Genomic DNA, 56,528 nt, shown 5'->3' with positions numbered 1-56,528 from the left:
CCCCGTTTCATTCCCTTTTATAGACCGCGCACCGGCGCGGAATTCCGCGCCCCTTTCTTTGGAAGGGGCAGGCTTTGACAATAACGACCTTTCAGACGGTCGGCATCGGCAAAGCGGAGCATGCGCAGGCCATAGGGGCGATTAGCTCAGCGGTAGAGCACTTCGTTGACATCGAAGGGGTCACTGGTTCGATCCCAGTATCGCCCACCATGGAATTCACCGTTCTGACCGGGGGCACCCGGTAGAGCAAAAGCAACGCAGGCGCTCGCGCGCCGAGAAGTAGAGGAGAGGCCACCATGAAGGTCGCAAATTCGCTCCGCTCGCTCAAAAAGCGCCATCGCGATTGCCGCGTCGTGCGCCGCAAGGGCCGGGTCTATGTCATCAACAAGACCCAGCGTCGGTTCAAAGCCCGTCAAGGCTGATCCACGCCTTCAGTTCCGTTCAGGACTGTCGAGAAAGCCACCCCAACGGGTGGCTTTTGTCGTTTCTGCTATCGTCACGCCGCGCGCCTCGGCATGCGCACCTACCCTTGCGGGCATCCGGCGCACCCGGTCCTGCCCGCGCATGGGGGCCGGTCCCAAACCCATTTAGGTGGGGTCGGCATTCCGCTGGAACAGCGATGATTCGCCTCTTCGCGCCAACGCCCCGCGTGCCGGGCCTGGTCTGACCGTGGGTCAGGAACCGGGCCGGGCGCGTGGTGCCAGCGGCGGCGCTCTCGCCGCGCCCTTGCATGCGCGTTTCGACCCCGGCCCCTGCGCTCAGGGCATCAACAAGCTGCCCGCAAGCAGCCGGACCACCGTCTGCTGGTCGAGGAACCCCGAGACAGGCAATGCCCGGGCGCGCTGGTAGTCGCGGATCGCCCGGCGCGTTGCGCGGTCAAACGTGCCGTCGACCTTGCCAACCTCCAGCCCAAGCTGCTTGAGCCGCGCTTCGGCAAGCCTCCGGGCGGTCATGTTGAGATCGAGGCTGTCCTCTTCGGCCTTGGCGCGATTCTGCGCGCGGTTGGCTTGTTGCGCCCGTTCGATTTCGGCGATGCGGGACCGCGCCGCAGATACGAAGGCGCCGCCCGGATTGCGCTGGATATAGCCGTTGTAAGAGGCGATCGTGTCGGCCTGACGCGCCTGCTGCCAGGCGCTGCGATCGCGGCTCTGCGCCCGCGTCGCCCGCACCCGCTCCAGATCGTCCAGCATGGCGCGCGCCCGATCCGCGAAGAGCCCGTCCGGGAATTCATCGACATAACGGCGCAGCCCCTCTTCATCGCCGACACCCTCGACACGCTGCCAGGTGGCGCGGTCTCGCTGCGCATAGGCCTGCTGGCGTGCCTTGGCCTCGGCCTCAAGCTCTTCGGAGCGGCTCGCCGAGGCGCGGCCCAGCCGGTTGATCTGATCTGCTGTCAGGTAGCCGGTGGGCTTCAACCCCGTCGCTTCCTGCCAGTTGCGAATCGCCCCGCGCGTGCCGCCTCCAAAAACCCCGTCGATGCCGCGCGTGTCATAGCCAAGAATAGACAGGTGACGCTGAATGTTGCGGCGTGCCTCGCGCGACAGATCGAGCGCCTCCTCGCGCCGCCGTTCGCGGTAGAATGGCTCGGAGTCGATGGCCGACAGGCGCTGTCGCGCCTGTGCCGCGCTCGATCCTTCGGGGAAGGCGTCGAGATAGGCGCGGTACCCTTCTTGCGAATCAGCCTGAACGGCGGTGCGCCAGGCCGCCCGGTCCAGACGCCGCCGCTCATCGCCAAGCCGCGCCTCTTCCTCGGCCTGCCGCGCGGCGGCCTCGGCGGCGCGTGCCGCCTCCTCACGGGCCGCCGCTTCCGCGGCCCGTGCCGCCGCCTCGCGGGCTTCGGCCTCTGCCGCCCGCCGGGCGGCCTCGGCCTCTCGTTCGAGGGCGCTCTGCGCCGCTTCCGCTTCCTCGCGCGCCCGGACCACATCGTCTTCATGCAACACCACGAGGTCCACCGGCGTAAAACCCGACACGTCAAGTTCGTAACGCCGCGCATCGTTGAGCACCCGCCGCCCCGGCAAAGGCAGCGACCGCTGCGCATAATCGGCAATGTCCTGCGCCGGACCGCGAATCACCGTCACCCCCTGCGGGATGGCAAACGGCCCGATTCCCGGATCCAGAAACCGGTCCGAGCCCGCTCCGGCCTCCACCGGACCCTCTCCCAGAAGCAGGAAGGCCCGCCCCGGATACCCTGCCAGCACCGACAGCGCCGCATCGACCGAAAAGGCATTGACCAAGATCACCGCTTCGCTCTGACCATCGCCAAGATCGGCCTGCAACAAATAGCTGCCGGCCTCCGAATGCACGAAAGCTCCCGCCAGCGCGATCACGACCGGGTCCGTGCTCCCGGGCTCCAACCCGTCCACGAACCGCCGGAACGCCCGCCGCATGTCGCCCGCCCCGGCATTCTGCGCCACGCTGACCTGCATGCCGGCATCCCGCAACGCGTCGCGCGCCTCGACAATCGCGCCCGCGCCATACACACGCGGCAACGACTCGTAGCGGGCATTGCCGATGATCAGCGCATCTCCGGCCGCCATCAGCGCTCCCGGAAGCATCGTTGCAAAAAGCAGCCCACCAAGTGCGAGCGCCCTGGTTTTGGTTGATACGGTCATGGTTTCTGTCCTCCTGCGGATGCGAGCCTAGACCACCAAACACCTCGCTCCCAAGGAAAAAGGCTTTCAACCCGTTGCTATCGGCTAGCAATCGCCCGCAGGCCACAAAAACCCGACCCATCGCGCGCCGGTGCAGCCCGCCTGCCCCCGAAGGCGCGCCCGCCCCGTCCAGTCGCCGACCCACCGGTCGCGCGTGCCCAAACCGCGCCGTCACATCCCGGCGCTGCGGGCCAAGGCCGCGCGCCTCCGCTCCGACACCCGCATCGCCGCCCGGCGAATCGCGCCGCGGTCGCGGTTTCTTCTGTCCAGAAATACTCCCCGCCGCCCTCTGCCAAGAGCCGTGGCGCCGGGGAAACGCGCTCAGTCGTAGCTGCGTGCGTCCTCGATCACCAAACCATCCCGCGGCAAAGCCCCCGGAGACACGAGCTCGATCTCGCCCTTGAGCTTGAGCACCTCGCTCACCGTCGCCGCAAAGGGCGCCGGGTCCGTCGCCACCGTCTCGATCCGCACGGTCATCACATCGCGCTCGCCTGCGCGAGACGCCACAACCCGCGCGCGGTCGATCTCCGCGTGGCGCGCCACAAGATCGGCCACCTGCTCGGGGCGCACGAACATGCCCTTGATCTTGGTGGTCTGGTCCGCGCGCCCCATCCAGCCCTTGATGCGCGTGTTGGTCCGCCCGCAGGCGCTCTGCCCCGGCAGGATCGCGCTCAGATCCCCGGTCGCAAACCGGACCAACGGATAGTCGGGGTTCAACGACGTCACCACCACCTCGCCGACCTCGCCCTCCGGCACCGGATCCCCCGTGCCGGGCGTCACGATCTCCACGATCACATGCTCGTCGAGGATCATGCCCTCCGGCGCTGCCATCGGGTCGGCGGGGTTCGGCGATTCATAGGCAATGTTGCCCAGATCGGCGGTGGCATAACACTGCAAACAGGTGATGCCCCGCTCCGCATACCACGCACGCAGGCTCGGAAAGAGCGCCCCGCCACCGACACCGGCCCGCGTGATGCCAAGCGACACGCCCATCTCGTCGGCCTTCTCGAGAATCACCTTGAGGAAATCCGGCGTGCCCGCATAGGCCGTGACACCCACGTCCTTGGCCGCGCGCACCTGCAATTCGGTCTGGCCCGTGCCCGCCGGAAGAACCGTTGCGCCCACCGCGCGCGCGCCGCTCTCGAAGATCATGCCCGCCGGCGTGAGGTGATACCCGAAACAATTCTGCACAATGTCGCCTGGCCCGATCCCGCAGGCCTTGAGGAACCGCCCCATACGCCACCAGTCATGGCTGACCCCGCCCGGCTCATAGATCGGGCCAGGGCTTTGAAACACATGCGCGACGTTGGACACCGGCAGCCCGCCAAAAGGCGGCTGCTCGGCCTGGCGCGCCACAAGCTCGGATTTGCGCAGCACCGGCAATGTCGCCAAAGCCCCGAGATCGGCCAGCGGCGCCTCTCCGCGCGCGGCGCGCAGGCTGTTGAACGCCGCAAGTTGCGCGGCCTCACGGGCATCCGCGCTCCGCGTCTCAAGATCGTCGAAATACCCGCTCATGGCGCGCTCCTTTCATGACCCGCAGGGGTCGTCTTCATCGTCCTGTCGGCAAAACCGCGCCGAGCCTGGAAGATTTGATCCAGAACAAGGCCGGTCTGATCCAAATTGGTATCCAGAGATCCGGCACAGTCAGGGGAGGACAGTCCATGCCATTCAGCGCGATAGACCCGCGTATCGTCTTTCATGCCGATCGCCAGATCATGGAGGTCGACTTTTCGAAGGTCACCTTCGACAGTTCCGCCTCCGTGAACCGCTTCTATGACCGGATCGAGGAACGCATCAGCGCCACTGGCGAAGACCAATGGTTCTTCCTCGTCAACCTCGATGGACTGCGCATCGACAGCTCCGCATGGGTGGCCTATGCGCGTCGCGGTCGGGCGCTGAACATGGCGCATTCCATGGGGTCCGTGCGCTACGACGCCTCTCCCGAAACCGCGGCCCAGATCAAACGCGCAGCCGATACCGAGGCCTTCGACCCCAATCTCTTCACCAACCGCGCCGATGCGCTGTCCCGTCTGGCCACGCTGCCCTCCAAGCGCCGGGCGCGCATCCGCCACGACCCGAGCTATACCGAGGCCGATTTCCGGCGTCGGATCCGCTTTGACGAAGCTGCCGAACTGATGGACGTGGATTTCTCGCATTTCACGTTCCACCACGCCCGCGACGTGGATGACTTCTATGACCATATCGAAACCCGGATCGCCGGAACGGGCCGCGAGAAATGGTTTTTCGTGGTCAATTACGAAGGCTGCAGCATCGAACCGGCCGCATGGGTGCGCTATGCGTATCGGGGCAAGCGGTTGAACGTCGCCCATTCGCTGGGCTCGGTGCGCTATGCACCCGGCTCCGAAACCGCTGCGGATATCCGCCTGCGCGCCGAAAGCCAGGACTTCAATCCCAACCTGCGCAACACCCGCGCCGAGGCGCTGGAGCGCATCGCGGAGATGCGCGAAACCGTCTCCTGACCCCGCAGCCCGCATGCGGGCAGGTGTCGCGCGGTATCCTGGCCGCGCCGCGCGCCTGACCGCCCGCGGTGCCGCACGACCGGGCCGCGCCAAGGGCCGCGTCAGCGCCCGACCGGCGCCATGCGTCGCGCCGTCCTGTCCCCCGCGCCGCATCCCGGTCACGCCCCGTCTGGCGGCGCCACACGGCGCGGCAGGTTGGCAAAGCTGCGCGCATAATGGGTCGGCACGCCCATCGCCTCGATCTCCAGCAGGGCCGAGAGGCTGTCGCGCGCCGATCCCTTGACCGGCTCGCGCAGGATCACCGCCTTGATCCGACCCGGATAGCGCTTGACCGCATCGCGATAGACAAGCGCATCCTTCTGTCCGGTATCGCCGAGCAGGTAGAAATTCAGCGCCGGGTTGGCGGCAATGATCCGGTCCACCGCCTGTCCCTTGTGGTCCCGATGCGAGGCCCCGATCACGCTGCTCCCGCTCACCCCGAGATCGCGCAGGAACATCGGCCCCTCCGGAAGCCCGGCGCGGTCGAACACCTTGTTGAGGAAACTGTGCAGGTTCCACGGGCTGGAGCTGACATAGAAAACCGGATTGCGCCCGGCCTCGGAGAGCCGTTCCATCAGGTCCAGCGCATCCGGAAAGACCCGCCGCGTCAGCGCATTGCCGGTGAAGGTGGTCCAGAGGTTGCGCGCAAGGTTATGCGCGCCGGTCTGCATCATCGTGTCGTCAATATCGGAAATCACGCCGAAAGCCGCATCGGCACGGGGCACAAGCGCGCGCATCTCGACCGGCGCATCCGCGCTGCCCTTGATACTGGCAGGCACCGTGACCCAGCCTTCCGCCTTTTTCGGGCGCGGCACGCGCAGGGTCACGTAGCCCTCCGCATCGGTGGTTTCCGTCACGCTACGCGCGGTCACAGGCACATCGCCCACTTCCGACGTCAGGAAGAGCGACGCCATCTGTTTGAAGTTGACCCAGCGCGACTGATCCGGGTCGGGCGCATCGCGCCGCACGGCCGAGACGACCCGGCCAATAAGGACCAGCGCCTCTTCCTCCGCATAGCCGCAATACGGCACGAGGATCGGCGGACCGTCCCGGCGCAATGCGGCCTCCACCGCGCGCTCCACTGAGGCTGCGAAACCGCTCATGCCAGCCAACGCTTGCGGCGACGATAGGAGCGCACGTCGCGGAACGACTTGCGGCCCTCGTCGGACATGCCAAGGTAGAATTCCTTCACATCCGCGTTTTCACGCAGATCCTCGGCCCGGCCTTCCATCACCACGCGGCCATTCTCAAGGATGTAGCCCTGATGGGCATAGCGCAGCGCCACGTTGGTGTTCTGTTCGGCCAGAAGGAAACTCACGCCCTCGTTCTCGTTGATCGACTTCACGATCTCGAAAATCTGTTCCACCAGCTGCGGCGCAAGCCCCATGGACGGCTCGTCCAGAAGGATCGTCTCTGGCCGGGACATGAGCGCGCGGCCCACGGCGGTCATTTGCTGCTCACCGCCGGAGGTGTAGCCCGCCATGGATTTGCGCCGTTCCTTGAGCCGCGGGAAGTAGTTGTAGACCAGATCCAGATCCGCGGCGACCGCGCCCTTGCCGTCGCTCCGCGTGTAGGCCCCGGTCAGGAGGTTCTCCTCGACGGTGAGATGCGGGAAACAATGCCGCCCCTCCATCACCTGGATCACCCCGCGCTTCACAAGGGCCGCCGGATCAAGATCCTGAACCCGCTCGCCCTTGTAGAGGATCGAGCCTTTCGTGACCTCGCCCCGCTCGGAATGCAGCAGGTTGGAAATTGCCTTGAGCGTGGTGGTCTTGCCCGCCCCATTTCCGCCCAGAAGCGCGGTGATCCCCCCCTTGCGCACGGTGAGCGACACGCCCTTGAGCACGAGGATCACATGATTGTAGATCACCTCGACATTGTTGACTTCCAACAGCGCGTCGCCGGTCTCCGCCGCGCCCGCCCTGGCCGTATCCGCTGCATCCAGCATGGCTTTTCCGTCCTTTCTGTCAGAGACCCGCGCCGGCTTCCCATCCGCGTGCCATCCTCAATCCTTGTCCCGTCGCCTGCGGTCCCGATCCCGTGTCGGTCCCGCCGATGTCACTCCGCTCCCGCGCGGCCGGCCCGATCCGGTGGACCATCGCCACGCCCGGCGGGCCTGTGCCGCCCGCCGCGCCACATTGGCCCCACTTGGCCCTCGCACTGGCGCCCGGACGCCGCGCCGGTGGTCCGCCGCCGGCCACAGCCGGTGTGCCAAGCCACCGCAAAAATCCTGCCCTCCCGTAGCGCCAGACGACCCCCCGGATCGTCCAGCCGCTTCGCCCCCTGCGCCATGCCGGCGGCGCTGCCGCAGAGAGCCCGAACCGGTCTTGGTCCCGCCCCGCTTCGGATCGGTTTTTTGAAAAACCGCCGCAACCCACCGCGGCTTTCCAAAAAACACCCACCCTGGTTTCTTCCCGCCCCGTCGATCCGGGTGTCGCTCCGGGCGCGCCCGAACTGCCCGCGCCGACCCAAGGGCGAAGTCCTCCGGCGACGGCCCGCGCCGCCGGAGGATGTGGCGCGATCAGTTCATCGCGCTGCAGCTCTCATTTGTCGGCCACGGTGCGTTGCTTTCCGCGTATTCCGCCGCCTTCTCGGCCAGCAGCGCCTGGTAGCCCGCCACATCGGCCTGCAGCAGGTCCGACGCCTTGACGAATTTCTCGCCATCCCATTCCAGCATCCAGCCACCGGAATGCCCGGTGTGGTTGGCACAGGACGTGGAGAACGGCGGCACCATGCCATCAAGACCCAGCTCGGAAATGCGCTCCTCGGTCATGTTGATGTTCTCAAGACCCCAACGAAGCTGCTCGGCATTGATCTCGGCGGTGCCATATTCCGCCTGCGCGGTGGCAATGCCTTCCGCGAGGATCGCGGAGATCACGACGCCACGGCTGTAGAACACGCCCTGCATCTCTTCTTCGTTGGACATGGTGTTGCCCGCGTCGATCACGTGCTCCTTGATGGCCGCCATCACCGGCGCGTCCATGTTCGGGAAGGACCAGCTGATCGACTTGTAGCCAGCGCCGTCCTCACCGACGATCTTGAGGTCGGCGTCATGGCCGGACCACCAGACACCGATGAACTTGTCCATCGGGAACTTGGTCTTGACCGCTTCGGTGATTGCACCGGCGTTCATCGCACCCCAGCCCCACATCACGACGTAGTCGGGACGCTCGCGGCGGATCTGCAACCACTGCGCGGACTGGTTCTGCATTTCCTTAAGACCAACCGGGATCGGCACCAGCTCGAAACCCTTGGACTCGGCATGCATTTCAAGAACCGGGAGCGGCTCCTTGCCGAACGGGTGGTCGAGATGCAGGAAGGCCACCTTCTTGCCGTCAAGCGACCCTTCGCTCTCCATGTATTGCACGATCATGTCCGCCGCGTCCCAGTAGCCCGCCGGCATGTTGAACGCCCACTGGAACACGGTGCCATCCGCCATCGGCGAGAAGCCGTAGCCCGGCGCCAGGATCGGAATATTGTCGACATTTGTCTTCGGCAGCACCTGAAGCGTGATGCCCGTGGACCACGGCTGGGTCACGATCGCCGCGCCCTTGGTCTTTTCGTAGCATTCCACGCCCTTCTCGGTGGAATAGCCGGTTTCACACTCTTCGGCGTTGATCGGCACGCCGCCGATGCCGCCGTCGCGTGCGTTGAGCATCGCGAGATAGTCCGCCTGACCGTTCATCAGCGGAATGCCCGTCGCCGCAAACGGCCCCGTGCGGTAGCTGAGGTTCGGCGCATAAAGCTCCTGCGCCATGGCCGCTCCCGCGGTGACGCCCGCAAGCAGCGTGGCTGCGGCCAGTTTGGTGAAGTGGTTCATTGGTTTCCTCCCTTGGAAATCTGTGTCGCTTATTCTTGCCCTTGGGTCCCGCGCGCGTCCAGTGGCGCGCGCCGGACCGGTTGGCCCGGTTCCGGACCTGTTCCGCCATCCCCTAGTGGGGGAAAGGCCAGATGATGAGTTTCTCGCGGATCAGTCGCCAGAGCTGGTTGAGCCCGTGCGGCTCCACGATCAGAAAGAACACGATCAAGCCACCGACGATCATCACGTTGAGATGTTCCACCATGGCCGAGTTGATCGAAATCCCCAGCGCGTTCGGCACGAGGTTGAGCACCACCGGCAATCCGACGATCAGGATCGCCCCGAGGTAATTGCCCAGCACCGACCCGAGTCCGCCGATGATCGCGATAAACAGCACCTGGAAGGACAGCGGGATGTCAAAGGCATTCGGCTCCGCCGCACCCTTCCACAGGAAAACGTAAAGCGCCCCGGCTACACCCACGATGTAAGAGGAGATCGCGAAGGCGGTGAGCTTGGATTTCATCAGGTTGATCCCGATCAGCTCCGCCGCGATGTCCATGTCGCGCGTCGCCTTCCATGTCCGCCCGAGGGTGCCGCGCGTGAGATTGATGCAGACCATCGTCAGCAGGCTCACCACAAAGAGCACCACGTAGTATTCGGTGATGGAGGCCGCCTGCGGTCCGCTCACGAAGATGCCGAAGATGTCGAGGTTCGGCACCTGGATCGCGCCGGACGCGTTGTAGTTGTAGAGCCAGGCCCATTTCTCGAAGAGCCAGACAAGGAAGAACTGCGCCGCCAGCGTGGCAATCGCGAGGTAGAAGCCCTTGATCCGCAAGCTCGGAATGCCGAAGGCCACGCCGATCGCGGCGCTGAAGAAGCCCGACAGAAGGATCGCAACGATCAGGTTCATCTCCGGAAAGATCGATACCATCTTGTAGCACGCATAGGCCCCGACCCCCATGAAAGCGCCGGTGCCGAGCGACAGCTGCCCGGCAAAACCGGTCAGGATGTTCAGACCCAGCGCCGCCAGCGAAAAGATCAGCACCGGGATCAGCAGCGCCTGAAAGACGAACTCCGAGGCCACCATGGGCAGGATCACCCAGGCAAGAAGCAGGATGACCCCAAGCAGGAACGCATCCTGCTTGACCGGGAAAAGGGCCTGGTCCGCCTGATAGGACGTCTTGAACTGTCCGGCTGTTCTGTAAAGCATCTGGTTTCTTTCCCTCTCACACCCGCACCGGCCGGATTGCATCCCGACCCGGCGACCGCCCTGTCCTCGGGGCGGGCCCGCCTGGCGCGGTCCCGTCTCCCGTCATCCACTCTCCGCCCCCGGCCGGGGGCGTCTGGTCCGCAACCGTCCCGGCCCGCGGCCCGTTTCTCAACCGGTCGTGCCGCGCCACGGCTCCTGGTCCGCGTCTTCATCAATCCGCGCGCGGCGCACCGCCGGTGCATAGCCCGTCTCCTCGGCATGGCGCACGATCCACAACCACGCCCACAGGCCGAGCGCTGCTCCAACCGCCGCGAGGATCACCGCCGTCACCATGCTGCCAACCGCCCCGGGATCCGCCGTGACCGCCAGATAGCCAAAGGCCCAGAAGCCCGACCACGCCACCACGTTGAGGATTGCCATCAGTTTCGCCATCGGCTCTCTCCTTGCCGCGTGGGGCGGGTTTCTGCCCCGACCCCGGCACGCGGTCTCTCCGGTCTTAAGTGTCGCGCGCCATGACCGCGCGCCACCCTTGTGTGCGTCTGCCCTGTCGGGCCCGTGGCGCCCCCCGCCTGACGCGGGGGGCTGTCCTAAACTCTTTCGATGATCCGTTCCCCGAAGAGACCTTGCGGGCGGAACAACAGCACGATCAACGCCAGCACAAAGGCAAACCATGTCTCCGTGTTCCCGCCAAGAAGCGGCTGACCCCAATAGATCTCGAACAGCTTTTCGAGGATCCCGATCATCAATCCGCCGACAATCGCGCCGGTGATGCTCTCAAGCCCGCCCAGCATGAGCACCGGCAGCGCCTTGTAGGCGATCACTTCCAAAGCGAAGGAGACCCCGGCCCGCGCGCCCCAGGCAATGCCCGTGACCAGCGCGATGATCCCCGCGATGAACCACACGAGCACCCAGATCGTCTGAAGCGAGATCCCCACCGACAACGCCGCCTGATGGTCATCCCCCAGCGCCCGGATCGCCCGGCCCATCTGCGTGAAGTTGAGGAACGCCAGCAGTGCGGCGACCAGAAGCGTCGCGACAATCACCACCGTGATGTCGAGATGCTGCAGGATCAACAGACCGCCCCAAGGCTCCAGCACCGTGTCACCCGTCGGGATGCCAAGCTCGGCCGAAATCATCTGCTTGTTCTCGCCGCCGAAGATGATCTCCCCGAAGCCGATGAGGAACAGCGTGATCCCGATGGTTGCCATGAACAGGATGATGTCGGGCTGCCCCACCAGCGGGCGCAGAACCACCCGCTCGATCGTGACCGCAAGGATGAACATCACCCCCAGCGTCAGCGCCACCGCGATCCACGCCGGCACCCCGTAAGCATGCAACCCCACAAGCGTGAGGGCGGCAAACACCACCATGATGCCCTGCGCGAAGTTGAAGATCCGGCTCGACCGGAAGATCAGGACAAACCCCAGCGCAATCAGCGCATAGAGAATGCCCGAAACCAGCCCCTCCCAGAGCACCTGCAACAGGAAATCCGGTGCCTCGACCATGTCGATCCACGGATTGATGAAGATATCGGCTAACATGTCGCTCCCTCAATATGTCTGCGCGCTCTCAAGGCCCCGCGCGGATCCAACAGGGGGACACAGATCATGCGCATGGGTTGTGCATGGAATGTGCATGGGTTGTGCATCCCCGATTTGAGCCCGAAATCACTCATGCGGCACCCCGAGATAGGCGTCGATCACAGCCTGATCGGCGCGCACCTCCTGCGGCGTGCCGTCGCCGATCTTCTTGCCGTAATCCATCACGACAACCCGGTCCGAAAGGTCCATGACCACGCCCATATCGTGCTCGATCAAACAGATCGTCGTGCCGAATTCGTCATTCACATCAAGGATAAAGCGGCTCATGTCCTCTTTTTCCTCCACATTCATGCCCGCCATCGGCTCGTCCAGCAGAAGGATCGACGGCTCTGCCGCCAGCGCCCGCGCCAGCTCCACCCGCTTCTTCAACCCGTATGGCAAACGCCCCACGGGCGTCTTGCGGATGCGTTGAATCTCAAGAAAATCAATGACTTTCTCGACGATTTCACGGTTTTCCATTTCTTCCTGCTGGGCCTTCCCATACCAGAGCGCCTGGCTCAGGATCGACGACTTCATATGTGTCAGGCGCCCGGTCATGACGTTGTCGAGCACCGTCATCCCCTCGAACAGCGCGATGTTCTGGAAGGTCCGCGCCACGCCCATCCGCGCCACCTCGAACGGCTTCATCGGCGGGCGCTTTTCGCCCTTGTACCAGACCTCGCCGATGGTCGGTGTATAGAATCCCGAGATGATGTTGAGCATCGAGGATTTGCCGGCCCCGTTCGGACCGATGATAGCCCGAATCTCGCCTTCGTGGATATCAAAGGAGATATCCGAGATCGCCGTAACCCCCCCGAATTTAAGGGTAATGTTACGCATCTCCATGAGCGTGCCGCCAATCTGGCGCCCGTCCGCGGTCACGTATCCAGCGGTGTCCTTCATGCGCTCCGTCCTCGAGTCATCGTGCCTGAAAACGCCTCCCGGAGGACCGGGCGACCACCGTGCCGCGCGGTTGCAACCGGGCGCCCGGCCAAGTGAGTATTTGCCCCGCGTTTGCACGGCCTTAACCTTTTGATGGCAGGCTGGGTCTCACCCTTCGAAACAGGTGCGATTCCATGCCAGAGCCAACACCGTTCGATTTCCTCGTTGCCATCGCCCGCAAGCACCGCCTGCGTGGTCGAACCGTGTTCGAAACCGCGCGCGCCATGCTCCACGACCCGGCCATGCAGGCGGATCATGAGCGCGTCAAATCCGCCATCCGGAGCGTCTATGCGTTCTGATCCCTGACGTTGCGCGGCCGCTTGTCCGGGGCTTTGACGTTTGCTGTGGCCATGGGCCTGACGGTCGCTGAGGCCGTTGCCCTGAAACGGCGCATGGCGCGCCGCGCGCTTCCAACCAAGGTCATCGCGGGTCATTTGTGTCATTCCGCGGCCATCGGCTTGGCGTTGACCGGCACAACTTTCGCGTCACGGATCTGCAGCGTCGCGGAAATCTTGCCTTTGCGCCCGTCTTCATACGTGACCTCGGTCTCCGTATAGACGCTGTCGGACCCGTCATAGAGCGCGTTCACAAGATCCTCGAACTTCTCGCCGATTACCTTGCGGCGCACCTTGCGCGTCCGGGTCATCTCGCCATCATCCGCATCCAATTCCTTGTGCAATATCAAGAACCTGTGCACCTGGCATCCGGACAGCATCGGGTCCTCCGCAACGCTCACATTGACCTCCTCGATATGGCTCTGGATCGTTTCCAGCACCCGCGGGTGACCGGCCAGCTCCTGGTAGGAGGCATAGGCGATGTTGTTGCGCTCCGCCCAGTTGCCGACCGCCGTCAGGTCGATATTGATAAACGCGGTGCACCGATCCCGCCCCGCACCAAAGACAACGGCCTCAAGGATGTTGGGATAGAACTTGAGCTTGTTCTCCACGTATTTGGGCGCAAACATCGCGCCGGTCGCCATCTTCCCGACATCCTTGGCGCGGTCGATGATCCGTAGATGCCCGGAGCCTTCCTCGATGAAGCCCGCATCCCCCGTGGCGACCCAGCCTTCGGCGTCCTTGGTGTCGGCCGTGCTTTCGGCATTCTTGTAATACTCGACGAACACCCCCGGAGAGCGATAGAACACCTCGCCATTCTCCGCGATCTTCAACTCGACACCCGGCGCGGGCACGCCGACCGTATCCGAGCGCACTTCGCCATCGGGCTGCACGGTGATGAAGACCGACGCTTCCGTCTGCCCGTAGAGCTGCTTCAGGTTGATCCCCAAAGAGCGATAGAAATCAAAGATTTCCGGGCCAATCGCTTCACCGGCCGTGTAGCCGACGCGCACCTTGGAAAAGCCCATCGCGTTCTTCAACGGTCCGTAGACCAAGAACTCGCCCAGCCGGTATTTCATCCGGTCCCCAAAGCTGACCGCTTCGCCATCGAGGATCTTCGGACCGACCCGGCGCGCATGTTCCATAAAATGGTGGAACAGCTTTTGCTTGGTGGGCGAGGCGTCCTCCATCCGGATCATGATCTGCGTCAGCTGCGTCTCGAACACACGCGGCGGCGCAAAGTAATAGGTTGGCGCAATCTCGCGCAAATCGGTCATCAGCGTGTCGGCGCTTTCGGGACAATTGACGCAGAACCCGGTCCAGTACGCCTGCCCGATGGAAAAGATGAAATCGCCGACCCACGCCATCGGCAAATAAGCCAGAACCTCGTCGTCGCGGCGCAAATTGTCGAATTCCGACGCTGATTTCGCGCTCTCGATGATGTTGCGGTTCGACAGCACCACCCCTTTGGGCTTGCCCGTTGTCCCGGAGGTGTAAAGCATCACGCAGGTGTCGTCGTAGCTCGGGTTCGCCCGGCGGCGGCCAAGCTCACCGATCAGCTCGTCATGCGCCGCGCGCCCCTGCGCCTGAATATGGGAATACTGGTGCAGCTGCGTGTGGTCATATTTCCGCAGGCCGCGCGGATCGACATAGATCATGTGTTCGAACTGGTGCAGATCCTCCTGGATCTCGATGACCTTGTCGACCTGCTCCTGATCCGCGGCAATCACGAAGCGCGCGCCGCAATGACCCAGCACGTAGCGCATCTCCTCTGCAACCGCGTCCTGGTAGAGCGGCACGGGGATCGCGCCGACCATCTGCGCGGCGACCATGGACCAATAGAGCGACGGACGATTGCGACCGATCACGGCGATGTAATCGCCCTCGTTCACGCCGAGGTTGATAAGCCCAAGCGCCAGAGCCTCGATCTCTTCAGCGGTCTCGGCCCAGGTCCAGCTTTGCCAGATCCCGAACTCCTTTTCGCGATAGGCCGGGCTGTCGCCGAACTGTCGCGCGTTGCGCTCAAGCAATGCGGGAACGGAGCGCAGACCTTCTGCGCCATCAGACATGTGCACCAAATTTTCCTCCCCTGAGCCCGCCATCAAAGCCGACCCTGATCTCCGGTCCAAGGACCGGCCCCTGACCATGACCGCTTTTCGCGATTCTTGGCGTCATGTTGGCCAGTCCTGATCCTCGAGGTCAACTTTTACCTGAACTTTTCTAAAATCTTACGAATTGTAACGGCGCAGCGGATTGGCTTTGCGCGCGGCCGATCCGGTGCTACGCCCATACCACGAGGGAGGCGAACAGAGTGTCCAACACCGCGCTCATCCAGGCCGGTCTGAACCTGATCGGACAGGCTCTGACGATCTATGACAGCGACCTGCGGCTGGCCGCGTGCAACGCGCGCTTTGCCGAAATGTTCGACCTGCCCGAAGCCCTGACCACGCCCGGTTCCGCCTTCGAGGACACGATCCGGCATCTCGTCACACGGGGCGAATACGGGCAAGTCGACGATATCGAGGCCTTCATCCGGGCGCGGGTCGAAACCGCGCTGGCCTTCGAGCCGCATTACATGGAACGCACCCGCTCCAACGGCCGGGTGATCTCCGTCGAAGGCGCGCCGCTTGCGCAAGGCGGTTGGGTCACGGTCTACACCGACATCACCGGGATCAAGGCCCAGGAAAGCCTTCTGCGCACGCGCTCCGAACTGCTCTCGGAGCAAGTGCTCAAACGCTCCGAGGAGCTGGCCAGCACCAACCGCCAGCTTGCCGCGACCGTCGCCGCCCTCGAAGAGGCGCAACGCGAGCTGCGCGAGATCGAGGCCCGCACCCGCACCACCACGGAAATGATGCCCGCCCATATCGCGCGCGTCGATGCCGAAGGGCGCTACACCTTCTCCAACCGCAAGCTTGGCGCGGTCATGCCCGGTCGCCCGTCGCGGCTACTGGGCCGGCATATTGCCGAGGCGCTCGGTCCGGCATACGAGCGGGTGCGCCCCTATCTCGAACGCGCCATGGCCGGTGAGCAGAGCACGTTCGAATTCACCGATGACGTCTCATCCCGGCGTATCCGCGCCGTCTTCACTCCCGATCCGCTGGAGCCGGGCGTCTATATTCTCAGTCAGGATGTCACGCTGGAGACCCAGACGCGCGCCGCCTTGCAACAGACCCGGCGCCGGGAAATGGCGGCGCAGCTGACTTCCGGTCTTGCGCATGATTTCTCCAACCTCCTGACCATCATCCTCGGGATGCAATCGAAGCTGGCCAAGCTCAAACCAGGGCCGGAAGCAGAACCGCTCATCACCGCGACGCTACAGGCCGCCCGGCGTGGCGGCACATTGCTGGGGCGGATCGCCGACATCACCGGACAAAGGCACTGGCGCCCCGAACCGGTGCGGCTTTCGGCGCTGTTGAGCGATCTTCGCACGCTTGCGGTGCCCTCCCTGCCCGTCGGTATCACGCTGGAAACGCAGGATCTGACCAACGGGCCGCTGCTTCTCGATACCGGGCTGACGCAGGACAGCCTGCTCAATCTGATCCTGAATGCCCGCGACGCCTGTGTTTCCAAGGGGCAATCCGGTGCGGACGGCCCGGCTGGCCGCATCACCATCATGGCGCGCGAACTGCGCGAGACATGGCTTGAAATCACCGTGTGCGACACCGGCCCGGGGTTTTCCCGCGAAGGGCTGGCGCGCGGTCTGGATCCGTTCTTTACCACCAAGGGCGGCGAAGGCTCCGGGCTCGGGCTTGCGATGGTCTATGACATGACAAAGCTGGCCGGCGGCGAGGCAAGGCTCTCCAATACCGACAGCGGCGCCTGCGTAACGCTGCGCCTGCCGTTGCGCCGCGCCGACACGCTGCCCCGGACCGGGCTGGTGCTTCTGGTGGAAGACAGCGACGACCTGCGCGCCACTGTGCGCGAGATGCTGACTGGGATGGGGTATTCCGTGGTCGAGGCCTCGTCTGTCGCCGAAGCCTGCTTGCTGGCCGACGGGCTGCCCGACATTGCGCTTGTCCTGTCCGATATCTCGCTGGAAGGGGTCGAAACCGGTGTCGACCTTCTTGATCGGCTGCCGGACCTGCCGGTGCGCCTGATGACCTCGCTGCCCGAGGGCGATGCCTTGCTGGCAGAGGCGCGCGCACGGGTCCCGGTGCTGACCAAACCTTTCGATGCGGACGGGCTCGAAGCCTTTCTGGGGTTGACCACGGAGGCCGCCGCATGAGCGCGCTTGTCACCATTCTGGACGACGAACCGGCCATCCGTGAAATGCTGTCGGATGCGCTCACGGAAGCCGGCTTCCGGACCCTGTGTTTCGGGCGCGCCACCGAATTCGAGGCCGCGCTGCGCCGGGCCACGCCCGACGTATGCCTTGTGGATCTGGGCTTGCCTGACCGAGACGGGCTTGCGCTGGTGCATCGGCTGGCGCTGGAACAGGGCGCCACGATCATCATCATCTCCGGGCGCGCGCAGGTGCAGGACCGCGTCACCGGGCTCGAACTCGGGGCGGATGACTACATCATCAAACCGTTCGAACCCGCCGAGGTTGTGGCGCGCATCCGTGCACGGCTCCGCAGCCCGAAACGCGGGGCGACCAGCTCCGATACCGCGCGGTTCAACGGGTGGGTTGCCCATTTCGACCGCTATGCACTCGAAGATGAAAGCGGCACGGAAACGCCGTTCAGCCATGCCGAGGGCGAGGTCTTGCGGCTCTTTCTGGAAAGCCCGAAACGGCTGATCAGCCGGGTGCAGATGCAGGAAACGCTTGGCGGCGCGGCAGGCGAGAGCTTCGACCGGGCGATGGATGTGCGCATTTCGCGGCTGCGCACCAAGCTGCGCGAAGACCCAAAAAATCCGCGCCTGATCAAGACGATCTATGGCGCGGGCTACATCTTTCTGGGCGATGTGCACTGGGAGTGAGCGCCGGATCGAGCAGGTTGCCACTTTCGGCTGACCCGGCCACGTGCCCGCCGCGCACGGCGTGGTCCCGACGGACGCAAACCGTTGGGCGGACACATCCCCGCCGCCAATTTTCGCGGTGGCATCCGGCCCGCGAACCGACTACCGATGGGCCGCGCTGCGCGCGCAGAAGGCGCGGCCGCATCCGCCGCGCCGGTCACACGCCAGACAAGGGGGGAGCGACAATGCCACATCTATGGGTTCGCGCCGAGCAACGCGCGAATGAAAAGCGCGTCGGCCTCATGCCGAAAGGAGTCGCCGCGCTCAAGGCCGCAGGGATTGCGGTCACGGTCGAGCAAAGCCCAAGCCGGATCGTTCCCATCGACGCCTTCGCAGAGGCCGGAGCCACCATCGCGCCCGAAGGCAGCTGGGTCGAAGCGCCAAAGGATGCCTTCATCTTCGGGCTCAAGGAGTTGCCCGACAGCACCGATCCCCTGCCCCACCGCCACATCTTCTTTGGTCATGCCTTCAAGGGCCAGAGCCTCGGCCGACCGCTGCTGGCGCGGTTTGCTGCCGGGGGCGGCACGCTCTATGACCTCGAATACCTGACCGACGAAACGGGCCGCCGCGTCGCCGCGTTTGGCTATTGGGCCGGCTATGCAGGGGCGGCGGTGTCGCTTCTGGCATGGGCTGCGCAGCAACGCGGCACGCCTTGCGCCCCGGTCAGCACCTGGCCCGATGCCGCCGCGATGCGCGATGACGTGGCACGGGCCATGCGGGAGTCAGGCGCCCCAGCCCCGGACGCCTTGGTGATCGGCGCGCTGGGGCGTGTCGGCACGGGGGCGAGTGATTTCTGCAGCGCGATGGGTGTCGACGTCACACAGTGGGACATGGCCGAAACCGCCCATGGCGGGCCCTTCCCCGAAATCGCCGCGCATGGGCTTTTCTTCAACTGCATCCTCGCGCGGCCCGGCTGTCCGGTTTTTGTCCCGCCGGCCATGCGCGACGATCCCGGACGCGCCCTGCGCGTGATCGGCGATATCGCCTGCGATCCCGACAGCGATTACAACCCGATCCCGATTTACGATCGCGCCACCAGTTGGGAGGCTCCCGCAACACGCGTGGCCGATGCACCACCGCTGGACGTGATGGCAATCGACAACCTGCCTTCGCTCCTGCCGCTGGAAAGCTCGGAGGATTTCTCCGAACAACTGTTGCCACACCTCTTGACGCTGGGCGCGCCAGGCGATGGTGTCTGGGGGCGCGCGGAGGCAGAATTCCGCAAACATGTTCCGGAGGGCTGAGATGACTATTCATTGGTGCGGCACGGGCTTGTCTTCGGTTCCCGGACTGAAACGCCTGATCGCCGAAGGACAGGATGTCGTGGTCTGGAACCGTACCCGGTCCAAGGCCGAAGAGGCGGTGGGCGATGTGACCGACGCCATCCGCGTCTTCGACCCTGATGCGCTGGCCGGCGCGCTTGCGCCCGAAGATGTGATCGTGTCGATGCTCCCCGGGGACTGGCACGTGCCGCTGGCGGAGATGGCCTTCGCGGCGGGGGCGCATTTTGTCTCGTCGAGCTATATCCTGCCCGAGATGCGCGCGCTCGACAGCGCCGCCCGAGCCAAGGGGCTGCGCCTCGTCAACGAGGTCGGGCTCGATCCCGGCATCGATCACCTGATGGCGCATCACCTCGTCGCCGACTATCGCGCCGCCTCGGCCTATGACGCGGACAATGCGCTCAGCTTCATCTCTTATTGCGGCGGCGTGCCCAAGATTCCGAATGCGTTTCGCTACAAGTTTTCCTGGGCCCCCGTCGGCGTTCTGAAGGCGCTGCGCTCCACGTCACGCTCGATCCGGCATTTCGCGGAGCTGACGGTGAGCAAACCATGGGAGGCGCTCAGCCGCTATGACGCGCCGCTCGATCCGCCCGAGGCCTTCGAGGTCTACCCGAACCGGGACAGCCTGCCGTTCATGGAGGAATACGGTTTCGATCCGCGCTGGAAGGTCAAGAATTTCGTGCGTGGCACCCTGCGGCTGAATGGCTGGGCCGATGCGTGGTCGGGCATCTTTGCCGAGATGGACAGCGCCAGCGACGCGCGGTTGCAGGAAATCGCCGACCAGCTTTTGCAGGAAAACGCCTATGGCCCGGACGAGCCTGATCGGGTGGTGCTCTGCGTGTCCCTGAAAGCCGAGGCCGATGGGGCCGTGGTCTGGCACAAATCCTATGTCATGGATGCCTGGGGCGATGCCCGCGGCACCGCGATGGCGCGGCTGGTCTCGATCCCGGTATCGCTTGCGGTCGAGGCGATCCTGTCACGGGAGATTCCTGCGGGGGTGAGCGCCGCGCCCTCCGATCCGCGGCTGGTCGCGCGCTGGATGGGCGAGGTGGACCGTCTGGCCCAGCACCTCACAATCGTCGATCACGTCTGAAACGGGGCGGTCCTCGGGTCTGATCCCGGTGTCCGCCGATACCGGCCCCCGCGACACTCAGATGATTTCGTCCTCGTCAAACAGCGGCGCGGCCTCCAGCGGTGCCTCGAACCCTTCTGCGAGGGCTTCGGCGGTGCGCGGCTTTTCGGGGCGCGCGACATGGAACAGCGCGTCGCCCTCATTGACCACCGGCAGGTTGGTCCGGCCGATGAGGATACCGGCTTCGTCGGCGACAACATCCACGTCGGTTTCACCGAACGGATCGGACACCACGCCCAGAACCGCCCCCACCTCGACCCAATCCCCGCGCTTGCGCAGGGTGCGCAGCAGCCCCCCCGACGGTGCGCGCAGCCAATGGCTGTCCTCGCAAAGCACCGATGCCTGGCGCGCGCGCGGCACACCCCGGCCCGAAATCATGCCGAGATGGGCCATCACGCGCAGGATCCCCGCAACACCGGCGCGCGCGGCGAATTCGTCAAAGCGCAGTCCTTCGCCGGCTTCATAGAGCAGAACGTCAACGCCGGCCTTGTCGGCGGCCAACCGCAAGGAGCCGTCTCGCGTTCGTGACGTCAACGTCACCGGCGCGGCAAAGGCCTCCCCCAGCTCGCGCAACTTCGCGTCGCCCGGTGTCAGCCGGATCTGCGGCAGGTTGGTGCGCCCGGCTGCCGCCGAATGCAGGTCAATCCCCACGTCACAGCGAGAGACGATTTCGCGCATGAAAAGATGCGCCAGTCGCGCTGCGAGAGAGCCTTCCGCAAAACCCGGGAAGCAGCGATTGAGGTCGCGCCGGTCCGGCAGGTAGCGCGCATGGTTGAGAAACCCGAAGGCGTTGACGATCGGCACCGCGATCAGCGTGCCTGCCATTGAACGCAACGGTGCCGCACGCAAAAGGCGCCGCACGATCTCGACCCCGATCACCTCGTCGCCATGGATCGCCGCCGAGACAAACATCACCGGACCGGGGCGCCGCCCGTGCACCACATGGGCCGAGAGTGTGACGGGCGTGTGGTCGGACATCACCGATACCGGAAGGTCGACCCGAAGGCGGGTGCCCGGAGCGATGGTCTGATCTCCAAGGGTGAACGGCGGACGCATGACAGGGACACCTTGCGGGAAAACCGGCCCCTCACGAGGACCAAGGGCAGTTAGCCCGAACCTGCGCACGGGGCAAGCACCATTGCGCGCGGTCGGTGTCGCGGATGTGTCTGGCAGGCCGCCTGCGCGTTGCGCAACCGCCGATCATTCTGCGGGCTGTGCGCGAGACGCGGCTGCGCTCAGAACGGCGTCGTCGCGCGGAACCGCATATGCGCGCCGCCATCGGGATGGCGCAGGCGCAGCTCTTCGGCATGCAGCATCATGCGCGGGTAATCCGCCGCCGTGTCCGGCGCATAGAGCGGATCGCCAAGGATCGGATGACCCAGCGACACCATGTGCACCCGCAACTGATGGCTGCGCCCGGTCTTGGGGAAGAGCCGCACACGCGTTTCCGCGTCGCTGGATTTCAGCACCTTCCAGCCCGTGAGCGCGGCTTTGCCTGTCTCGTGGCAGACCTTCTGGAGCGGTCGGTTCGGCCAGTCCACGATCAGCGGCAGATCCACCTCCCCCGAAGCGGGCTCCAGCCTGCCTGCGAGCCGGGCGACATAGATCTTCTTGGTCTGACGCTTCTCGAATTGCAGCCCGAGATGGCGTTGGGCGTGGTGGGTCAGTGCAAAGATCATGACGCCGGACGTGTCGCGGTCGAGCCGGTGCACAAGCCGGACCTCCGGATAGAGCGCGTGCAGCCGTGCGATCAGGCAATCCGCAAGGGCCGGGCCCTTGCCCGGCACGGATAACAGCCCGGCGGGCTTGTCGACCACCAGCAGTTCGTGATCGGCATGCAGTATCGGGATCGGATCGGCGGGCGGATTGTAATCGGGTGTCATGCCGCTCTGTGGCACGGGGGGCGGCCTGCTGCAAGGCGCGCCCCCCGGGTCGGGCGGATGGGGGCGCTGCCCCCAAACCCCCGGGATATTTCTGGCCCAAAGAAACAGGGCGCGCGCGCGGAGGGGCGGCGTGGCTCAGGCGCGCATGCGCTCTGATTTGGGATCGTAGAGCGGTTTGAGCGATGCGGTGGCCGCAACCCGGCTGCCCGCGACGTCGATCTCGAACCGGGAGGCCAGAAGCGCGTCGGGTTTTTCGCCCGGACAGGGCACGTAGCCGAGGCCCACGGCGGCGCCGAGATGGTGGCCGTAGGCGCCCGATGTCAGGTGCCCGACGATCTCCCCGTCGCGCAGGATCGGCTCGTTGTGATAGAGCAGCGGTTCGGGGTCGCTGAGCAGGAACTGCACCATGCGGCGCTCAAGCCCCGACTCGCGTTTGCGCAGCACCGCGTCGCGGCCGATGAAATCGGGCTTGTTGGTGCGCACCGCGAACCCGAGCCCCGCTTCGAGCACGTGATCTTCGCAGGTGATGTCATGGCCGAAATGGCGGAAGGCTTTCTCCGCCCGGCAATTGTCCATCATGTGCAGACCGCAGAGTTTCAGCCCATGATCGGCCCCCGCCTCCATGATCGTATCGAAGACATGCAGCGCCATATCGGCACTCACATACACCTCCCAGCCCAGTTCGCCCACATAGGACACCCGGTGCAGGCGCGCTTCGCCCTGCCCGAGATGCACCTGGCGCGCCATGCCGAAGGGCAGCGCTTCATTGGAGATGTCGGCATCGATCACGGCGGACATGAGATCGCGCGCCTTTGGTCCCATCACCGCCAGCACCGCTTCGGCGGCAGTCACATCGGAGATCACCACATGGCGGTCACTCAGATGCCGCCGCATCCAGGCCTCGTCGGCCACGCGGGTCGCCGCCGGAGTAACCACGAGATAGGCGGTCTCCGACAGGCGCGTGACGGTGACATCCGCCTCGATGCCGCCGCGGCTGTTGAGAAACTGGGTGTAGACGATCCGGCCCACCGGGACCGACAGATCGCCGCCGCAGACATGGTTCAGGAAGCTTTCCGCGTCGCGCCCCTCGACGCGCAGCTTGCCAAAGCTCGACATGTCATACATGCCGACACCGGTGCGGATCGCGGCATGTTCGCGGGCGGCGTTGTCGAACCAGTTCTGGCGCCCCCAGCTGTACTCGTAAGCGGCGGTCTGGCCCTTGTCGGCAAACCAGTTGGCGCGCTCCCAGCCGGCAAATTCGCCAAAGACCGCGCCGCGCTCCGCCAGCCGGTCATGCAGCGGCGAGCGCCGGATGCCGCGCGCGGTGTCCTTCTGGCGGTAGGGGAAGTGGTCTGCGTAGAGCAGCCCGAGGCTTTCGGAGACCCGCGCGGCAAGGTAGCTGCGGTTGCTCTGGAAGCCCTGCGCGCGGGCGATGTCCACGTCGCCGAGGTCAAACGGCTTGTCGCCATCCTCCATCCATTGCGCCAGCGCCATGCCCGCGCCGCCCGCCGACTGGATGCCGATGGAATTGAACCCCGCCGCGACCCAGATATTCTCCGACCCCGGGCACAGCCCCATGTAATAGGCATTGTCCGGCGTGAAGCTTTCGGGACCGTTGAAGAAGGTGTGAATGCCCGCCTCTCCGAGCATCGGCATGCGGTTGACCGCCTGTTCGAGGATCGGCTCGAAATGGTCGAAATCCTCCGGCAGCTGGTCGAACTCGAAGTCTTTCGGGATGCCGTCCAGCGCCCAGGGCTTGGCCCCCGGCTCGAAGGCGCCGAGCATCATCTTGCCTGCGTCTTCCTTGTAATAGGCGCATTCATCGGGCACCCGCAGCACCGGCAGAGAACTCAGCCCTTCGATCGGTTCGGACACAATATAGAAATGCTCGCAGGCCTGAAGCGGCACGATGGTGCCCAGCATCGCGCCAACCTCACGGCCCCACATCCCTGCGCAATTGACCACGTGGTCACAGGTGATCATGCCGGTCTCGCCGCTCTCGGTCTCCCACGCGACGGTGCTGACACGGGTGCCTTCGCGCTGCACGCCTGTAACCTTGGTGCCTTCGGCCACCACCGCGCCGCGCATCCGCGCGCCTTTTGCCATGGCCAGCGCGATATTGCCGGGATCGCCCTGGCCGTCTTTCGGCAGCCAGACGCCGCCCAGGACGTTTTCGGTGTTGAGATGCGGATAGCGGTCGGCCACCTCCGCCGTGGTGATTTCCTCGATCTCGACCCCGAAGGCGCGGGCCATGGCGGCCTGGCGGCGCAGCTCTTCGTGCCGCTCGGCGGTCAGCGCGACGGTGATCGAGCCCACCCGTTTGAAGCCGGTGGCAAGGCCGGTCTCACCCTCCAGCGTTCCGTAGAGTTCCTGGCTGTACTTGGCGAGCCGGGTCATGTTGGCAGAGGCGCGCAGCTGGGCAATCAGACCTGCCGCGTGCCAGGTGGTGCCGGAGGTGAGGCGCTTGCGTTCGAGCAGAACCACGTCGCGCCAGCCGAGCCTGGTCAGGTGGTATGCCACCGAGCATCCGATGACGCCGCCGCCAATGATCACGGCGCGGGCATGCGAGGGAAGAGCGGTCATGGCTTTGTCCTTTTGGTCTGGCCGGGCCGGGGCGCTGCCCCGTCCGCGCAGAATGCGCGGACTCGCCGGGATATTTGGGGCCCAAAGAAGGCCGGAAGGTCACACGCGTGTATGGCCGGCCGCCCGGAGGCGGTCGGTGATGGCAGCGATATGGGCAGGACCGACTTCGCAGCAGCCGCCCACAATGGTGGCACCCGCGTCGATCCAGCCCATCACATGGGTGGCATAGGCCTCGGGGCCGAGATCCTGTCGTGCGCTCAGCGCGTCGACGGTGGGCGCGGTCTTGAGAAAGTCCGGTGCGATCCCGGTGAATCCGTTGGCATAGGCTCCGAAGGGCAGAGCGCCGCGCGCGAGAACAGGGAGCGCATCCGCGATAGCCTCGGGCATGGAGCAATTGACCAGAAGTGCCGCTGCGCCGCCGTTGTCGGCGAGCGGCAGAACCTCGGCCACCGGCTCACCGGAGCGCAGGCACGTGCCGTCGTGATCATTGACCGTGATGGAGAGCCAGACCGGTTTGCCCCCGGCGCGCGCACCTGCGAGAATCGCTTCGGCATGGGTGAGGGACGCCACGGTTTCGCAGATCAGCAGGTCGCATCCCGGCGCGATCAGCGTGGCGATCTCTGCATAAGCCGGGATCGCTTCGGCCACCGGCGGGTGCAGATCGGGGCGATAGGTGGCCGCGAGCGGGCCGATCGCGCCCGCGATGCGGCCAGAACCGTGCGCGGCCCGCGCGGCCCGTGCCTCGGACAGCGCGGCGGCAAGCAACGGTTCGAACTGGTCCTCGATGTCTTCCATCTGCAGGCGGTCGCGCAGGATCGCATAAGTGTTGGTGGTGGCAATCGTTGCCCCGGCCGAGAAGAAATCACGATGCACGGTCTCCACGAGACCGGGGTTGTCGATCATCACTCGGGTTGACCAGAGCGCGGTGGGCCCCTTGGCCGAGCGGCGGACCAGCTCCTGGCCCAGGCCACCGTCGAGCACCGTAATCGCCGTCATGAAACGCGTCCTCCTTCAGGCGGCTGGCCCATGGCGCCCCCTTGGCGCCCACGGGCCCGGCCGCGGCACGGCTCACGCCCGCAGACGGGCGTTTTCGGGATCCCAGAGCGGCCTGTCGGGCTGCACCGTCGCGCGGCACCGATGGCCGAAAATGTCCACCTCAAGCTCCGTGCCCGGCTCCGCGAGATCGGCGCGCACCATGCCGAGCGCGATCGACCGGTCGATCCGGTAGCCCCAGCCGCCAGACGTGACCTCGCCGACGACCGCGTCCCCGTGGCTGAGCGTCGCCATATAAGGCGCGTCGCAGCCATTGGCCTCCACGGTCATGGTCACGAAGCGCTTCGACACGCCGCGCTGTTTTTCGGCAAGAAGGGCCGCCTTGCCGGGGAAATCCTGCGGCTTGTCAAAGCGGATAAACCGCTCCAGCCCGCCTTCGAGCAGCGAGTAGTCGGTGGACAGATCACCCTTCCACGCCCGATAGCCCTTTTCGAGCCGCAGGGCGTTCAGCGCATACATGCCAAAGGGGGTCGCGCCGGCATCCAGCACAGCCGCATAGATCGCGGGCATATCGGCGTTTTCCGCGTGGATCTCCCACCCCAGCTCGCCGGCGAAGGACACCCGCAGAAGGGCCGCCCAGCCACCGGCGATCTCGGTTTCCTGAAAGCTCAGCCATGGTAGGCTGAGATCCGCCGCGCAGAGCCCGCCCAGAAGGTCGCGCGATTTCGGCCCGGTCACGATTAGCGTGGACATCCGGTGGGTCCAGTCCTCGATCGCGAACTGTGCATCCGTGGGCATATGGCTTTCCAGCCATTCGCGGTCATGCCATTGCGCGCTGGCGGCAGTGACCAGCACGAAACGGTCTTCGTCCTCGCGGGTCACCGACATCTCGGTGACAATGCGCCCGCGGTCATCGGCGAAATAGACCAGACCCACGCGCCCGATCTTGGGCAAGGCGCCCGCCACGAGCCCGCGCAGCCACGCATCAGCACCCGGCCCCTGCACCTTGAAGCGCGAGAACCCCGGCAGATCGAGCACCCCGACCCCGTCGCGCACGGCAAGACATTCGGCGCGCACGCGCGGCTCCCACGGGCCGTCGCGCATCCATGTCTCCGTGGCTGCTTCGGACGTGTCGTCACCGGGCTTGGCGAACCAGTTCGCCCGCTCCCAGCCGTTATAGGCCCCCATCTGGCCGCCCATTTCCACCACGCGGTCATGCACCGGCGACAGCTTCTTGTTGCGTGCCGCGGGCCATTCGTGATGCGGGAAATGCATCGCGTATTCGTGTCCGTAAACCTCCATCGCCTTGTCCCGGCAATAGTCGAAGTCGGTGTAATCGGTGTAGCGGCGCGGATCGACCGCCCACATGTCCCACTCGGTGCAGCCCTCGGTCACCCATTCGGCGAGCACCTTGCCGGCACCGCCTGCCTGCGTGATGCCGAAGGTAAAGACGCAGGCCTCGAACGCGTTCTTGACGCCCGGCATCGGGCCGATGAGCGGCAATCCGTCCGGCGCGTAAGGAATGGGGCCGTTGATCACGCGCCCCACGCCCGACATGCCCAGAAGCGGCACGCGCGCCATGGCGTCCTCGATATACCATTCGAGCCGGTCGAGATCGTCGGGATAAAGCTGGAAACTGAAATCCTCCGGCATCGGATCGTCCGGCGTCACCCAATGTGCCTTGCAGTTGCGCTCGTAGGGGCCGAGATTCATGCCCATCTTTTCCTGACGCAGATAGTAGCTGCTGTCGACATCGCGCAGGAGCGGCAGCTTGCCGTTGTCTTTCGACCATGCCTCAAGTGCTGCCACAGGCTCGGTCAGGAAGAACTGGTGGCTCATCACGGCCATCGGCACGGTGCGCCCGCCATAGGGCTTGAACCATTCGCCGACGCGCTGCGCGTAGTAGCCTGCGGCATTCACCACCTTTTCACAGCGGATATCGCCCTTTTCGGTGTGCACGATCCAGTCGTCCCCGTCGCGGCTCACACCGGTCGCAGGGCAGAAGCGCTCGATTTTCGCGCCCGCCATGCGTGCGCCCTTGGCCAGTGCCTGGGTGAGTTGCGCCGGGTCGATATCGCCGTCTTCCGGGTCCCACAAGCCGCCCGCAAGGTCGTGGGTTTCCATGAAGGGATAGCGGTCCTTCATGTCCGACACGTCCATGATCTCGAGTTGGAGCCCTTGGTAGCGGCCCATGGAGCGCGCGTTCTCGAACTCCATCATCCGCTCTTTGGAATGCGCCAGACGGATCGACCCGGTGACGTGGTAATTCATCGGGTAATCCACCTCGTCGGCCAGCGTGCGATACAGCGACAACGAATAGCGCTGCATGTTCATCACGGCCCAGGAGTTGGAGAAGTTGGGACAATTGCCCGCCGCGTGCCATGTCGACCCGGCGGTCAGCTCGTTCTTTTCGAGCAGCACCACATCCCAGCCCGCCTTGGCGATGTGATAGGCACAGGAGGCACCGACGGCGCCGCCCCCGATGATGACAACACGGGCTTGGGTCGGAAAATCGGACATGGCGTAGAACTCCCTGTTCAGTCCAAAGCGATGCGGATGGCAAGACCGCCGAATACGAGGGCCGAAACCCGGCCCATCCACCCCGAGGCCCGCGTCATACGCGCTGCCGCAAGCCCGGCACAGGCCCCGATCGCGCTGACCGTGACCAACCCGCCGAAGGTGAGGATGACACCAAGAATGAGGATCTGCTGCCAGACCGGCCCGAGGGCGGGGTCGGTGAATTGCGGCAGGAAGGCCAGCACGAAAAGCGCGACCTTGGGGTTGAGGATATTGGTCAGAAACCCGCGCCGAAACGCCCGGCCCATCTCGGCCCGGCCGCTCCGGCCGGGCTCGAAGGGTCCGGCGCGCCAGGCCTGAACCGCCAGCCACGCGAGATACGCCGCCCCGGCATAGCGGATGGCGTCATAGGCCACCGGATAGGTCAGCAGCAGCACCGCAAGCCCCGCTGCCGCGATCAGCACATGCGTGAACACGCCAAGCGACACGCCCGCGGCCGCCGCGACCCCGGCCCGCGCCCCGCCGCGCAAGCCGCTGGCAATGGTGAACATCATGTCCGCGCCCGGCGTCAGATACAGCACCACAGCGGCACCCATGAAGGTCACGTAGGTCCAGAGCGGAATGGCAAGCGCGGTGTCGATCATCGCTGCGGCACCTCGCCCGGGATCTGGTAATAATCGCCCTTCTCCGCCGTGAAGATGTGCTTTTCGAGGCGCAGCCCCGTGGGTTGCTCCAAAGCCCCCAGCGAAAAACTCAGCGTGTCTTCCGCATGGGCTTTCCAGAACAGGAACGCGCCACAGATGGGGCAGATCCCCCGTTTCGCACTCTGCGAGAGCGCGACCCATTTGACCGGCCCGCGCATCTGCAGATCCGCCTGCGGCACATAGGACGAAGACCACGCAAACCCGCTCATCTTACGGCACTGCGTGCAGTGACAGACCGAAGCCCCTGCGGGCGCGCCGGTCACCGTGAAGGAAATCGCGCCACAGGCGCAGCGTCCGGTCAAAGCCTGCATGTCATCCCCCGCTGCGCGGCACGGCCGTCGCCCCAAGCGCCAGCCCATACAGGATGAAACACCCCGCCAGAACGCGCCGGATCACCGTGTTGGCAATTGCGGACAAGGCCGCCCGGCCGAGGCCCACGCCAAGCGCCGTGTAGCCGCAATAGCTCAGCGCCGTCAGCGTGAGCGCGGTCGGCATGATCACCCCCATCTGCGCGCCGATCGGCACGGTCGGATCGACGAATTGCGAAAACGCCGCGAGATAGCCTGCGACGGATTTCGGGTTGATCGTGGCGATGGCCAGCGCCCGGCCATAGATCTGCGCCGGTCCCGATACCGCGGCTTGTCCCGCTGCGAGCGGGCGGCTGGCACGGACCCAGCCTCGAACCCCAAGCCAGATCAGCAACCCCGCGCCGAGGATCTTGGCACCCAGAAACGCCACTGGCGACGCGGCGATCAGCGCCGTGACCCCCGCCGCCGAAAGCAGCAGGAAGGCCGTCGCCTGGGTCAGGATCCCCGCCACGCCCCAAAGCGACCGGGCAAACCCGAGCGCCATGCCGTTCTGGATGCAATTGACCGCGTTCGGGCCGGGGGTCGTGACAAACAACACCCAGAACACCGCAAAGACAGTCCAAGCGTCCCATCCCACGCGCGCCCCCTAATAGACCGGCGGCGCGATGACCCAGATCGCGACAGCCGGTTCGGCATAGGGGTTGGACCACGCGAAAGGTTCGGCGCGGATGCGAAAACTGTCCCCGGTTTCAAGCGTGTAGGACCGCTTCGCGATCACAAGGTCGAGCTTGCCCGAGACGATATAGCCAACTTCCTGCGTTGGACGCGTCACCGCTTCGGCAAGGTGCGCTCCCGGCTGGAAGGTGGAATGCACGACCTCGAAATCATCTGTCAGGTCCGGCGACAGCAACGCCTCCACAAGCCCGCTCTCCCCGGACCCGATCGGGCGCCGCGCGTGGCTGCGCACCACGTATCCCGCTTCATCCGCCGGAGCGGGGGCCGCGCCGAACAGGGTCGAGACGGGCACATCGAGCACACGGGCGAGGTGGCGCAAATCGGTGATCGACGGCTCCGACAGATCACGTTCAACCTGACTCAGCCAGCCAACCGACCGGCCCAACGCATCGGCCAGCGCCTGAAGCGTCATGCCCCGGGTGCGCCGGAGCGCCCGCAAGTCAGCACCCAGAGTGCTTGAATCGGCGAATCGGGAAACCATGGCAGGCTCGTGAAAATCTGTTTGTGATTTTCACGATGACTCAAGCGAATGAAAAAATCCAGCCAATTTTCATCCGCATGCCGGATTGCGCGCAGCCGTCCGCGCGCCATGGCTCTCGTATACGGCCAGAGCGGACCCTATGCCGCCAACGGGTCCGGGCAATCGGCAAACGCCTTGTCCAGCATGGCCTGCAACGCGGAGGCGTCGGCTTCTGAAAACGCCGCCGGCAAATCGCTGTCGATATCCAGCACCGCGATCAATCCGCCAGCCGCATTGCGCACCGGCAAGACAAGCTCCGACCGGGTCGAACTGGCACAGGCGATGTGGCCGGGAAAGGCATCCACGTCGTCGACGATCTGCGCCTCGCCCATGCGGGCGCAAGCCCCGCAGACCCCGCGCGAAAACGGGATCGTGAGACAGCCATGCCCGCCCTGATACGGCCCCACCTTAAGCAACTCCGGGCCGACAACGCGGTAGAACCCGGTCCAGTCGAACCGGTCATCGGCGTGATGCAGCTCACAGGCAAAGGTCGCCATCAGCGACACAGCATCGGTCTCCCCCTCGGTCAGCGCCGCAACTGTCTGCGCCAGCGCGGCGTAATCGGCCCGGGCGCTCATGGCCGTTCAATCGCGATGGCCGTGCCCTCGCCGCCGCCGATACAGATCGCGGCAACGCCCCGTTTCAGCCCACGGGTCTCCAGCGCATTGAGCAGCGTCACGATGATGCGCGCACCCGACGCCCCGATCGGGTGACCCAGCGCACAGGCCCCGCCATGGACGTTCACGATCTCATGGTCGATCCCCATTTCATGCATGAACGCCATCGGCACCACCGCAAAAGCTTCGTTCACCTCCCAGAGATCCACATCCGTCGTGCTCCAGCCAAGCTTGTCGAGCAGCTTGCGGGCCGCCGGCACCGGCGCAGTCGGGAAGTGCGCCGGGGCTTGCGCATGGCTGGCATGACCCATGATCCGCGCCCGCACCGTCGCGCCCGATGCCTCCGCCGCCGCCGCCGTTGAGAGCACAAGGGCCGCCGCCCCATCGGAAATCGACGAGCTGTTTGCCGGGGTCACGGTGCCGTCCTTGCGGAAGGCGGGCTTGAGTTGCGGGATCTTTTCCGGGCGGGCGTTGCCGGGTTGCTCGTCCTGCGCCACCACCACGTCGCCGCGGCGCGTCGCAAGGCTCACCGGGGTGATCTCGCCGCGGAATGCATCCGATTTCTGGGCCTCGAGCGCGCGGCTCAGCGAGGCCAGCGCATAGGCGTCCTGCGCCTCGCGCGTGAACTGGAAGGCCTCCGCGCAATCCTCGGCAAAGGTGCCCATGAGCCGCCCCTGATCATAGGCATCCTCGAGCCCGTCGAGAAACATGTGATCGATGACCTGCCCATGGCCGATCCGCGCCCCTGCCCGCATCTTGGGCAGCAGGTAAGGCGCAAGCGTCATCGACTCCATGCCCCCGGCAACAATGGTCGCCGCATCGCCCAGCGCCAGGCGGTCAAACGCCATCATCGCGGCCTTCATGCCCGAACCGCACATCTTGTTGAGGGTCGTGGCCGGCACCTCTTCGCCCAGCCCCGCGGCAAACCCCGCCTGACGGGCCGGCGCCTGCCCCTGCCCGGCCGGCAGCACGCATCCCATCAGCAGCTCGTCAACCTGTGGCGCCTGGGCCTGATCGAGCGCCGCACGGATCGCGGCGCCACCAAGATCCTTCGCCGTACAATCGGAAAAAACGCCTTGAAACCCACCCATGGCGGTGCGCGCCGCACCTGTGATCACAACCTCATGCATCTTCGCCTCCTTGCACATGCCGGCTTTGGCACTTCCTTACCGAATCGTAAGGAATGGCGTCTAGGGTTTGCAGAGGTTTGGCAATCCCGAGGTTACGATGGATATCCGCAAGGACGCAAAAGACGGGGTGGATCTGCTGCATGTGGATGCCGCGCGCATCGACGCATCCATGGCGATCCGCTTCAAGGACGAGATGCGCACGATCACGGCGCAGGGCCAACCGCGGGTCGTGCTGGACCTCTCCACGGTCGAATTCATCGATTCAAGCGGACTCGGGGCGATCGTGGCCGCGATGAAAGCGATGCCCGCCGGAACGAAGCTGGAGCTGGCCGGCCTGACGGACACGGTGGACAAGGTCTTCCGGATGACACGCATGGATTCGATCTTCACGATCCATCCCTCACGGGCCGAGGCAATCAGTTGTGGGTCTTGACACACGGGTTGCTGCGCAGAGGAGCCAACCAGATTTCATGGCGATGATGCGCGACGATATCTTGCGGTTCGAATACCGAATTGGCTGTAGCGCGACAGCGGTGCATGGGCTTCTGGTCGATCAACGCAAGAAGCTGGTGGAGGCGCATCACCCGGCCCAGGACAATCCCGTGTGGGAAATCGTCATGGCCGAGGTGCTCAACAATATCTCGGAGCACGCCTATGGCAATGACGACAAGGGCGAGATCCGGCTCTGTCTGAGCTTCCATCCAGAGCAGCTCTTTGCCGTCATCTGCGACGACGGGTTGGCCATGCCCGACGGCTGCCTGCCCCGGGGTGACTCGCCAAGCCTCGACGGCGAGACACTTGACCTGCCCGAAGGCGGGTTCGGTTGGAATCTCGTACACCGTTTGACAGACACGCTGCACTACGAGCGCGCGAATGGGCAAAACACCCTGCGGATTGGCCTCAGGTTCGACCCTTCGTAGTGTTCCTGATACGATCCCTCGGGCGGCACGCGGCCACCCCGCGTCGCGCGGCCGCCTTCCGTCGCATCAACAGACCAACCGCCTCAACTGTCCCCGTTCCGGCTCCCGGCAACCACCCCCAAACGCGCCCCGCGCAACCGCGCGGCACTGTCCCCGTCGCGTCGCCCCGCAACCGCCCCCAACTGCGCGACCCGCGCAACCGTTGCGACGGCATCGTCGCACTGCGCGACCTGCGCAAACGTAGGGACGCCCCTGTCCCACCGCGCGACCCGCGCAACCGTTGGGACGGCCCCGCGCACTGCGCAGCACCCCTTTAGGACTGTCCCGCTGTGCTGGCCGCACGCACCGCATCAAGAAGGGCCGCGTCGGACAAGGACACCGGGTTGCCTTTCATTGATGAGGCCTGTTGCGCCTCGGACACCCAGGCCGCTGCCGCGTCCTCATCCTCCCAGACCAGCCGCTCAAGCCCTTGCTCTTCGATCCATGCGGCCAGGCCGTCAAGCGCCTCGGCCTCAGGCACATCCAGCGCCGCACCGATGGCCGAGAGCACGGAGGACACCCTCTGCGGATCGGCCCCCGCGGCCGCGTTTGCGCGCAAGATCGGGACCAGCAAGCGGCCACAGATCACACCATGGGCCTGCCCCGTGCGCCCGCCAAGCACCCCGGCCAAACCATGCACGGCGCCCAGCCCCGAATTGGCCAGCGCCAGCCCGCCACACAGCGAGGCAAAGGCCATATCGTCAAACGCATCGTCCCCGTCGCCATCCATCAAGCGACGCAAGGCCGCCAATCCGCGCTCTATCGCTGCAAAGCTGATCGCGTCGGTCCAAGGGTTCGCCTTGCGCGACAGATACGGCTCGATCACCTGCACCACGGCGTCCAGCCCGGAGGCCAGAAGCACCCCCCGCGGACACCCTTCCAGAAGCCCGGGATCCACAACCGCCTGCTCCGGCACCATGCGCGGATCGCGCAAGGACACTTTGCGCCCATGGCTCGGCACGCCGATCACGGCGTTGCGCGTGACCTCCGCCCCGGTTCCCGCGGTTGTGGGCATGGCCGTCACCGGCAAAGGGGCCTGCTCCAACGCCCGTCCCTCGCCGACCCCTTCCAGGTAGGTCAACGGCGCGCCCGACTGCGGCACCAGCGCCGCGATGGCCTTGGCCAGATCGATCACCGACCCCCCGCCGATGCCGAGCACCCGACCGGGCGATCGGTCCCGCGCATCCGCCAGAGCGGCCTCGAGCCGCGGCAGGTCGGGCTCACCCGCCCCGCGCAGCACGCCAGAAAGCAACCCGGCCGCGCCCAGCGCGGCCTCGGCCGTGTCGGCAAAGGGCGCAGAACCGCGCACAAGCAGAACCGGCGCGCCATCGCGCACGAGCCTGTCGAGCGCCGCCGGGGCCGTGCCACGACCAAACTGCACCGAAGATGGCAGGCTGAGTTGAAACGGCTCCATAGCTCAGAACGCCTGCGCTGCGGCAACCGCGCGGGTCCACGCATTGTATTTTTCCGCGCGCAGCGCCGCGTCCATGGAGGGCGTGAAGCTGCGCTCCAGCGCCCATGTGGCCGCAAACGCGTCCTGATCCGGATACAGTCCCGCGCGCTGCCCGGCGAGCCAGGCCGCGCCCATCGCCGTGGTTTCCAGCACATCCGGACGGTCCACCTGGGCGCCGAGGATGTCGGACAGGAACTGCATTGCGTAATCGGACGCGCTCATGCCGCCATCGACCCGCAAGGTGGCAATCTCCGCCTGCGCGCCGGACCCGGCCCAATCCCCCTTCATCGCTTCGAGAAGGTCGCGCGTCTGGTAGCCCACGGATTCCAGCGCGGCGCGCGCAAACTCCTCGGGCCCCGAATTGCGCGTCAGGCCAAAAACGGCCCCCCGGCATTCGGCATTCCAATAGGGCGCGCCGAGCCCGGTGAACGCCGGTACAAGCACCACCGATTGCGCGTCATCGGCGCGCTCCGCAAGCGGTTGCGTCTCGCGCGCTTCGCGGATGATCTTGAGTCCGTCACGCAGCCATTGCACCACCGCCCCGGCGATGAAGATCGACCCTTCCAAAGCAAAAGTTGGCTTGCCATCGAGCTGGTAGGCGATGGTGGTCAGCAAGCGATTGGTGGAGACAACCGGTGCATCCCCGGTGTTGAGCAAGGCAAAACAGCCCGTTCCATAGGTCGACTTCAACATGCCCGGCGCAAAACACGCCTGCCCGATCGTTGCTGCCTGCTGGTCCCCCGCTATGCCGAGAATCGGGATTTCCGCGCCGAAAAGATCCGCCCGCGCCATGCCAAAATCCGCCGCGCAATCCTTGACCTCCGGCAGCAGAGCCATCGGTACGCCGAGCATGTCGCACATCGTTTGCGACCAGCGGCCCTTGCGAATGTCGTAGAGCATCGTGCGCGCGGCATTGGTGGCGTCGGTGACATGCACCGCGCCGCCCGTGAGGTTCCAGACCAGCCAGCTGTCCACCGTGCCAAAGGCCAGCTCCCCCGCCTCGGCCCGGGCCCGCGCACCCTCGACCTCATCCAGAAGCCACGCCACCTTGGTGGCCGAGAAATACGGATCGAGCAGCAGCCCGGTGCGATCCGTCACCGTCTGTTCGTGCCCTTCCGCCTTGAGCCGCTGACACATCCCCGACGTGCGCCGGTCCTGCCATACAATGGCATTGTGGATCGGCTTGCCGGTCTTGCGGTCCCAGATCACCACCGTTTCGCGCTGGTTGGTGATACCGATCCCGGCGATATCTCCGGCGCGCAACCCGGCCTTTTCCATCGCCGCCCGGCATGTGGCCGCCGTTGTCGACCAAAGATCCGAGGGATCATGCTCGACCCAGCCCGAGGCCGGATAATGCTGCGCGAACTCCTCCTGCGCCGTGGCCGCGATCCTCAGGTCGCCGTCAAAGAGGATGGCCCGGCTGGACGTGGTCCCCTGATCAATCGCCAGAATATATCCCATGATGGTGCTCCCCTGTTCCATCCCTCCAAAAGGCCGCCCCGGTCTCTCTCCCGGTGCTGACGCGACCGGTGCGGACGCGCTGCGCCGCAGTCCCGCGCCATGGCGGCCATCCCCCGGCAAGCACCCGTCGCGCGGCCTTCGGCCGGCCACCTCCGTCGCAAGCGGATGCAACCATGCTTTGCGCGGTCTTAGCGGATCTTCGCGCGATTGATCAAGTTTCTTGCGCGTTTGCTTTCGCTTTTTTGCCGAATTGGCCGCCCTTTTGCCCGGAACGCGCTTGCCTTGACCGCAGCGGTCATGTCACCATCTTACATACCAAGATCTGCATTCGAGGAGCCAGCCCCCGCATGTCCCAGACGTTTCGTCTGCCCGAAATTCTGGAAATCGCGCGACGCGAGGGCAAGGTGACTGTCGACGGACTCGCCGAGCGGTTCGGGGTGACGTTGCAGACCATCCGCCGCGACCTCACCGAACTGGCAGAAGCCGGTCGGCTCGAACGGGTCCATGGCGGCGCGGTTTTGCCATCCGGAACCACCAACATCGTCTATGAAGAGCGGCGCTCGCTCAACGCCGACGCCAAAGCCAGCATCGCCGAAACCTGCGCCGCCCGGATTCCCAACGACATTTCTGTCTTCCTCAACATCGGCACCTCGACGGAAGCGGTGGCGCGCGGGTTGTCCCGCCACACCGGGTTGCTGGTTGTGACCAACAACCTGACCATCGCCAACATCCTGGCCCCCAACGAGTCCTGCGAGGTGATTGTCACCGGCGGGTCCCTGCGGCGCAGCGATGGCGGGTTGGTGGGCTCGCTCGCCGCCGAAACCATCCGGCAGTTCAAGTTCGATTTTGCCGTGATCGGCTGCTCGGCGCTGGACGAGGAAGGCGACATTCTGGATTTCGATATCCAGGAGGTTGGCGTCAGCCAGGCCATCATCCGTCAGTCACGCCGAACCTTCCTCGTGGCCGATCATTCCAAGCTCACCCGTTCCGCGCCGGCCCGGATCGCCTCGCTTTCCGAGATCGATACGCTGTTCACCGATACGCCCCTGCCCCCCGCTTTGGCGCGGCGCTGCGCCGACTGGGGCACCGATGTGATCACGACCACCCTTTGATCTCGCCGCGCAACACCCTATGACCCGATGACAAGACGCGGCTCGATCCGGCCACCGCGCCGGGCGTGCCGATTGACCGCCAACCGACCACCGCTCCCGAAAACCGCTCCGCCCTGATCGGCGCACGCCCCAGTCCGAGGATCGTCCATGCCCGTTACACTCCCCGTCAAGGACCGGTTCCACCTGCCGGATGGCATGATCTATCTCGACGGCAACTCGCTTGGTCCCGTGCCGCGCGGGGTGGAGGCGCGCGCGGCCGCGGTGATCGGCGAAGAATGGTCCGACCTGCTGATCAAGGGCTGGAACGCGGCGGGGTGGATGGCCCTGCCGCAGAAAGTCGGTGACCGCATCGCCGGTCTGATCGGCGCGCCCGCGGGCTCCGTGGCCACCGGGGACACGCTCTCGATCAAGGTCTACCAAGCGCTTGGCGCCGCGGTCCACATGCGCCCAGACCGGCGCGTGATCCTCTCCGACAGCGGCAATTTCCCGTCCGATCTCTACATGGCACAGGGTCTCACGCGGCTTCTGGGACAGGGCTATACGCTCAAGACACCCGCGCCCGAGGACGTGGCCTATGCCATCGACGATAGCGTCGCCGCCGTGATGCTGACCCATGTGGACTACCGTTCCGGGCGTCTCCACGACATGGCCGCGATCACCCGCAAAGCGCAGGACGCAGGGGCGGTCATGATCTGGGATCTGGCGCATTCCGCCGGGGCCGTGGACCTGGATCTCGCGGCCAGCAACGCCGAATTCGCCGTCGGGTGCAGCTATAAGTATCTCAATGGCGGCCCTGGCGCGCCCGCCTTCATCTACGCCCGGCCCGACCTGATCGACAGCGTGGAACCGGTGCTCGCCGGATGGCTCGGACATGACGCGCCCTTCGCGATGGAGCCCGGCTATCGTCCCGCCATGTCCACCGAGCGGTTGCGCGTTGGCACGCCCCCGGTGGTGCAGCTCGCCATGCTCGATGCGGCGCTCGATGCCTGGGAGGGCGTGTCCATGGCCGACCTGCGCGCCGCGTCGCAACGCCTGTCGCAAGGCTTCATCGCAGAGGTGGAATCCCGCTGCCCGATGCTGACCCTCGCCTCCCCGCGCGACCCCGAAGCCCGCGGCTCGCAGGTGAGCTTCGCCTTCGACCATGGTTATGCCGCGATGCAGGCGCTGATCGCGCGCAACGTGATCGGCGATTTCCGCGCCCCGAACATCATGCGCTTTGGCTTCACGCCGCTCTATCTCGACGAGGCCGATGTGCGACGCGCCGCGGAAGTCCTCGAAGAAATCATGAAAACCGAAGCCTGGCGCGATCCTGCCTACCAGACCCGCGCCGCCGTGACCTGATCGGCGAGCGCGGCGGGCACCGCACGCGCCATGCCCCCAAGCTGAAGCGATGCTGCCCAGAGTGAAACTGCCCGCAGCGCGGGGGTCTCATGCGCCACCGTGCCACCGCGCCAGTCCACAGGCCGATCCCAGAGCGGCCCCGGCAAGTCGCGCCACTCCACGTCGAGATGCAGGCCCGCATGCTGGAACAGGTAGCGCAGCGCATGTGGCGGCAGGCTGATCCCATATGCATGGCGGCGGGCCCGGTCGGGCACCGGCGTCGGCCCGAGGCCCCGGCGTAGCGCCGCCAGCGCTTCGGCCATATCGCGCGCGTCATAAGACAGCGCCGCGATCAGCGCCCGGCGCCCCTGCGCGTCAAGGGCCGTATCGTCCAGCCCGTCAAGCAGCCGCAAACACTGCGCCATGCCGCGCCGCGCCTGCAACAGCGCGTCGTGCGGCGCTTGCGGGTCATCGAACCGTGCGCCGCTCACCGCGTCTCGCCATCCACCATGCTGCGCATGAATCCCAGCCGTTCCATGATCGGTGCGTCGGAAAAGCGGAACAGGTCCAGCCCCGCCCCGTCCTCCGTCTCGACGCTCCAGGGCACCCAGCTCGGCACGACAAAAAGATCCCCCTTCTCCAGCCGGTGCCGCGCCCCGTCGAGCACCGCTGCGCCCTGCCCGTCGAACACCTGGAAAACCGAACTGCCCACCTCGCGCCGCTCGGCAGACACCGCGCCCTGCCTGAGCCGATGGAACTCGCAGCGGATCGTCGGCATCACATCGCCACCCGTGGTCGGGTTGACAAAGCGCAGCCCCGCATGGCCCGGCCCATAGGTCGCCGGATGCCCCTCATCCTCAAGCGCAAGCTGCTCCGCAAGCGCGCGGTCCGTATGCGTCCATCGAAAGGCGCAAAGCGGTGAGCTGACCGTTTCATGCAGTTGTGACAGCGGCCGCAATCCGGGATGGGCCCAGAGCCGCTCCCCGCGCGAAAACGCCGGGGTTGCCGCATCCGTCACCCGATCGGAGCCGAACTCGAAAAAGCCCACGTCATTGGTCTGCGAAAACGGGATGTCGAGCCCGTCAAGCCACGCCATCGGTGCATCGCTGTCATTGTGATGGCCGTGGAAATGCCATCCCGGCGTCAGCAACAGGTCGCCGCGGCTCATGCGGACCGGATCGCCATTGACCACCGTCCAGACCCCTTCACCCTCCACCACAAAGCGAAAGGCGTTCTGAGCGTGCCGATGCTCCGGCGCCACCTCGCGCGGCCCGAGATACTGGATCGCGGCCCACAGGGTCGGGCTCACATAGGCCGCGCCGCCGAGGCCGGGATTGGCCAGACCGATTGCACGCCGTTCGCCGCCCCGGCCCACCGGCACCAACGCGCCCGCCGCCTCAGCCAGAGGAAGCAAGGTGGACCATTTCCACAGATGCGGCACCGCCCGGGGCTTGGGGTGCATCGGCATCAGATCCCCGGTTTGCGTCCAGAGCGGGTTCATGTGGTTGGCCGCGAAATCCCTGTAGAGCGCATCCAGCGCCGCGCTCTCCTCCGGTGTCATCTCCTGCGCCACATTGGCGTGATCGAGCTCTTCGTTCATCGACACATCCTCCCTGCCCGCCACGATGCCGCGCCGCACCCCGCCTGTCACCCCCTTGCCGCGCCAGTGCACGGGCCGCATGCACCACAACGCGGCGCGCAGCGCTGGCCCGCGCCAAAGCCGTGTCGCTCTGGTCGTATCGCAAAGACCTCCCCCGCGTCGTCCCGACGCGGAATAACCGCGCGCCACGATGCAAGGGCGTTCCGGCCCCGCCGGATGGGCGCGGTGCTCCGCCCGCCCGCTCGCCGGATCCTTCGGTGAACGCGGGCGGGACGCGACCGGCCAGCCACACGCCGCGTCAGCGCGGCGCGGCGCGGGCCGCATCGAGACCCGGCAGGCGAAACACCGTCCGGACCGGCGCCGCGCTCAATAGGGCATCGGATGGGCCTTGTGGGTCGCGTCGATCTCGGCACAAAGCTCTTCCGTGAGCGTCACAGTCGCTGCCCCCAATGCGTGCTCCAGCTGTGCCGTGGTGGTCGCGCCAAAGATCGACGACGCCACGAAGGGCCGGCGCGCCGACCACGCCAGCGCCATGTGGATCGGGTCGACCCCATGCGCCGCGGCCAGCGCATGATAGGCGTCCACCGCCGCGAAGGCCCGCTCCGTTTTCCGGCCGCCAAGTTGCGGGCCGTAGAACATGCGGGAGCCTTCCGGCACCGCGCCGTTTTGATACTTGCCCGTCAGAAGGCCCGCCGCGAGGGGCGAGAACGGCAGCAGCCCCACATCCTCGTTCACCATCAGCTCTGCAAGATCGGTGTCCGCCAACCGGCACATGAGCGAGTATTCGTTCTGGATCGAGGCCACGCGTGGCCCGCCCGTCTGCTCCGCGATCCGCAACCAGAGCGCGGTGCCCCACGCGCTTTCATTCGACAGCCCGAATGCGCGCACACGGCCCTTCTCCACCTCGCGCCCCATGGCGCCAAGCACATCATGCATGTGCTGCTCGGTCTCGGCGCGATTCTGCCCCGACGGATCGTAGTGCCAGTTCTGCCGGAACATGTAGCTGCCCCGGTTCGGCCAATGCAGCTGGTAGAGGTCGATGCAATCGGTCTGCAAGCGCTGAAGCGACCCTTCTATGGCCACCGCGAGGGTCTCCGGTGTGATCGGCGCGCCATCGCGCACCGCCTGCAGCCCAGCCCCGGAAATCTTGGTGGCAAGGATCCAGTCGGCCCGCCGTCCCGTCCGGGCCATCCACGCCCCGATCACCTCCTCGGAGCGGCCCACCGTTTCGGCCTCCACCGGGTTGACCGGATACATTTCCGCGGTGTCGATGAAATTGATCCCGTGATCGAGCGCCATGTCCATCTGGCGATGCGCATCCTCCTGATCGGTGTGACGGCCATAGGTCATCGTGCCAAGGCACAGCTCCGACACGGAAAGGCCCGTGCGTCCAAGGGGGTTCATCTTCATCGCCTGTCCTCGCGTTTTTCGTCGGTCTATCTTGTCGCTTCCCAGATGGCACATGGGGTGACCGGGTCAAGGCGCATTTGCACCGGCGCAATTGCTCCGGGTCAATTGCTTGGGGGGAGGAGAGAGCCGCAAGCAACCGCGCTGCAGAAAATTATGGCTGCGCCGCAGTCAAGGCTGGAACAAAATAAGAACATTTATTATTATGGGGCCATGCCACCGACCCTCGATCCCCGCCTGAGTCGCCACACGCATCGCCCCGGCCCCCGGCTTTCGGTCTGGCCCGGCGTCGCGCTGGCGCAGGCCCGTGTGCATGAATTTTGCGGCCGGGCGCGACGCACGCTGGCGTTGATGGCGGCGGCACGGCTGGACGGTCCGGTGTTCTGGATCGCGCCGCGCCGGGGCGCCGACCCGCTCAATCCGGAAGGGATCGTCTCCTTCATAGACCCCGCGCGGCTGATCTTCCTCTCCCCCGGCCGGGGCGAGGATCTGCTGTGGTGCATGGAGGAGGTGCTGCGCTCGGGCGTGGTGCCGCTCGTGGTCACCGATCTGCGCGACCCGCCGCCCATGACCCCGGTGCGGCGGCTGCACCTGGCCGCCGAAACCGGCGCGGGCGGTGAAACCGGCCTGACCGGTGCCGCGGGCTGCGCGCCCATGGGGCTGTTGCTCACCCCCGGTGCGGGCGGCGCGGCCGGGATCGAGACCCGCTACCAGATGGAGCCTGCGCATCTTGCCGGGCGCAAGCGCTGGCACCTGCGCCGTCTGCGCGCGCGCATGGCCCCGCCGCAGGACTGGTGGCTGGAACAGGACCGCCTGACCCCCGTGGCGCAGCCCGACACAGCGCTCGCCGCCGAATAACACCCGACGCGCCGAACAGACGGGGACCGCGATACGCGCTCCCCCGTTGCACGGCCCTGCGATCCACCACAGCCCCGGAGGACCACCCGGCCATCCCCTGGCCCACAGCCACAAAAAAACCGCGCCCGGCCCCGGACGCGGCACCATGCATTGCGTGCGGCCAAAGAGTCAGTCGTCGATTGGCTGCGCCTCGTCGACAAGCATGATCGGAATCCCGTCACGGATCGGAAAAACCAGTCCGGCCGCCTTGCTGATCAGAACGCTTCTGTCCGCATCATAGCGCAGACCGGTCTGTGTCACCGGACAGACCAGCGCTTCGAGCATATGGCGGTCAAAACCCCGCTCTGCATCACCCGTCATTGCACCAACCCTTCGTCATCCCCGCCCCGCAAGTCGTATTCGATCAGCGTGACGAGCGTTTCCCGCCGCGTCGCAAGCGACGGGGCCTCAAGCAAGGCTTGCTTTTCTTCCGGGTCGAAGTCCAGCAGCATCGACAGGGAGTTCAGCAAAAGCTCGTCCTCTGCCTCTTTGAGCGTTTGCCAATCCGCCGACAGATCGCGCGCGGAGAAGTAACGGTCGAGCAGATCCATGAACCCGGCGCGGTCAAAGCCCTTGTCTTCCTCGACCCCTTCGCGATCCCGTTCGAACCCGTCCCAGCTCACCTTGCAGCGCCGGTAGGGCGTGAAGCCCTCAACCTCGCTCAACACCCGAAACCGCGACAGCCCGGACAGCGTGATCATGTAGCGCCCGTCCTCGGTTTCGGAAAACTGCGAGATCCGGCCGGCACAGCCGATCCGGTGCAGCCCCTTGTCTTCCTTGCCGGCGCCCGGCGCAGGCGCCGGTTGCACCATGCCAATCAGACGGGTTTCGGTTTTCAGCGCATCGTCGAGCATCGCAAGATAGCGCGGCTCGAAAATGTGCAACGGGAGCCGGGCGCGCGGCAACAGCAACGCACCCGGAAGCGGAAAGACCGCGATCACATCCGGAAGATCGGTGAAACGTTTCATGATCGACCAGCTAGCCCAGTGCGGGCGTCAGGCAAATATCAACGACGAGAGTTTTCTGCGTCCGTTCAGCACAACCGGATCGCTTGGCTTGAGCGAATCAAAGATCACGAAAAGCTGTGTCTTGGCCGCCTCGTCGTTCCACGTCCGGTCGCGCCGGAAAATCTCGAGCAGGTGGTCCACAGCCGCCTCGGCTTCACCTGCCGAATACAACGCCTGCGCAAGGTCATAGCGCGCCTGATGATCGCCGGGATCGGCCTCGACCGCCGCTGTGAGCTCGGCCACCGGACCGGCATCCGCTGCCTGGCGCGCCAGCACCAGCTTTGCGTGCGCGGCCTCGAGTTCGGGTGCCGTGGAAATCTCCGCCGGCGCGCCGTTCAGGATCGCCTCGGCCTGGTCGAGATCGCCGAGCGCCAGATGCGCCGAGACCATGCCCGCATAGGCGCGCGCATTGGCCGGATCCTCGCCAAGGATCGCCGCATAGGTCTGCGCCGCATCGGTCGCGGCCCCCTGTTCCAGCATCTCGTCCGCGGCATCGAGCGCATCGTCGAGCCCGTTATCGGCGGCGCCGCCGCCGGCTTCGACCACGCGATCGACAAAGGCCTTGATCTCGGATTGCGGGACCGCGCCCTGGAACCCGTCCACCGGCTGGCCTTGCCAGAAGGCATAGACGGTCGGGATCGACTGGATGCGCAGCTGGCCTGCAATCATCTGCGCCTCGTCGACATTGAGCTTGACCATCTTGACCGCCCCGCCCGCGGCGCGCACCGCGTCTTCGAGCATCGGGCCAAGGGTCTTGCACGGGCCGCACCACGGCGCCCAGAAATCCACGATCACCGGCGTGGTCATCGAGGCATCCACCACCGCAGCCATGAAATCGGCCTCCGCGATGTCCTTGATCAGATCGTCATTCGCCGCAGCCGTTTGGCCGCCACCCAGTTCCAACATGTCGGTCTCCTCCGCGCTGAAGGTTGTTGAGGGACAGATGGCGTATAGAGGCTTTACTTGCAAGGGATGGTGCGTGCGGCACGCGACGGAGTGGGGGCCAGCCCCCACACCCCCGGGATATTTCTGGCCCAAAGAAATCGGGCGCATGCAGGCGGAACGGGAACGCCGCATGACCCTGGCCCGACAGGGCGAGACGGCGTGGCGCGCGCCGCCTGTTGGCGCGGGCGGCGCGTCCGGAAGCCCGGCGGCGTGTCTCGCGGGTTGGCTTGGCCACCCGCGCAAGGTGGGCGCGGCGCATCCTTCATGCGCATGGACTGTGCATGAGATGTGCATGGGATGTGCATCGCACGCCACAGGGCTGTGGGGCATCCCGTTCAGAGATCGAAGGTCGCAAAAACCGGGGCGTGATCGGATGGTTTCTCCCAGCCACGCGCAGCGCGCAGGACACGGCTTGAATGGGCCGCGTTTGCGATGTCGGGGGTCGCCCAGACGTGATCGAGACGCCGGCCCTTGTCTGCTGCGTCCCAGTCGCGGGCGCGGTAGGACCACCAGCTGTAGAGCTGGCCGTCGGGAATATCCTTGCGGGTGACATCGACCCACCCGCCGGCCTCCTGCGTCTGGGCCAGATGGTCGACCTCGATCGGAGTGTGGCTCACCACCTTGAGCAATTGCTTGTGCGACCAGACATCGTCTTCGCGCGGGGCAATGTTGAGATCGCCCACGAGGATCGCCTTTTCGGGGCGTTCGGCATGGAACCAGTCGCGCATCTCCGTGAGGTAGTCGAGCTTCTGTCCAAATTTCTCGTTCTTGTCTCGATCGGGCAGATCGCCCCCGGCGGGCACGTAGAAGTTATGGATTGTCAGACCATTATCCAATCGGCCGGCAACATGGCGGGCATGACCGAGCGACGCGAAATCCTTGTCCCCGACATCCTCTATGGGCAGGCGGGACAGGATCGCGACACCGTTATAGCCCTTTTGACCCCGCGCCACGCGATACCCGTAGCCCAGCGCTTCGAAGGTCTCGGTCGGGATCTTCTCGACCGGGCTCTTGCATTCCTGCAGGCAGAGGACATCCGGCGCCTCCTCGCGCAGCAGCTTTTCGACAAGCCCCTCGCGCAGACGGATCGAGTTGATGTTCCAGGTGGCCAGCGTGATCGACATGAGAGGCGTCCTTGGGTCAGAAATACCCGCAGCACGGATGCGGTGATCCTGCTGCGGGCGGGTCGTGGAAGCGGCGGGAGTGGACCCTATTCGGCAGCCCAGCCGGAGACGGCCTTGACCTCAACGAAATCATGGATGCCGTAAGCGCCGCCTTCCCGGCCATTGCCGGACGCCTTCATGCCGCCAAACGGCGCCCCCGCCCCGCGGCTTTCTCCGTTCATCTCGACCATGCCGGACCGCAACTGACGGGCCAGGCGCACCCGACGCGCATCGTCGCTGGACTGGACATAGTTCGTCAGCCCGTAGGGCGTATCATTGGCAATGGCCACCGCCTCTTCCTCGGTCTCGAACTTCATGATCGACAGGACAGGACCAAAGATTTCCTCACGTGCGATGGTCATGTCATTGGTGACATCCGCAAAAACCGTCGGCCGGACGTAATAGCCCTTGTTGAAACCCTCCGGACGACCCGGCCCGCCGGTGACAAGCCGCGCGCCTTCGTCGATGCCCTTCTGGATCAGGTCCTGGATCTTCTCCCATTGGGTGGCGTTGACAACCGGGCCGATGTGGCGGCCTTCTTCGGACGCGGGTCCGACGGTGACTTTCTCCGCCACGGCCCGCGCCTCTTCGACCGCCGCATCGTAGCGCGATGCTTCCACGATCATGCGGGAGGGCGCATTGCACGATTGGCCCGTGTTGTTCATCATGTGCAGCACCCCGCGCTTCACCGCCTTTTCATCGGCGTCCGCGAAGACCAGGTTGGCCCCCTTGCCGCCGAGTTCGAGATGAACCCGCTTGAGCGTATCCGCGGCGGCCTTGGAGATCAGCTTGCCGGCGCGCGTCGAGCCTGTGAAGCTGACCATGTCGACATCGGGATGGGCCGAAAGCTGCGATCCGACGCCAACGCCATCGCCGTTGACGAGATTGAATACGCCCTTGGGCAGCCCGGCCGCCTCCACGCAGTCGGCAAACACCATCGCGGAAATGGGGCTTTCCTCCGAGGGCTTCAGGATCATCGTATTGCCCGATACAAGCGCGGCCCCGACCTTCAGCGAGATCTGGTTCATCGGCCAGTTCCAGGGCGTGATGAGTGCGCATACACCGACCGCTTCATGCAGGATCCGGCTGTTGGGCGCATGATCGCCCAGCGGCTTCTCCCATTCAAAAGCTCTGGCTGCGCGGATGAAATCCTTAAGGTGGCCGAATCCGGCGCCGAATTGCTGGCTGCGCGCCATGTCGATCGGAGCGCCCATTTCCATGGAAATCGCCTGCGCCACGTCTTCGGAGCGCGCCTTGTATGCCTCGAGGATGCGCTCCAGCGCAGCGATCCGTTCCTCCACGGGTGTCGCCATCCAGCCCGGAAGCGCGGCCTTGGCGGCGGCGACGGCGGCATCGGTGTCAGCCTGTCCGCCAAGCGAAATCGTTGCGCAGGGCTCCTCCGTGGAGGGGTTGATGACTGCGTGATCCGTACCGTCCAGCGGTGCCACCCATGCCCCATCGATGTAGAAGTCTTTTCTCTCGATCATTGCACGCTTCCTTGTCTCCAAATTCGGCACATGAGCCATTTTGCGGCACTGTGTCACCGGGTGGTGGCGGGTGCAAGACGGGGCTTCAATCGCCAGGGGCGGGTCCTTATGTAACAGGCATGCAATCATGCGAAGGAAACGCCCATGGCTTTACGCATCAATGACGAAATCCCGAACCTGACGGTCACCACCGATCAGGGCGAGATCACCCTGCATGACTGGATCGGCGACAGCTGGGCCATCCTGTTCTCCCATCCCAAGGACTTTACCCCGGTTTGCACCACCGAGTTCGGCGCCGTTGCGCAACTGGCGGATGAATGGGAAAAGCGCGGCACGAAGGTGATGGGCATCTCGGTCGATGGGGTCGAGGACCACATCCGCTGGAAGGGCGATATCGAAAAGGTCGGCGGCGCGGCACCGGGCTTTCCGATCGTGGCCGATGACGGGCTGGAAATGGCCAAGGCCTTTGACATGCTGCCGGCCGAGTATGTCTTGCCCGACGGGCGCACGCCGGCGGATTCGCAAACGGTCCGGGTGGTGTTCATCATCGGGCCGGACAAGAAACTGAAGCTGTCGATGACTTATCCGATGACAGTGGGTCGGAACTTTGCGGAAGTGTTGCGCGCGCTTGACGCGCTCCAGACCTCGGCGCGCGAGAACGTCGCGACACCGGCGAACTGGGCGGTCGGCCAGGATGTCATCGTGCCCGTCGCGGTCTCTGACGACGACGCCCGGGCGAAATACGGTGAGATCGAAACCGTGCTGCCCTATCTTCGGAAGGCCAAGCTGCCAGGCTGACGGGCGCGTTTGAAGAAAGAAGGGGGGCGCTGCCCCCCGCCTGCGGCTCCCCCCGGGATATTTCCGGCCCAAAGAAACCGGGCCGCAGGCTCACGATGCGCTTTTTTCTCCAAGCCGCGGCGCCGCCGTGTCGAGCACCAGTTCGGCGTCTGAGAACCGAAACGGCGCGCGCACGCCGGGCACACCCTGCGGTGCGATTTGCAATCCTCTTGCCTTGACCTGCGGGTCGTCGAACACCGCACGCATGTCATTGATCGGCCCGGCGGGGATACCATGCGCCTCGCAGCCTGCCAGAAGCTCCGTGGAGCGCCATTGGCGGGTCTGGCTCATCAGCCTTGCAATCATCGTCTCGCGATTGGCGACACGATCTGCATTGGTCGCAAAGGCAGGATCGCGGGCCATGTCGTCCAGCCCAAGCAGGCCACAGAGCCGCTGATACTGGCCATCGTTTCCGGTCGCGATGATGATATGGCCATCGGCGCAGTCAAACACCTGATAGGGCGTCAGGTTGGGGTGATAATTGCCCGTTCGCCCGGGCGGCGTTCCGGTTGTGAGATAGTTCAAGGACTGGTTTGCCATGGCCGCCACGGCACAATCCAGAAGCGCCATGTCGATGTGCTGGCCGCGCCCGGTCCGCTCGCGCTGATGCAGGGCGGCGAGAATGCCCGCGACCGAATACAGGCCCGTGAAGAGATCGGTAACCGCAACGCCGGCACGCTGGGGCTGGCCGTCCGGGTCGCCGGTGATCGACATGAAGCCTGACATGCCCTGAATGATGTAGTCATAGCCTGCGCGGTGCGCGTAGGGACCGTCTTGGCCAAAGCCCGTGATGGAGCAATAGATCAAGCCCGGGTTGACGGTCGAGAGACTGTCATAGTCCATGCCGTATTTCGCCAGCCCGCCGACCTTGAAGTTTTCGATCAGGATATCGGCATCGGCCACAAGCGCACGCATGCGGGCCTGACCGTCCTCGGACCGCAGGTCGACAACCTCCGAACGTTTGCCGCGATTGCAACTGTGGAAATAGGCGGCGGAGCGATCGTCCTCCCGATCGACGAAAGGGGGCCCCCACTGGCGGGTGTCATCGCCCGCCGGCGACTCGATCTTGATGACCTCCGCGCCAAGATCCGCCAGCGTCTGACCGGCCCAGGGGCCAGCAAGAATGCGCGCCAGTTCAATGACGCGCACCCCTTCAAGCGGGCCACGAGGGGCCGCGGTCATTCGCCCAGACGGTCGTCTAGGGTCGCGGAGAAGTCGGCATAGCTCATGTTGGAGAACAGCTCGCCATCGATCACGAAGGACGGGGTCGAGTTGATACCGTCCCGCTGGGCGTTTTGCTGATACCATGCCACGAGGCTTTCGAGCTTCGCCCCGTCGGACAGGCACGAATCGAGCTGGTCGTCGCTCATACCCGCAAGACGACCGATCTTGCGCAGCTCGTCGGCAATTTCGGCATCCGATCCGGCGCGCGCCCAGCTGCCTTGCCCCTTGTAGATCAGATCCGTGATGCCAAAGAACTTTTCGGGCCCGTCGCAGCGCGCAACAAGCGACGCCCACATGCCGTATTTGTCGAAATAGACCTCGCGATAGACGAACTTCACCTTGCCAGTATCTATATAGTTTTCCTTGAGATCCTTGAACACGCTCTGGTGGAAGGTCGCACAATGAGGACAGGTGTAAGACGCGTATTCGATGACCTCAACAGGTGCGTCGGCATTGCCAAGCACCATTTCGGTCACGCCGGAGGTATCGACCGCATCGGTCATGGTCCCGGCATCACCGCCGGATGCTTGCGCGATCACGGTATTCTGTGGCTCGGGTTGCTGCATTTGCGTGGCATACCAGTAACCACCACCGGCCAATACGATGGCCACAGCGCCTGCGGGAAGCATCCAGTTCATTGACGACCTCTTTTTGTTTCGCGTGTCAGCGCCACTCAGCGCCCGTCACGTTCGGATTTTGATATGATGTTGGCGGCCAGACGTTCAAGCGCCTGTCGCAATGTGGGGTCGGCGATATCCGTCGCCACGGTTTTGGCCTTCTCGCAGGCGCGGGGCGAAGGAGCCCGCGGGCCCATCTGCTTTTTGCGATGGGTGAAGTCGACCTGGCCTTCGGAAAAACCGGTCGGCGCCGTCTGGGTGATCCGCAATCGCCGAATGGCGTCATAGCCGTAGACTGCGTTGATCCGCTTGCGCAGTTCCTCGCGCCGCATTTCGACGACGGGCGCATTTGCCCCGGTTGTGAGCAGCACAAGCTCTGCGCCGAAATTGCCGCGCCCGTAGCTCACCTTGACCGGGCGCGCGATGGCCGCCAGCTCGGGACCGGCCACTTCTTCCCAATGGGTCAACAAGCGCGATTGCGCAAAGCCACGGGTTTCGGACGCCGTCCGGATCCGGCCTTCGACCAGCTTGGCCGTCCGGGCAAAGCCATAGGTGGTGCCACGCCGTTTGGTCACGTCATCCCTCTCTTGACCGCTATGCATGGGTTGCACGCGGTCGCTCGCTGCATCATGGCTTGAATCCCTCCGGGTGGCGCTATTGTAGTGGCCCCATCGCATGAGGTCAGCCCGGAATCGACGCAACAGGAGCGTTTCAAGCAAATGTCAGAGCCGCGTGAAGAACCCAGCGCCGAAACGCTCCTCGCGTGGTACGATCACAACGCCCGCCAGATGCCCTGGCGCGTGGGGCCACGGGACCGTGCCGCCGGTATCAGACCCGACCCCTATCGCGTCTGGATGAGCGAGATCATGCTGCAGCAGACCACTGTCGCGGCGGTGGCCAAGTATTTTCATGCCTTTACCGAGCGCTGGCCGCGCGTGCAGGATCTGGCGGCCGCAGAGGATGGCGACGTCATGGCGGCATGGGCGGGGCTTGGCTATTATGCACGGGCACGCAACTTGCTGAAATGTGCGCGTGTGGTGACAACGGAGCATGACGGGCGCTTTCCCGAAGACCATGACACGCTCCTCACCTTGCCGGGCATCGGGCGCTACACCGCCGCCGCGATTGCGTCGATCGCTTTTGACCAGCCGCATACGGTGGTCGATGGCAATGTCGAGCGGGTCATGGCCCGCGTGTTCGACATCCATGTGCCGCTCCCCACGGCCAAGCCGGCGCTCACCGAGAAGGCGGCCGATCTGACGCCGGTCACGCGACCCGGTGACTATGCACAGGCCGTGATGGATCTTGGCGCGACCATCTGCACCCCGCGCAAACCCGCTTGCGGGCTTTGCCCGTGGCGCGGGGCCTGTCGGGCCTGGCACGCGGGGACGGCGCAGGACCTGCCCAGAAAACTTCCGAAAAAGCGCAAGCCGGTGCGATATGGCACGGCGTTCCTCGCGCGTCGTGTGGATGGCGCGTGGCTGTTGGAACGCCGTCCTGACAGCGGGCTTCTGGGCGGCATGTTGGGCTGGCCGGGCGACACATGGGCCGAAGACGTGACTTCGGAGCCATGTCCGCCCATCCGCGCCGAATGGAAAACGCTCGACGCCGAGGCGCGCCACACGTTCACGCATTTTCACCTGCGTCTTGCCCTGCGCGTGGCCTTGGTTCCGATGGAGCGCAGCCCGACCCGGGGCGCCTTTGTCACGGCAGAGGAGTTCGATCCGGGCGCACTGCCAACGGTCATGCGAAAAGCGTATGACCTTGCGGTAGGCGGCGCCAAAGCGCTTGGATGAAGCAGGGCATGGGGCTTATGAATTCCGTAATGCCCTTGCGTTAGGAAAGTTGCATGGCCAGCACCGAGATACCCTCCGCCGATGTCAGCAGGCTTGCCGCCGCCCTGCCCTTCTGGATGTCTCTGGGCGTGATCCCGCTAGTCTGGCTGGGCGCTTTCCTCGGCGGGTTTTGGGTTCTGCTGCCCGTTCTGTCGACTTGGTATCTGTTCTCGGCGCTCGATTTTGCCCTCGGTCAGAACACCGAAAACCTCGACCCGCAAACCGGGGAATCGGCGCTGTTCTGGTATCGGCTGGTGACCCTGATCTGGGCGCCGTTGCAGTTTCTGTCTTTGTTTGGACTGATCGCCTACACCACGACGCAAGAGCATCTGTCGACGGCCGAATTGCTCGGGGTGTTCTTCGGAGCCGGTGTGATGACCGGCACCATCGGGATCAACTACAGCCATGAGCTGATGCACCAGAAAAACGCGTTGGAACGGTGGCTGGCCGACATCCTGCTTGCGATGGTGCTGTATTCGCATTTCCGGTCCGAGCATCTCTTGGTGCATCATCGCTATGTCGGCACGCCCCGGGATCCGGTCTCGGCACGGTTCGGGGAAGGGTTTTACCAATATTTTCCCCGTGTCCTGCACGGCTGCCTGCGGTCTGCATGGCAGGCGGAAAGACATTTGCGCACACGCTGCGGGCGATCGGCCCGGGATCTGTCGAACCCGTTCTGGCGGTATGGGCTTTTGCAGGGTGCGATGCTCGGGCTTGCCTTTGCCCTCGGCGGTCTGGCCGGCGTTCTGCTCTTTGTCTTTCAGGCTTTTGTCGCGATCTGGCAGCTGGAGCTGGTGAATTACGTCGAGCATTACGGCCTGACACGGCGGCATCTCGGCGATGGGCGCTACGAACATGTGAAACCACGGCATAGCTGGAACGCCTCACAAAAAGCGTCGAACTGGCTGCTGATCAACCTGCAACGCCATTCCGATCATCATTTCAAGCCGGACCGCCGCTTCCCCTTGCTGCAAACCCATGGCGAAGAAGCCGCCCCGCAACTGCCATTCGGCTACCCGGTGATGACGATGGCCGCCATGGTGCCCCCCGTCTGGCGGCGCATCATGAATCCCAAGGTGCGCGCCTGGCGGAATCGGCATTATCCCGACATCACCGATTGGCAGTCCTACGACACCGCCACCAACCCCATGCCTCGGTGAATCTCCAGCGCGCTCTAGACTTGCCGGAACGGTGCCCCTGACGTCTTGGGCCGTCTGTCGTATTGGGCCGTCTGCCCCTGTCGGCGGCGCAAAGCCGCTGTAGCGCCATGCGGCAAGTCTGCTTCGTGACAATTGCTCAGAGCCTCGCTAGAAGGCGCGCAAACCGCAGTTGCAACCCAAGAGGCGTTTCATGACCATTCAGGTTTTCGGCCACAAATCTCCCGACACCGACAGCACTGGAAGCCCGATCATCTGGGCCTGGTATCTGTCCGAAATCAAAGGCGAAGCCGCAAAGCCGGTGCTGCTTGGTGAACCCAACACCGAGGCCGCCTTCATGCTTGACCACTGGAAGCTCGAAAAGCCCGAAATCATCTCCGACGTTGCGGATGACGCCCCCGTCGTGATCGTCGATACCAACAACCCGGCCGAATTGCCGGCAAACATCAACGCAGCCGATATTCGCGGCATCATCGACCACCACAAGCTCGTTGGCGGGCTGGAGACGAAAGGTCCGATCGAGATCCGCGTCGAACCTCTGGCCTGCACCGCCACCATCATGTGGAAGATGATTGGAAAGGATCTCGCCCAGGCGCCGACCGGCGTGAAGGGCGCAATGCTGACCTGCATCCTGTCGGATACCCTCGAATTTCGTTCCCCGACCACGACGCAGGAAGACAAGGCCGTCGCCCACAGCCTGGCAGAGGATCTCGGCGTCGATATCTCCGACTTCGCAGCCAGAATGTTCGCGGCCAAGTCCGATGTCTCGGCCTTCTCCGATGCGGAACTGCTTCGCATGGACAGCAAGGAATACGAGGTGGACGGCACCAAGTTCCGCGTTTCCGTGCTTGAAACGACCGCGCCCGACATGCCGCTGTCGCGCAAGGACAGCCTGATGGAGACCATGACCACCGTGGCCTCCGAAGATGGCGTGGACCAGGTCCTGCTCTTTGTCGTCGACATCCTCAACGAGGAAGCCACGCTTCTGGTGCCGAACGATCTGGTGAAAACCGTGGCCGAGAAGAGTTTCGGTGCGTCGGTCACCGGCGACACGGTTGTGCTGCCCGGTGTGATGAGCCGCAAAAAGCAGATCATTCCCAACCTCAAGGTGTGAGCCACCACGTCTGGACCGTCGCGCCCCTAGGCGCGGCGGTGCCCCTCGAATGATCAGCGCACACGGGGCTCTGTTCCTTTACGGGGTCTTCGTGAACCTTCTCGCCTTTCTTCTGTTCTGGCGGGACAAGCGCAATGCCGTCACAGGGCGGCGCCGCATTCCGGAAGCGCGGCTTCTTGGCGCGGCCGTGCTTGGGGGCTGGCCCGGAGCCAAGCTTGCGCAGCGCCTTTTGCGGCACAAGACGCGCAAGCACCCTTTCTCGCGACGGCTGAGCCTGATTGGCCTGCTCTGGCTTTTGTGCAGCGCGCTTGGCGCCTCGGCGTGGCTTGTGTGACCGCCACGGCCCGGTGTATTCCGTCAGACCTCGACTCCCCACAGATGGCGCAGGACGATGCTGACCCAGAAAACCTTCATCGAAGAGGCCGGCGACCGCGCGGTCATCTGGGTCGATCCGTCCCGCGTCGTGGCCCATGCCGGCACCAAGTGGCCCGTCGGCAAGGCGGCGTGGCGCCGCTACCGCCGGTTTCTGCCCAAGCCGCTGGCGGTTGCCTTCCGGGCACGTCTGCGAGCGCGGGAGCCTTTTCTCATCCCGGCCGCCGCCTTCGGGGACAATCACCGCCCGATCGAACAGGATGACCGCTATCGAAAAATTGCCGACTTCGTGCAGCATCGCGGGTCTCCGCAGGACAGTCTGTGGTTCCAGGCCCTGGCCGAGGATTTGTCCCGTGACGGCGTCGCGCTCCACAAGACGCAGAAGATGCACACCGAAGCCGAGATCCATGCGTTCTTTACCGGGTATGTCGAACCGATGATCGACAGTCTGCGCACAGAAGGATTCAAACCGGAGTTCAGCGGATACGAATCCAGCGCCGTGATCGGCGCCGATGGGCGGCTCTACAAGACAGGATCGGGCAATCACCGGTTCAACATAGCAAGGGTCATTGGTCTGGACCGCTTTCCGTTGATGGTGCTCGGCATGCATGAGGCCTATTTCACCGCGAAACATGCAGGCCGACCAGCCACCACGGACACAATGCTCGCACTGATCACGGAGGTGGAAGCCCGCGACGCGCCCCCGCGTTAGCGCTTTTCATCGGAACCGTCCGCGCCTAGGAAGCATTCGACCGTTAGGGCCGCCAGAACAAGGACGTTTCGCCATGACCCAGATCATCGCCTCTTTTGCCGAGATTTCGGACCGCTACGACGCAGCTTTCGTTGACCTTTGGGGATGTGTGCATGATGGGGTGACGGCCATTCCCTCTGCGGTCGAAGCGTTGCAAGCGTTCCGGGCCAAGGGTGGCGTGGTGATCCTCGTGACCAACGCCCCCCGCTCCCGCGCGAGCGTTGCCGAACAACTGGCAAAGCTCAAGGTGCCGGAAGACGCTTATGACGATATCGCCACCTCCGGGGACTCCGCCCGCGCGGCGATGTTCCGGGGCGCCGTGGGCCAGAAAGTGTGGTTCATGGGCGAAGACCGGGACATGAGCTTTTTCAAACCCATGGAAATGCTCGATGATCCGTTGGACATCACCCGCGTGCCGTTGGAAGAGGCAGAAGGCATCGTGTGCTGTGGCCCGTTTGACCCACTGGCCGACCCCGCCGTCAATCGCCCACAGTTTCTCTATGCCAAGCAAAAGGGGCTGACGTTGCTCTGTGCCAATCCCGATATCGTTGTCGACCGGGGCGAGACACGGGAGTGGTGCGCGGGTGCTCTGGCCCGGCTATACACCGAGATGGGCGGAGAGAGCCTCTATTTCGGCAAACCTCACCCGCCGATCTATGATCTCGCCCGCCGCCGTCTGGCCAAGATCAAGCCGGGCATCGCAGATGACGGTATCGTGGCCATCGGCGATGGCGCGTTGACGGACGTTCAGGGCGCGATGGGGGAGGATATCGATTCGGTTTTTGTCACCGGCGGCCTTGCCCGCAAGGAAACCCGAACCAGCGACCAACCGGAAGCAGCCGCTCTCGAGCGATACATTCAGGACCAAAGTATTGCCCCGAACTTTGCGATTGGCATGCTCAGATAGCATCTTTTGACTTGCCAATGCTGCATTTGCGAAGTAATAAAATTACGCAAGGACAAGATCAATCGGACTAATATTACCGCGCAAGACGAGCACCCGCCCTTAACCGGCGCGCCGCACCGGGTCTTGATCGCAGCGTAGAGGAGACCTGGAGATGCTTGATAACATGCCCAGAGGCACGATTTGCATCGAAGACATCGAAATGGGAATGGCGCGCCATTTGCGTAAACAGGTGACCGACCAGGATATCGAACTCTTCGCGCAGGTCTCGACCGACCGAAACCCGGTGCACCTCGATGACGATTACGCCCGTGACACGATTTTTGAAGGGCGCATCGCGCACGGGATGCTGACGGCTGGCCTGATCTCAGCGGTGATCGGGGAACAATTGCCGGGCCACGGCACCGTCTATATGGGCCAATCGCTCAAATTCCTTGCGCCAGTGCGTCCGGGCGACACCGTCTATGCCGAGGTCAAGGTGGTCGATATCGACCATGCCAAGCGGCGCG

General features: G+C 65.0%; 54 protein-coding genes and 1 tRNA gene (1 of these 55 only partly in view). 21 read left to right on the top strand and 34 right to left on the bottom strand.

All coding sequences use genetic code 11. The annotated features are described in order from the left end of the window. Positions 1-135: 135 nt before the first annotated feature. Both J1C49_RS05905 and ykgO read left to right on the top strand, forming a co-directional pair. Positions 136-210, top strand: a tRNA-Val gene (locus J1C49_RS05905). Positions 211-296: 86 nt separating this feature from the next. Continuing rightward, a complete protein-coding gene (gene ykgO, locus J1C49_RS05900; protein ID WP_007792261.1) occupies positions 297-422 on the top strand; it encodes a type B 50S ribosomal protein L36 in 126 nt (41 codons plus the stop codon). A gap of 336 nt (positions 423-758) precedes the next feature. Here the strand turns inward: ykgO and J1C49_RS05895 are convergent, their stop codons facing one another. Both J1C49_RS05895 and J1C49_RS05890 read right to left on the bottom strand, forming a co-directional pair. Then, on the bottom strand, positions 759-2,612 hold the full coding sequence (locus tag J1C49_RS05895) for a peptidoglycan-binding protein (protein ID WP_227444886.1): 1,854 nt from the start codon (positions 2,610-2,612) through the stop codon (positions 759-761). Positions 2,613-2,972: 360 nt separating this feature from the next. Then, positions 2,973-4,166, bottom strand: a complete 1,194-nt coding sequence (locus tag J1C49_RS05890; protein WP_227444885.1) for a phenylacetate--CoA ligase family protein — start codon at positions 4,164-4,166, stop codon at positions 2,973-2,975. Positions 4,167-4,312: 146 nt separating this feature from the next. On the opposite strand from J1C49_RS05890, the gene J1C49_RS05885 reads away from it, so the two are divergent. After that, a complete protein-coding gene (locus tag J1C49_RS05885; RefSeq protein WP_227444884.1) occupies positions 4,313-5,131 on the top strand; it encodes a hypothetical protein in 819 nt (272 codons plus the stop codon). Between the two features lie 158 nt (positions 5,132-5,289). Here the strand turns inward: J1C49_RS05885 and J1C49_RS05880 are convergent, their stop codons facing one another. The 7 genes from J1C49_RS05880 to J1C49_RS05850 form a co-directional block, all read right to left on the bottom strand. Next, positions 5,290-6,273 carry an App1 family protein gene (locus J1C49_RS05880; RefSeq protein WP_227444883.1) on the bottom strand — a complete coding sequence of 328 codons (984 nt, stop codon included), beginning with the start codon at positions 6,271-6,273 and terminating at the stop codon, positions 5,290-5,292. Continuing rightward, complete coding sequence (locus J1C49_RS05875; RefSeq protein ID WP_227444882.1) at positions 6,270-7,118, bottom strand: ABC transporter ATP-binding protein; 849 nt, start codon at positions 7,116-7,118, stop codon at positions 6,270-6,272. Before J1C49_RS05875 ends, J1C49_RS05880 begins: the two co-directional genes overlap by 4 nt. Before the next feature lie 573 nt (positions 7,119-7,691). Then, positions 7,692-8,990 carry an ABC transporter substrate-binding protein gene (locus J1C49_RS05870; RefSeq protein ID WP_227444881.1) on the bottom strand — a complete coding sequence of 433 codons (1,299 nt, stop codon included), beginning with the start codon at positions 8,988-8,990 and terminating at the stop codon, positions 7,692-7,694. A 112-nt stretch (positions 8,991-9,102) separates the two neighbouring features. Continuing rightward, on the bottom strand, positions 9,103-10,179 hold the full coding sequence (locus tag J1C49_RS05865) for a branched-chain amino acid ABC transporter permease (RefSeq protein WP_227444880.1): 1,077 nt from the start codon (positions 10,177-10,179) through the stop codon (positions 9,103-9,105). Positions 10,180-10,347: 168 nt separating this feature from the next. After that, complete coding sequence (locus J1C49_RS05860; RefSeq protein ID WP_227444879.1) at positions 10,348-10,611, bottom strand: hypothetical protein; 264 nt, start codon at positions 10,609-10,611, stop codon at positions 10,348-10,350. Between the two features lie 155 nt (positions 10,612-10,766). Further along, positions 10,767-11,720: a branched-chain amino acid ABC transporter permease gene (locus J1C49_RS05855; protein ID WP_227444878.1), complete on the bottom strand. Its 954-nt coding sequence runs from the start codon at positions 11,718-11,720 to the stop codon at positions 10,767-10,769. 126 nt (positions 11,721-11,846) lie between these two features. Continuing rightward, on the bottom strand, positions 11,847-12,662 hold the full coding sequence (locus J1C49_RS05850) for an ABC transporter ATP-binding protein (protein WP_227444877.1): 816 nt from the start codon (positions 12,660-12,662) through the stop codon (positions 11,847-11,849). A 173-nt stretch (positions 12,663-12,835) separates the two neighbouring features. On the opposite strand from J1C49_RS05850, the gene J1C49_RS05845 reads away from it, so the two are divergent. Continuing rightward, entirely contained in the window at positions 12,836-13,000 is a 165-nt protein-coding gene (locus tag J1C49_RS05845; protein ID WP_227444876.1) for a hypothetical protein, read from the top strand. 140 nt (positions 13,001-13,140) lie between these two features. On the opposite strand, the gene J1C49_RS05840 is transcribed toward J1C49_RS05845, so the two are convergent. Next, positions 13,141-15,105 (bottom strand): AMP-binding protein, encoded by a 1,965-nt coding sequence (locus J1C49_RS05840; RefSeq protein ID WP_227444875.1) that lies wholly within the window; start codon positions 15,103-15,105, stop codon positions 13,141-13,143. A gap of 242 nt (positions 15,106-15,347) precedes the next feature. Between J1C49_RS05840 and J1C49_RS05835 the strand changes: the two genes are divergently transcribed. The 4 genes from J1C49_RS05835 to J1C49_RS05820 all read left to right on the top strand — a co-directional run bounded on the left by J1C49_RS05835 (position 15,348) and on the right by J1C49_RS05820 (position 20,368). Next, the gene (locus tag J1C49_RS05835) at positions 15,348-17,261 is read left to right on the top strand and encodes a PAS-domain containing protein (protein WP_227444874.1); all 1,914 of its coding nucleotides are present in this window, start codon (positions 15,348-15,350) and stop codon (positions 17,259-17,261) included. Then, positions 17,258-17,956: a response regulator transcription factor gene (locus tag J1C49_RS05830; RefSeq protein WP_227444873.1), complete on the top strand. Its 699-nt coding sequence runs from the start codon at positions 17,258-17,260 to the stop codon at positions 17,954-17,956. The genes J1C49_RS05835 and J1C49_RS05830 overlap by 4 nt, the downstream gene beginning before the upstream one ends. Positions 17,957-18,180: 224 nt before the next feature. Continuing rightward, positions 18,181-19,239, top strand: coding sequence for a saccharopine dehydrogenase (locus J1C49_RS05825; protein WP_227444872.1), 1,059 nt, complete (start codon positions 18,181-18,183; stop codon positions 19,237-19,239). Between the two features lies 1 nt (position 19,240). Continuing rightward, positions 19,241-20,368, top strand: a complete 1,128-nt coding sequence (locus J1C49_RS05820; RefSeq protein ID WP_227444871.1) for a saccharopine dehydrogenase C-terminal domain-containing protein — start codon at positions 19,241-19,243, stop codon at positions 20,366-20,368. A 57-nt stretch (positions 20,369-20,425) separates the two neighbouring features. Here the strand turns inward: J1C49_RS05820 and J1C49_RS05815 are convergent, their stop codons facing one another. From J1C49_RS05815 to J1C49_RS05765, 11 genes are all read right to left on the bottom strand, one after another. Next, entirely contained in the window at positions 20,426-21,463 is a 1,038-nt protein-coding gene (locus J1C49_RS05815; protein WP_227444870.1) for a succinylglutamate desuccinylase/aspartoacylase family protein, read from the bottom strand. 179 nt (positions 21,464-21,642) lie between these two features. Next, the gene (locus tag J1C49_RS05810; RefSeq protein ID WP_227444869.1) at positions 21,643-22,290 is read right to left on the bottom strand and encodes an RluA family pseudouridine synthase; all 648 of its coding nucleotides are present in this window, start codon (positions 22,288-22,290) and stop codon (positions 21,643-21,645) included. Positions 22,291-22,425: 135 nt separating this feature from the next. Beyond that, complete coding sequence (locus J1C49_RS05805) at positions 22,426-24,873, bottom strand: FAD-dependent oxidoreductase (protein ID WP_227444868.1); 2,448 nt, start codon at positions 24,871-24,873, stop codon at positions 22,426-22,428. 99 nt (positions 24,874-24,972) lie between these two features. Next, complete coding sequence (locus J1C49_RS05800; protein ID WP_227444867.1) at positions 24,973-25,869, bottom strand: homocysteine S-methyltransferase family protein; 897 nt, start codon at positions 25,867-25,869, stop codon at positions 24,973-24,975. 72 nt (positions 25,870-25,941) lie between these two features. Beyond that, positions 25,942-28,386 (bottom strand): FAD-dependent oxidoreductase, encoded by a 2,445-nt coding sequence (locus J1C49_RS05795; RefSeq protein ID WP_227444866.1) that lies wholly within the window; start codon positions 28,384-28,386, stop codon positions 25,942-25,944. A gap of 17 nt (positions 28,387-28,403) precedes the next feature. Further along, on the bottom strand, positions 28,404-29,027 hold the full coding sequence (locus J1C49_RS05790; RefSeq protein ID WP_227444865.1) for a LysE family translocator: 624 nt from the start codon (positions 29,025-29,027) through the stop codon (positions 28,404-28,406). Then, positions 29,024-29,398 carry a GFA family protein gene (locus J1C49_RS05785; RefSeq protein WP_227444864.1) on the bottom strand — a complete coding sequence of 125 codons (375 nt, stop codon included), beginning with the start codon at positions 29,396-29,398 and terminating at the stop codon, positions 29,024-29,026. Before J1C49_RS05785 ends, J1C49_RS05790 begins: the two co-directional genes overlap by 4 nt. Before the next feature lies 1 nt (position 29,399). Further along, positions 29,400-30,032: a LysE family translocator gene (locus tag J1C49_RS05780; protein ID WP_227444863.1), complete on the bottom strand. Its 633-nt coding sequence runs from the start codon at positions 30,030-30,032 to the stop codon at positions 29,400-29,402. 9 nt (positions 30,033-30,041) lie between these two features. Then, on the bottom strand, positions 30,042-30,611 hold the full coding sequence (locus J1C49_RS05775) for a helix-turn-helix domain-containing protein (RefSeq protein WP_227444862.1): 570 nt from the start codon (positions 30,609-30,611) through the stop codon (positions 30,042-30,044). A gap of 137 nt (positions 30,612-30,748) precedes the next feature. Continuing rightward, positions 30,749-31,228 (bottom strand): GAF domain-containing protein, encoded by a 480-nt coding sequence (locus J1C49_RS05770; RefSeq protein ID WP_227444861.1) that lies wholly within the window; start codon positions 31,226-31,228, stop codon positions 30,749-30,751. Next, on the bottom strand, positions 31,225-32,397 hold the full coding sequence (locus tag J1C49_RS05765) for an acetyl-CoA C-acyltransferase (RefSeq protein WP_227444860.1): 1,173 nt from the start codon (positions 32,395-32,397) through the stop codon (positions 31,225-31,227). Before J1C49_RS05765 ends, J1C49_RS05770 begins: the two co-directional genes overlap by 4 nt. A 97-nt stretch (positions 32,398-32,494) precedes the next feature. Between J1C49_RS05765 and J1C49_RS05760 the strand changes: the two genes are divergently transcribed. Together J1C49_RS05760 and J1C49_RS05755 are read left to right on the top strand one after the other, a co-directional pair. After that, on the top strand, positions 32,495-32,830 hold the full coding sequence (locus tag J1C49_RS05760) for an STAS domain-containing protein (RefSeq protein ID WP_227444859.1): 336 nt from the start codon (positions 32,495-32,497) through the stop codon (positions 32,828-32,830). Between the two features lie 37 nt (positions 32,831-32,867). Further along, on the top strand, positions 32,868-33,317 hold the full coding sequence (locus J1C49_RS05755) for an ATP-binding protein (RefSeq protein WP_227444858.1): 450 nt from the start codon (positions 32,868-32,870) through the stop codon (positions 33,315-33,317). 313 nt (positions 33,318-33,630) lie between these two features. Here J1C49_RS05755 and J1C49_RS05750 read toward each other — a convergent pair whose 3' ends face one another. Then, the gene (locus J1C49_RS05750; RefSeq protein WP_227444857.1) at positions 33,631-34,770 is read right to left on the bottom strand and encodes an iron-containing alcohol dehydrogenase; all 1,140 of its coding nucleotides are present in this window, start codon (positions 34,768-34,770) and stop codon (positions 33,631-33,633) included. Between the two features lie 3 nt (positions 34,771-34,773). Next, on the bottom strand, positions 34,774-36,270 hold the full coding sequence (gene glpK, locus J1C49_RS05745; protein ID WP_227444856.1) for a glycerol kinase GlpK: 1,497 nt from the start codon (positions 36,268-36,270) through the stop codon (positions 34,774-34,776). A gap of 347 nt (positions 36,271-36,617) precedes the next feature. Between glpK and J1C49_RS05740 the strand changes: the two genes are divergently transcribed. Together J1C49_RS05740 and kynU are read left to right on the top strand one after the other, a co-directional pair. After that, positions 36,618-37,382, top strand: a complete 765-nt coding sequence (locus tag J1C49_RS05740) for a DeoR/GlpR family DNA-binding transcription regulator (protein WP_227444855.1) — start codon at positions 36,618-36,620, stop codon at positions 37,380-37,382. A gap of 147 nt (positions 37,383-37,529) precedes the next feature. Next, on the top strand, positions 37,530-38,723 hold the full coding sequence (kynU, locus tag J1C49_RS05735) for a kynureninase (protein WP_227444854.1): 1,194 nt from the start codon (positions 37,530-37,532) through the stop codon (positions 38,721-38,723). Here kynU and J1C49_RS05730 read toward each other — a convergent pair. The 3 genes from J1C49_RS05730 to J1C49_RS05720 all read right to left on the bottom strand — a co-directional run bounded on the left by J1C49_RS05730 (position 38,696) and on the right by J1C49_RS05720 (position 41,712). Further along, positions 38,696-39,193, bottom strand: coding sequence for a hypothetical protein (locus tag J1C49_RS05730; RefSeq protein WP_227444853.1), 498 nt, complete (start codon positions 39,191-39,193; stop codon positions 38,696-38,698). The two genes, kynU and J1C49_RS05730, sit on opposite strands and share 28 nt — an antisense overlap. Beyond that, positions 39,190-40,302, bottom strand: coding sequence for a cupin domain-containing protein (locus J1C49_RS05725; RefSeq protein WP_227444852.1), 1,113 nt, complete (start codon positions 40,300-40,302; stop codon positions 39,190-39,192). Before J1C49_RS05725 ends, J1C49_RS05730 begins: the two co-directional genes overlap by 4 nt. 366 nt (positions 40,303-40,668) lie before the next feature. Then, positions 40,669-41,712, bottom strand: coding sequence for an aldo/keto reductase (locus tag J1C49_RS05720; RefSeq protein ID WP_227444851.1), 1,044 nt, complete (start codon positions 41,710-41,712; stop codon positions 40,669-40,671). Between the two features lie 210 nt (positions 41,713-41,922). On the opposite strand from J1C49_RS05720, the gene J1C49_RS05715 reads away from it, so the two are divergent. Next, positions 41,923-42,567 (top strand): ImuA family protein, encoded by a 645-nt coding sequence (locus J1C49_RS05715; RefSeq protein ID WP_227444850.1) that lies wholly within the window; start codon positions 41,923-41,925, stop codon positions 42,565-42,567. A 168-nt stretch (positions 42,568-42,735) separates the two neighbouring features. Here J1C49_RS05715 and J1C49_RS05710 read toward each other — a convergent pair whose 3' ends face one another. The 5 genes from J1C49_RS05710 to J1C49_RS05690 form a co-directional block, all read right to left on the bottom strand. Beyond that, the gene (locus tag J1C49_RS05710) at positions 42,736-42,927 is read right to left on the bottom strand and encodes a Trm112 family protein (RefSeq protein WP_227444849.1); all 192 of its coding nucleotides are present in this window, start codon (positions 42,925-42,927) and stop codon (positions 42,736-42,738) included. Continuing rightward, positions 42,924-43,574 carry an LON peptidase substrate-binding domain-containing protein gene (locus tag J1C49_RS05705; RefSeq protein WP_227444848.1) on the bottom strand — a complete coding sequence of 217 codons (651 nt, stop codon included), beginning with the start codon at positions 43,572-43,574 and terminating at the stop codon, positions 42,924-42,926. The genes J1C49_RS05710 and J1C49_RS05705 overlap by 4 nt, the downstream gene beginning before the upstream one ends. Positions 43,575-43,601: 27 nt before the next feature. Further along, positions 43,602-44,519, bottom strand: a complete 918-nt coding sequence (locus tag J1C49_RS05700) for a co-chaperone YbbN (protein ID WP_227444847.1) — start codon at positions 44,517-44,519, stop codon at positions 43,602-43,604. A gap of 374 nt (positions 44,520-44,893) precedes the next feature. Next, positions 44,894-45,682 carry an exodeoxyribonuclease III gene (locus tag J1C49_RS05695; protein WP_227444846.1) on the bottom strand — a complete coding sequence of 263 codons (789 nt, stop codon included), beginning with the start codon at positions 45,680-45,682 and terminating at the stop codon, positions 44,894-44,896. 86 nt (positions 45,683-45,768) lie between these two features. Further along, positions 45,769-47,208 carry an aldehyde dehydrogenase family protein gene (locus tag J1C49_RS05690; RefSeq protein ID WP_227444845.1) on the bottom strand — a complete coding sequence of 480 codons (1,440 nt, stop codon included), beginning with the start codon at positions 47,206-47,208 and terminating at the stop codon, positions 45,769-45,771. A gap of 144 nt (positions 47,209-47,352) precedes the next feature. Between J1C49_RS05690 and J1C49_RS05685 the strand changes: the two genes are divergently transcribed. Continuing rightward, on the top strand, positions 47,353-48,006 hold the full coding sequence (locus J1C49_RS05685; protein ID WP_227444844.1) for a peroxiredoxin: 654 nt from the start codon (positions 47,353-47,355) through the stop codon (positions 48,004-48,006). 90 nt (positions 48,007-48,096) lie between these two features. Here the strand turns inward: J1C49_RS05685 and J1C49_RS05680 are convergent, their stop codons facing one another. The 3 genes from J1C49_RS05680 to J1C49_RS05670 are packed head-to-tail and all read right to left on the bottom strand — an operon-like array spanning position 48,097 to position 50,461. Beyond that, positions 48,097-49,227, bottom strand: a complete 1,131-nt coding sequence (locus tag J1C49_RS05680; protein ID WP_227444843.1) for a CaiB/BaiF CoA-transferase family protein — start codon at positions 49,225-49,227, stop codon at positions 48,097-48,099. After that, a complete protein-coding gene (locus J1C49_RS05675; protein ID WP_227444842.1) occupies positions 49,224-49,907 on the bottom strand; it encodes a DsbA family protein in 684 nt (227 codons plus the stop codon). Before J1C49_RS05675 ends, J1C49_RS05680 begins: the two co-directional genes overlap by 4 nt. A 35-nt stretch (positions 49,908-49,942) precedes the next feature. Beyond that, positions 49,943-50,461 (bottom strand): DciA family protein, encoded by a 519-nt coding sequence (locus J1C49_RS05670; protein ID WP_227444841.1) that lies wholly within the window; start codon positions 50,459-50,461, stop codon positions 49,943-49,945. Positions 50,462-50,605: 144 nt separating this feature from the next. On the opposite strand from J1C49_RS05670, the gene mutY reads away from it, so the two are divergent. The 7 genes from mutY to J1C49_RS05635 all read left to right on the top strand — a co-directional run. After that, complete coding sequence (gene mutY / locus J1C49_RS05665; RefSeq protein WP_227444840.1) at positions 50,606-51,682, top strand: A/G-specific adenine glycosylase; 1,077 nt, start codon at positions 50,606-50,608, stop codon at positions 51,680-51,682. A 53-nt stretch (positions 51,683-51,735) separates the two neighbouring features. Further along, on the top strand, positions 51,736-52,881 hold the full coding sequence (locus J1C49_RS05660) for an alkane 1-monooxygenase (RefSeq protein ID WP_227444839.1): 1,146 nt from the start codon (positions 51,736-51,738) through the stop codon (positions 52,879-52,881). A gap of 190 nt (positions 52,882-53,071) precedes the next feature. Further along, entirely contained in the window at positions 53,072-53,992 is a 921-nt protein-coding gene (locus J1C49_RS05655; protein WP_227444838.1) for a manganese-dependent inorganic pyrophosphatase, read from the top strand. A gap of 49 nt (positions 53,993-54,041) precedes the next feature. Beyond that, entirely contained in the window at positions 54,042-54,326 is a 285-nt protein-coding gene (locus J1C49_RS05650; RefSeq protein WP_227444837.1) for a DUF1294 domain-containing protein, read from the top strand. A gap of 57 nt (positions 54,327-54,383) precedes the next feature. Continuing rightward, positions 54,384-55,076 carry a hypothetical protein gene (locus tag J1C49_RS05645; RefSeq protein ID WP_227444836.1) on the top strand — a complete coding sequence of 231 codons (693 nt, stop codon included), beginning with the start codon at positions 54,384-54,386 and terminating at the stop codon, positions 55,074-55,076. A 73-nt stretch (positions 55,077-55,149) separates the two neighbouring features. Next, the gene (locus J1C49_RS05640; RefSeq protein ID WP_227444835.1) at positions 55,150-56,022 is read left to right on the top strand and encodes a TIGR01459 family HAD-type hydrolase; all 873 of its coding nucleotides are present in this window, start codon (positions 55,150-55,152) and stop codon (positions 56,020-56,022) included. 151 nt (positions 56,023-56,173) lie between these two features. Beyond that, positions 56,174-56,528: the 5' portion of a MaoC family dehydratase gene (locus J1C49_RS05635; protein ID WP_227444834.1), read on the top strand. It continues 89 nt past the right edge of the window; 355 of the gene's 444 nt are visible here — the first part of the coding sequence; the start codon lies at positions 56,174-56,176; its stop codon lies off the right edge, out of view.

This window comes from Cognatishimia sp. F0-27 (assembly GCF_020667845.1).
GTDB lineage: Bacteria > Pseudomonadota > Alphaproteobacteria > Rhodobacterales > Rhodobacteraceae > JAFMPQ01.
Note: the sequence above shows the minus strand (reverse complement) of the source record. Positions and strands in the feature narration are given on the sequence as shown.

Bases quoted from the DNA above. Each gene is read 5' to 3' on its own strand.
- J1C49_RS05695 (WP_227444846.1), bottom strand. From the start codon at position 45,682: ATGTCGATCACGCTGGCCACCTGGAACATCAACTCGATCCGTCTGCGC.
- J1C49_RS05880 (WP_227444883.1), bottom strand. From the start codon at position 6,273: ATGAGCGGTTTCGCAGCCTCAGTGGAGCGCGCGGTGGAGGCCGCATTG.
- J1C49_RS05885 (WP_227444884.1), top strand. From the start codon at position 4,313: ATGCCATTCAGCGCGATAGACCCGCGTATCGTCTTTCATGCCGATCGC.
- J1C49_RS05840 (WP_227444875.1), bottom strand. From the start codon at position 15,105: ATGTCTGATGGCGCAGAAGGTCTGCGCTCCGTTCCCGCATTGCTTGAG.
- J1C49_RS05875 (WP_227444882.1), bottom strand. From the start codon at position 7,118: ATGCTGGATGCAGCGGATACGGCCAGGGCGGGCGCGGCGGAGACCGGC.
- J1C49_RS05655 (WP_227444838.1), top strand. From the start codon at position 53,072: ATGACCATTCAGGTTTTCGGCCACAAATCTCCCGACACCGACAGCACT.
- J1C49_RS05785 (WP_227444864.1), bottom strand. From the start codon at position 29,398: ATGCAGGCTTTGACCGGACGCTGCGCCTGTGGCGCGATTTCCTTCACG.
- J1C49_RS05765 (WP_227444860.1), bottom strand. From the start codon at position 32,397: ATGCATGAGGTTGTGATCACAGGTGCGGCGCGCACCGCCATGGGTGGG.
- J1C49_RS05680 (WP_227444843.1), bottom strand. From the start codon at position 49,227: ATGACCGCGGCCCCTCGTGGCCCGCTTGAAGGGGTGCGCGTCATTGAA.
- J1C49_RS05685 (WP_227444844.1), top strand. From the start codon at position 47,353: ATGGCTTTACGCATCAATGACGAAATCCCGAACCTGACGGTCACCACC.
- kynU (WP_227444854.1), top strand. From the start codon at position 37,530: ATGCCCGTTACACTCCCCGTCAAGGACCGGTTCCACCTGCCGGATGGC.
- mutY (WP_227444840.1), top strand. From the start codon at position 50,606: ATGTCAGAGCCGCGTGAAGAACCCAGCGCCGAAACGCTCCTCGCGTGG.
- J1C49_RS05700 (WP_227444847.1), bottom strand. From the start codon at position 44,519: ATGTTGGAACTGGGTGGCGGCCAAACGGCTGCGGCGAATGACGATCTG.
- J1C49_RS05870 (WP_227444881.1), bottom strand. From the start codon at position 8,990: ATGAACCACTTCACCAAACTGGCCGCAGCCACGCTGCTTGCGGGCGTC.
- J1C49_RS05640 (WP_227444835.1), top strand. From the start codon at position 55,150: ATGACCCAGATCATCGCCTCTTTTGCCGAGATTTCGGACCGCTACGAC.
- J1C49_RS05830 (WP_227444873.1), top strand. From the start codon at position 17,258: ATGAGCGCGCTTGTCACCATTCTGGACGACGAACCGGCCATCCGTGAA.
- J1C49_RS05720 (WP_227444851.1), bottom strand. From the start codon at position 41,712: ATGAAGATGAACCCCCTTGGACGCACGGGCCTTTCCGTGTCGGAGCTG.
- J1C49_RS05815 (WP_227444870.1), bottom strand. From the start codon at position 21,463: ATGCGTCCGCCGTTCACCCTTGGAGATCAGACCATCGCTCCGGGCACC.
- J1C49_RS05775 (WP_227444862.1), bottom strand. From the start codon at position 30,611: ATGGTTTCCCGATTCGCCGATTCAAGCACTCTGGGTGCTGACTTGCGG.
- J1C49_RS05715 (WP_227444850.1), top strand. From the start codon at position 41,923: ATGCCACCGACCCTCGATCCCCGCCTGAGTCGCCACACGCATCGCCCC.
- J1C49_RS05805 (WP_227444868.1), bottom strand. From the start codon at position 24,873: ATGACCGCTCTTCCCTCGCATGCCCGCGCCGTGATCATTGGCGGCGGC.
- J1C49_RS05855 (WP_227444878.1), bottom strand. From the start codon at position 11,720: ATGTTAGCCGATATCTTCATCAATCCGTGGATCGACATGGTCGAGGCA.
- J1C49_RS05825 (WP_227444872.1), top strand. From the start codon at position 18,181: ATGCCACATCTATGGGTTCGCGCCGAGCAACGCGCGAATGAAAAGCGC.
- J1C49_RS05790 (WP_227444865.1), bottom strand. From the start codon at position 29,027: ATGATCGACACCGCGCTTGCCATTCCGCTCTGGACCTACGTGACCTTC.
- glpK (WP_227444856.1), bottom strand. From the start codon at position 36,270: ATGGGATATATTCTGGCGATTGATCAGGGGACCACGTCCAGCCGGGCC.
- J1C49_RS05650 (WP_227444837.1), top strand. From the start codon at position 54,042: ATGATCAGCGCACACGGGGCTCTGTTCCTTTACGGGGTCTTCGTGAAC.
- J1C49_RS05760 (WP_227444859.1), top strand. From the start codon at position 32,495: ATGGATATCCGCAAGGACGCAAAAGACGGGGTGGATCTGCTGCATGTG.
- J1C49_RS05800 (WP_227444867.1), bottom strand. From the start codon at position 25,869: ATGACGGCGATTACGGTGCTCGACGGTGGCCTGGGCCAGGAGCTGGTC.
- J1C49_RS05845 (WP_227444876.1), top strand. From the start codon at position 12,836: ATGCCAGAGCCAACACCGTTCGATTTCCTCGTTGCCATCGCCCGCAAG.
- ykgO (WP_007792261.1), top strand. From the start codon at position 297: ATGAAGGTCGCAAATTCGCTCCGCTCGCTCAAAAAGCGCCATCGCGAT.
- J1C49_RS05705 (WP_227444848.1), bottom strand. From the start codon at position 43,574: ATGAAACGTTTCACCGATCTTCCGGATGTGATCGCGGTCTTTCCGCTT.
- J1C49_RS05690 (WP_227444845.1), bottom strand. From the start codon at position 47,208: ATGATCGAGAGAAAAGACTTCTACATCGATGGGGCATGGGTGGCACCG.
- J1C49_RS05865 (WP_227444880.1), bottom strand. From the start codon at position 10,179: ATGCTTTACAGAACAGCCGGACAGTTCAAGACGTCCTATCAGGCGGAC.
- J1C49_RS05795 (WP_227444866.1), bottom strand. From the start codon at position 28,386: ATGTCCGATTTTCCGACCCAAGCCCGTGTTGTCATCATCGGGGGCGGC.
- J1C49_RS05810 (WP_227444869.1), bottom strand. From the start codon at position 22,290: ATGACACCCGATTACAATCCGCCCGCCGATCCGATCCCGATACTGCAT.
- J1C49_RS05725 (WP_227444852.1), bottom strand. From the start codon at position 40,302: ATGAACGAAGAGCTCGATCACGCCAATGTGGCGCAGGAGATGACACCG.
- J1C49_RS05750 (WP_227444857.1), bottom strand. From the start codon at position 34,770: ATGGAGCCGTTTCAACTCAGCCTGCCATCTTCGGTGCAGTTTGGTCGT.
- J1C49_RS05740 (WP_227444855.1), top strand. From the start codon at position 36,618: ATGTCCCAGACGTTTCGTCTGCCCGAAATTCTGGAAATCGCGCGACGC.
- J1C49_RS05770 (WP_227444861.1), bottom strand. From the start codon at position 31,228: ATGAGCGCCCGGGCCGATTACGCCGCGCTGGCGCAGACAGTTGCGGCG.
- J1C49_RS05820 (WP_227444871.1), top strand. From the start codon at position 19,241: ATGACTATTCATTGGTGCGGCACGGGCTTGTCTTCGGTTCCCGGACTG.
- J1C49_RS05860 (WP_227444879.1), bottom strand. From the start codon at position 10,611: ATGGCGAAACTGATGGCAATCCTCAACGTGGTGGCGTGGTCGGGCTTC.
- J1C49_RS05660 (WP_227444839.1), top strand. From the start codon at position 51,736: ATGGCCAGCACCGAGATACCCTCCGCCGATGTCAGCAGGCTTGCCGCC.
- J1C49_RS05675 (WP_227444842.1), bottom strand. From the start codon at position 49,907: ATGAACTGGATGCTTCCCGCAGGCGCTGTGGCCATCGTATTGGCCGGT.
- J1C49_RS05710 (WP_227444849.1), bottom strand. From the start codon at position 42,927: ATGACGGGTGATGCAGAGCGGGGTTTTGACCGCCATATGCTCGAAGCG.
- J1C49_RS05755 (WP_227444858.1), top strand. From the start codon at position 32,868: ATGGCGATGATGCGCGACGATATCTTGCGGTTCGAATACCGAATTGGC.
- J1C49_RS05895 (WP_227444886.1), bottom strand. From the start codon at position 2,612: ATGACCGTATCAACCAAAACCAGGGCGCTCGCACTTGGTGGGCTGCTT.
- J1C49_RS05850 (WP_227444877.1), bottom strand. From the start codon at position 12,662: ATGAAGGACACCGCTGGATACGTGACCGCGGACGGGCGCCAGATTGGC.
- J1C49_RS05645 (WP_227444836.1), top strand. From the start codon at position 54,384: ATGCTGACCCAGAAAACCTTCATCGAAGAGGCCGGCGACCGCGCGGTC.
- J1C49_RS05890 (WP_227444885.1), bottom strand. From the start codon at position 4,166: ATGAGCGGGTATTTCGACGATCTTGAGACGCGGAGCGCGGATGCCCGT.